This window comes from Elusimicrobia bacterium HGW-Elusimicrobia-1 (assembly GCA_002841695.1).
GTDB lineage: Bacteria > Elusimicrobiota > Endomicrobiia > PHAN01 > PHAN01 > PHAN01.
Window position 1 is genome coordinate 1 of the sequence record PHAN01000005.1, and the last position, 57,671, is coordinate 57,671.

The following is a 57,671-nucleotide window of genomic DNA, read 5'->3' on the forward strand; positions in this document are numbered from 1 at the left end:
TCCAGTATTTATCGCAGGCGGCGATGGTCGCGTAGTAAGTGGTTCCGGCCAGCCACGTCGACGGAGTTCCGGACGCGCCGCCGGGATACCAGCCCTCGCCCGTCGGAGCGTAAGGCGGACGGCCCGGCACGTGCGTTTGTCCGGGCATCAGCAATAGCAGATAAACGGCGGCGGGGGATGCTGTTACCGGCACGGCGGCTGTCGAAAACGCAAGCGGGTTCTGATAAGGAGGATTGGTTACATCCGAAGCGGTAAGAATAGTGTAGCGATTGGAGACGTCCAGCGCCCCGACGTTACCGGTGATAAGAACCAGCGAAAATACCGTCGAACCGTTCTGAAGTATCTGTTCGGGGACGGAAGACGCAAAAATATCGTCGAAAGTAAGCCGCACAGTGGCGGTTGAGTCGGCGGGGTTCCAGTCGGAATCAAGAGCAGCCACCGTGACGAGAAAAGGCGCGCCCGCGGTTTGTACGCTTGGCGAATCGGTTTTCCCCGGAGCCACGCCGGGCGTAGCGGTCTGGCCGGGCAATAATATTTGAAGTTCCGTCGCAGGGCCGGCGCATACTTGGGCCGCAAAAGCAACAACCAAAAAACATCCGACGGGAAGTGATGCCGTCTTACCCATTTTACCCCACCCCTCTGCCTGCAAATAACATCCTCGTTATATGTGACAAAATAAAAACCGGCTCGACGAAAAAGCTGCGCTAAAACAACAACCACGGAAAGCGCAAAGCCCATTTCGACAAACCGGCCAAAAAATAAATCACTTCGGCCATTTCGGCAACCCGGCGAACAAATGTCACGGCGATTTCATTGCGTCGTGATTTAGTCCCGTGGCTTTGCGTCCCACCCTTTCGGCGTGGTTTGCCTTTGTCGCTGACTCTTGTAGTCAGTTTATATCAGAAATCCCGTCCAAAATCAAGTTTTTTTGAAAATAAAAAACGGGGCGGGTTCGGCGATACGGCCAAGTAAAATATATTCTAAAGATAATTTTAAATTTGAGTTACTAAAGGCGGGCCGTTTCTCCGTCGAGCCACCGACGGAAAAAAATAAAAAACTCCCCCGACTGGACGATGTTCGAACTTATTTTGCAGGGGCAGAAATTAGGTGTTTGTGTTGATTTTTTAGGTATTTTTGCTAAAAATAAGCGTGACAAACACTTGGATATGGTGTGGAAAATAGGGTCTTTGGCAGGGGCGCGAAAGGGTTCGGATATCCTGAAAATAGGGTTACTGCTGCTTAAAACGTTGTTTTTGCTCCATGGGTGGGTGCAAGATTCGATTACATTACACACAGGGAACGCTCGCTGTCACTCCAAACTCGATACCAAGCGCGGCAGATGTTCTATCATATATAGCGGGATGGAAAGGATTTTATCGTGGAAAGTGAGTTTCCCCGGCGACAATCTCACGCCGAACTTCGACTTTTTTTCGTCGAGGAACACTCTTAGCGACCGGAGTTTCCCCTGCTTGCCGGATTTTACCTCCACGGGCAGGATATCCGCCCCGACGGCGATGATGTAATCGACCTCCGCGGAACTGCTTCTTTTGTCTCTGGCCCAAAAATAAAGCCCGCCGCCTCTGCGGCTGTCGGAGTATGCCCTCAATTCTTGCCCCGCGAACTGCTCGGCGACGGCGCCCGCGTTTATCTGTATAAAATCTTTCTCGACACTCAGCCGCCCTTCGAGGCCGCAGGCGTTTTGCATAAGTCCGACGTCAAGAAAGTTCAGTTTGAACTTCCGCTCGTTTATATCGGCCCCGAGGGGCAGCCCCGATGCGCTCGTCGAATAAACGATTTTGACGAGCCCCGCCAAAGACAATAAATTGAGCGCGTCTTTTAGGTCTCTTGAACGGCTGTCGGGGTCGATGCCCGAATACTTGATTCTCTGGCCGACGAGCCGCGGCGCGGCGTCGAAAACTTTTTCAAGATACTGATGCCGGGAAAGCCCGGCGTATTTTCCGAAATCGCTCCTGTATGCCTGAATAATCCCCGTCTGCATCCTTTGGGTATTCATCATATCTTTTGAGTCGAGATAATCTTTTAAGACCGCGGGCATTCCGCCGACGATAAGATACGTTCTTAAACATTCCAGAAGTTTCTCGTGTATGGCGTCGTCAATTTTGTCGGTGGCTTTAAGGCCGGACAAAAATTGCCGCAGCCGGCCGTTACCCGAAGCATCGAGATATTCTCCGAACGAGAGCGGCTCAAGATAGATGAATTGTATCCTGCCGACAGGCATCTTGAAATCGGGTTTTTTTAGCGCGAATTCAAGAAGCGAGCCGGCCGCGATCACGGAGAGTTCCGGCATCTTCTCCTTGAAATATCTCAAAGACATCAGCGCCCGCGGGGATTCCTGTATCTCGTCGAGAAAAAGAAGCGTTTCGTTTTTGTCGATTTTTACGCCGAGCAGCATTTGCAGTTTATTGACTATCTCGGACGGGTCGAAACTGCGGAAACATTCCTTGAGTTGCGGCTGAAACTCGAAATCGACCGTGACGCAGTTTTTGAAATGCGCTTTCCCGAATGTTTCCACGAGGTAGCTCTTGCCCACTTGCCGCGCGCCCCGGATTACAAGAGGTTGACGCCCTTTCTGCGATTTCCAGGATAGAAGCTCTTTTTCGATGTCCCTGCGCATTGTTCCGCCTTTAATCTGTTTTATACACAATCTGGCTAAAATACGGGGGTATTATAGCATTATTTTGGCTAAAACACAAGGTATGTGGCATTATTGATGGGGATTTAATATCCACCCTTTCGTTTTTTTGGAAGGGCGACGGACGTCTATTCGGCAAGTTCCCGCAAAGCCGACGCGACGCCTTTCACAACATACGACATCTTTTCGTAGTCAAGTTTTTCCCATATGTCGGAATCTTTGTGATAATGCGGGTACCTGAAAAAAGCGGTATCGGTGAACATTACGGCGGGATATTTTTCCTCCCAGAATGACCAGTGGTCCGAAAGATCGGCACCGGGGGCAAAACCCAGCGTTATGGATTCGACCGGAAATGACGTTCCTTTCCTGAAACCGGAAACGACTTTATTCAGAAGTTTTCTCGACGGAAAATTTCCCGCCAAGCATATAAAATTCCCCTTGTTCGGATAGACCGCTCCCAAAAGCGGCGGGTATCTCTGGGAGAAAGTTTTTTCCGTGTAATAACCTATCATCTCAAGAATCACCGCCCCTTTGATGACATCGCCTTTCTTTTTTAATTCTTTTGCATACACGACACTGCCCATATCCCCGGTTTTTAAAAACGGCGGCTCCTCGTTTACAAAAGCCACAAACCTTATCGTGTGTTTCGTGTCCCTTTTTGAAAATTCCCTCGCAAGTTCGATAACACCCGCCACGCCGCTCGCATTGTCGTCGGCGCCGGGATTGAAACACGTATCATAATGCGCGCCCACTATGATAACTTCGCAGGGTTTTTGCGAGCCCTTTTTCTCCGCTATTATGTTGCCGACTTTTTTATTCAAAACATCGTAACTTTGAAATCTTACGCTGTAACCGAAAGAGGACAACTGACCGGCTATATATTCCGCCGCTTTTTGAAGATTATGATATTCGAAAACGCTCCTGTCGCCTATCTCATGCGAAAGTTTATAAACGTGTTTTTCAAGCCGCCCGGCAAGCATAATATCCTTGTCCTCGCGGATGCTCCCAGACGCCCTGCGCCAGAAACGCCAGCCGTATGTCGTGGCGGAGATTACGGCAAAAGCGCCGACGGTGAAAATTATCAGCGATATGATTCTTTTTATGCTGGTTCGAAAGGAAAGTTCGATAAACATCCGGTTGATGTCCGTTTGAAAAATCGCCCCGAGGGGGCGGGCGACTTTCGAATATATTTTATGCGCTATCCACTCTGATTTTCACTGACCCGCGACAACGATATCTTTCACCCGTATTTTCTCGCCGTCGCGCAAATATAACATTGAAGATTGTATCACTCCTTTGTTGACTTTACTTTATGCTCAATAACCGCTCATCGGCGCTCCCTTTGTGTCCTTTTCATTGCAGTTTATATAAATAAGATTTATCCAATCCGTATCTTTTTTATCATTATTATATAGCCAACCGCCCCTGCTATCAGGTTCTTTACCATATCTGACTTTGTTTGTAACAGGAAACCCCTCTATCCCGGTGTCTGCATCGGGTATTGCTTCAATATATCTTGGCACAAGCGCGTCAAGAGTTTCAGGATAAACACCATCGTTATCTGAGTAATAAATAGTTAACGCGGTGCGAAGCGCGCCGAGATTGCCTTTTATACTTTCCTCTTTGTTTTTTCTTACTTCTTCTTTTGTAATTTTTCCCTCATTGTAAAGTTTATCCGCAATTTTACCGATTTTTTCATCGGAAATATAAGCAACGGCACGGATAATATCAACCGAGACCGTCTTGTCATTCAAGGTTTTATTAAGATATATTAGGGCTGATTTTGAATTTATATTTTTCAGCGAGTTTATTATCTGTTGTTTCACTTCCGTGTCTTTCTCTTTTAATAATTGCTCGCCAAGTATTTTGACTCCAACCTCACCCGCATTTGCCAATGCGCGCGCCGCTTCTCTTCTTATTTCTTCGTTTTCACCATAAAGATACTTTGTAAGACCTGAAATGATTTTTTTGTTATGCGTCTCTCCCAAAAATTCACCCAAAATTCCTATTAAAATTGTTTTTTTATCCGAAGAAACCGGCTTTTCAAGTTCCTTGAATATACGCGGAACGGCCGAATCGCCGACGCCAAAAAGGGCTCGACAAATATTGGACATAAATCTTATATCTTCCGTGTCCATTGCTTTTATAAGCAATGGCGCGGCCGACTCACCCATCACTCCCAATTTCTTTATTGCTTCATCCTTGTCTTTACTTAAAACTTCCGGATTTTTGAGTATCTCGATGTTGCGTTTGATTTCTTCCTGTTTTGCGCCATCCGACATCTTTGCAGATGCCAAAACCATACTTCCACTGATAAAAATAACCGCTACAAAAAAAACAATTTTTTTAATCATACCCGCCTCCGATATTTATTTCTCCTGTTTCTATTTTACCCATTGCTCCGAATTTGTGATTTCATCTATTTTATCTTCCAGTCGCCTGAGTTCATCGGGAGCGCCCGTATCGCCAAGATAGTGAACAATGGTTTTAGTTTTTCCTCTCATAATAATTGAAGTAATAACATACGGCAAATCAGTTACTATGTATTTCTCGTAGCTGTCTTTCAAGGAATAATAATTTATTTTTTCAAACTCTATAATAAGTTGTTTGATTTTTTCTTTGCTGATATTCGCTTTTCTTGTCTTCCAAGAAGCGCGCGTAAAAGGTTCGGGGCCGATATCAAAAACCACTTCGCCGCGTCCATATACGGTCAATTTATAAGCGCGGCAAGGCACGTAGCCGGCGGTTTTTTTTAGCGTTATTACGACATCTTTTATTTCATCTGACGAGATTTCACTGATTTTTTTCTTAATGCGCGCTTCCTCTTCTTTCTTGTATGCTTTAAGCGCTTCCCGGGCACCGGGGTCTTCTGCTTTTTCCAGCGCTTCCGAAGCCGCTCGCCGCACGGAAACATCCGGGTCATTCAAAAGAATCATAACGGCCGCGATAGTTTCTTTTTCTAAACTTCCTATTCTCCCGACAACTTCCACGGCACCCTGGCGCACATAAGGATTTTTATTTTTTAATGCTTCGGCGAGAGCCCCCTGAATGTGGTCAATAACTTTTTCGGATTGTTCCAATTCTTTATTCTTATCTAAATTCTCGATAAAAGAATCCATCGCAATTTTATTGATATTAATTAAACCGTCAATTGCCGATTGTCTGACATGAGGATCTTCGTCTCCCAATGCTCCGATGAGGGCAGAAACCGCTTCCGGGGTGGCAGGCGCAATATTCCCCAATGAATAAGCCGCGGCGGAGCGCACCGCAGAGTCCATATCCTTCAATGCTTTTATAAGAAATGGCGCTGCTTTTTGCGCATTGGAACCAAATCTGCCGCCCAGTGTAATAGCCGCCCACTGTCGGACATGATAATCATCATTTTCCAAAGCTTTAATAAGCGGTGGAACCGCATCGGGCCCGATTTGAATTAGCGCCATGGCTGCGTAAGAACACATCAGAGTGCTTCCTAAACACTGAATTAATATTGGAATTGCTTCTTTTGCTTCCGGGCCTATTTCGCCTATGGCTTTCATAATCGCAAGGGAAGGAAAACTCGCGGCTTCCGTATTTTCAAGCGCTTCAATAAGAGCCGGAACTACTTTTGGCGAGACCGGTCTGATATTACCTAATGCCTTGGCCGATGCCGCCTGATGATACCCCAAATCCAAATAATCCGTAGGTTTTTCTTTCAAGCACCGAATCAACTCGGGAACCACGCCTTTATTAACTGCCCCTATCTTGCCCAGGGCTTTGGCGGATGCGGCTCTAAGGCCGGTTGGGTTGCCGGGTTTCAGAGCGCCAAGTAAAGCCGGGACCGATTTTTCGGCGGCTGGACCCAATTTTCCCAATGTTTCCGCAGCGTGTTCTGCCTTGACAAGATTCTTGTCTTTCAAAAATAAAATAAGTTCGGAAACAATTTTTTTCTTTGCCACCGCATCTAATTTTTCCAGTTCCTCTTCCGCGGAATTGCGTATAGTGTAATCATCAGAGACCATTCTCTCGGATAAAGCGGCTGCGCTGCTTATAGAACAAAATCCCGGCAGAATTATTCCGACAATAAGCGCGGAAGACAAAGTAACGGAACATAGATTAAATTTGTTTTTCATATTAGTTTCTATGATTTCAGTTTTGCTTCTTTTTCGACCGAAACACAACCCCAACACTCTGACTCCTTATCTCTTTTATTCTAATAAGTCCTGTTGTAGTTCTAAATTCAATCGGCTTTGTGTCATCCCCTCCATAACGCGTATTTTCATGGGATCATGTCAACTATTATTCTCTTCAATTATTTTCTTCTTATAATCGGGAAATAATTTAAGATTTTTATTACTTTCAAGGTAATTTATTTTTATTAAAAAAGTTTATTATTTTCTCTCTGGGATCTTTAACTGGCTTGTTTTCTCTATTACTATTATTTTCACTGGAGCCGCCGGTTTCAGGGGCATTTGTTGTTGTTTTTGGTTTAGTTTCTGCCTCTGGGTTAGATCCTATTGGTGTATATGATTCAAGACATTTTTCTTTTTTTATAAGCTTCCCATAACCATCATAGTAGTAAACATAGCCGTCGTGAGAAGACGTCCACCCAAGAGGTTCATATGATTTCTTCCTTTTTTCTTGCCGGATTTTCCAAGGATTAGTATATTTCTTATTCCGTTCGACTTTAATGAGGGTCTTTGTTCTGCCGTCATAAGTATACGCATTGCCATCTCTATAGATTACATACCTTACAAGATTGCCTTTTTCGTCACGATATTCAACTTTATTTTCTTCATCATCAAACCACGGCGTCAGATCCCCGCGTTTCAACAGCTCTTCTTTTTTTAACTCTGCATAAAACCATTCCGGCTTTGGGTCGTCAATCTGTTTCGCCTCTTTTATAAATCCTTCTATAGTCGTCTTTGCTTTTTTGTCAAAGCCGTAGATACCGTCAATCAATGCCAAAAGAGCAGATGTCCCATACAAACGCTTTTCAGATGCCTGTCTGCCGGCCCAAGTGGCATACCAGCGATTGTACGACCTTCGGAATTTTCTATCATTTAAAGTTGTAAGATTATCAATCATTCCTTTATCGAAAACACCTTTCCATATATTAGTATAAATTCTCATATCTTCAAATAATGGAGTTTCATCTTTTGAATTTGGTTTGGGCGTCATACCTATTCGGTTTAATTCTGAATATAAAAACACCCCGCGCAAAAAACTCTTATGCTCGGTGGCGCGGCTTTGCATTTGATCTTTTTCTTTGAACTTTCTGAGGTCTACCGCATGATTGATTTCGTGCGCTAAAATTAAAGACAATTCAGACGGCGGGCGGTCAAAATGCCCGGGGTTTATCAGAATGTTAAATTTTGTTTTTGGTCGGAAAAAATCACCAAATGCCGCGCCGTATGTATTGTCTCTGTGTAATCTATAAATACGAACATTAAGTCCGGCATTTACTAATTCAGAATAGGTTTTTGGTAAATGTCCGCCATCAGACCATTCGGTCAGTATTTTTTTACCTGTTTCTGTTCTATATAAAATTTCCAATGCCTGTCTGATTTTTTCTTGGCTTTGGGCCGAAGGCGGCTTGGAAAAAATGTATTGCTGTATCGGGTATTGAGCAATCAATTTTTCTTTTATTTTCCATATCAACGTCGGCGGTTTAGGTTTATCAAATACCGGCAAAGGAACAGGCACTGTCGCAATATCCCCGACAGAAACAGTTCTAATGGAAGTTAACAAAAGAATAAGAATAAACCCGTTTTTTAGAATCTTTTTTAAAATAATCATGGAATTTTATTCCCGGAACTTTATTCTCCTGACAAATTCTTCAAAACGTTTCAAGTTAGTTTCTCCTGCTTCGGGTGAATCAACCCCCAATGAAACCATACAACTCAGCCGGTAATAGCCGCCATTTTTACTTACACACCATATATTCCAAATGTCTCCGCCACCCGGCGAATCACGATCGCGGACCAAATAGGATACCCCATCATTATCGTTATTCAACTTTATTCGCTTAAAAGTTTCTTTGACTACGTTAGAGTCATATATCTGTTCATTATATTCTTTTGAATATTCTTGAGAATCGATATATTTTTTAATTTCAATATTGCCAGTAATCTTACCCGGTCGGGCGGCTCTTGATTCCTGAATAACCAGCAGATGGGCTTTTCCATCTGTGCTGGTATATTTTTTGACACCCAAAAGAGGAGACTGAACTTCAATCTCAATACCCATCTCGTCAAACGAGTAGCGACCATAAAGGTCAATAGGTTGTGACATATGTTTCTTTGATGCTTTTAAGTAAACAAAAACCGCAACGATAACCACTAAGATAGATAAACCAATAATAAGCACCTTAATTTTTTTTGTCATTTTTTTATCCGGTGTTCCGATAGGAATAACCCCGCAAACGCGGAATGCCTCGCCTTGCAGGGAAACATCTACCGGGGCTCTCTGTTCAAGGCATCTCTTACCGCTTGTACGAGAAAATCCGGTTTTTCGTAACCCGTTATATCAAGCGTATTTGTTTTGCCGTCGCGCATTGTAAATATTAAACTCCTCGATTTCCATATCATCGCTTTGTAACGATTGTCTTCGATGCCGGCCACTTCACCAAATGTTACGGAGAATTTTATTTTGGAAGTCCTGCGGCAGACTTTTATAATTCGTCCGGGATAAACACAAATCACATACCCGGAATATCTAAACCAGTTTATAACCCAGGCGCTCGCAATGCCAAGAAAAATAACGGCAAAATAAAACGGGGCGGGATCTCCCTTTAAATTTTCCGCATAAAAAAACGGCAGGACAAACAGCGCAATGCTTCCGCAAAAGAACATTGCAAAAAGGAAAAATCCGCGCATAAATATGTAGTCGGGAAATTTTAGGCGAAATTTCCACTCGAGTTTTTCCGGTTTTGCCGGATCCCCATAGGCGACTTCCCTGACGATTGTATCCGTCGCGGGAACTTTTCTTACAGGTATCCAACCCGTCAGAAATTTTTGAATTTCTTTTCTTTGCTCCGCGTCAAAAATAATAAGCGAGGCGCGTTTTTTGGTGATGTTTTTAGACTTTTCCCCTTCGTCATATTGAAATTCAATACCGCAGTCGGTAAGCGCATTATTATAATAATTTTCAAACGGGGCGGCGTTAAACATCCATTCTCTTTTATATTCTGTTTTCCCGTATTTGAATGTGGTATCGTCCACAATAATTGACGGCAATTTTGCCCTGCCTGCGGCTAAGAATATAACCAGCAGAACCGTCGGAATAGTCATTGAAAGTATGTAGTATGTTGTAGAGGCACCATAAGAACTGAAATGATTGAAACCAATAAACAATGCCACGGCTAAATAAACCGCGACACAAATCAAAGGGTTGATTTTTCTTTGGGATTTAGGATGGAATTCTGTTTTCATTCGGGCACCCGTTCCTTATCTGTCTGAAAGATCCCGGTCTTTATTGTCCGGGTTTTTCTTTTTTTCAAAAATTGATTTAAGGAGAATATCTACCGCCCCCCATATCAGAACGATAATAAAAAAACGGACAACTCCGCCTATTGCGCCCCACGCCGGCGGATTCCAGCCATAAACGAGATTGATAGAAAAATAAAATATAGCACAGGCAAAAAAAAGGGAAAGTATTTTCATGGTTCTCCTTTTTTGCTTTCTACTTGTTCACCACATCTTTAGTCACATCTTTCCCGCCGCGCAGGTTGATAACAATGGACTTTACGCTCCAGAGCGGCCCCCATGGAATGCCCCACCAGCCCAATATAAGTGTTATGAGAATATATGGCCATCCTTTGCTTAATGCGCTTCCTCCGGCACGGACAAAATAAATATTTGATGACCGGAGAAACGATATAACAATAACGGACGCGCAGTACTGGAATACGACGAATCTTCCTCCCTTCTGAATTTCAAGAGAAATTTCCCCGTCCGTCATCCCTTCAATCCCGATGATTTTCACGCTTCCCCTCCGTTCTATTATCTCACATCTTACGATAGCGGTCACCAAATCTGATATCTGAGAGTGAGGTTATCTTCTTTTTCAAAATTACACGCGGCGCGGAATTCCGCTTTGATATCCGTCGCCCGACGATTTACCACGAATACACCGACTGCCCTTTGGAATCTTTATGCGTGCAATCTATGATAATATTCCCGCTTTTGGGGTCATAAAGCCAATGTCCCGTGTCTTGAAGGGGCGCCGGATCCACTTTTCCCTGTTTATCCGAAAATGTACGGCTCTCAATTGCGGATGAGACGGCGTGACCATATCGTCTCAATACTATCGGGGGAATCGCGCCCAGATATCTCCAGAGGAGCAATTCCATATTTTTGGGAAAGCGGCCTTCATTGTCCGCGTAATAAATCGATATCGCGGAACGAATTATGGCTAAATTTACTTTTGTCGTTGCTTCGCCAAGGTTTATAATTGAGTCCGATAGAGGAAACCGATCTTCCATTGCGCGGCTCATGTTTATGAACTTATTCAAACCATCTTCCGCCTCTTTCGGCACATCTTTAATTGTATTGAACCATTCCTCCATCTTTTTGGTGTCTCCTAATTTATGATATGTATCTCCGATGAGATGGCGGACAATAAAAGCATTTTCAATATTTTTCTTTACACTCTCTTCATAATAAGGAAGCGCTTGCTGCAGAAACGAAAGTTCCCTGTAGATTAATTTCTCGGTTTCATTCGCCCAATTTTTGATTCCTTCCGGAACATTTTCCATGCCTTGCAATTTTGCCGTGTGGCTAAGCACCGCCTGCAACTCGCCGTGCAGATGATATTGATAAATCAACAAAGCCAAGAGATCCGTATTGTTGGCTTTGCCCTTTTTTAAAATTTCTTCCGTGTCTTGGGCGGTTTTTAACCAGTCCGGGATCGTCTTATCTTTTTTGGAAGGCATCTTCATGAGCAATTCGTTAATTTTGTCAAGAGATTTTTTTTCAATGGGCGGGAAGGCCGCCGTCAGTCGTATAATCTTTGCCGTATTGTGAAGGGCGTTGCCGATTTCATACGAAGGAGCGCCTTCTATTTTGAGCCGCTGAGCGTAAAGGTCATACCGAACCCAACTTGGAAAATCCCGGCTGTCTTTGGGTTTTTTAAAAAGAGAAGCCGGTTTAAGGGTTGAGATGTAACCCTTTTTTTGCTTCGCGGTTAGTTTCGGCCCATCGGATTTTTTTTCACCCGCCCTCTTAAAATCATCCGAGTACCCGGTAAAATAACAAGTGGGGCATGTCCATGGGAAGAAAATCATCGGATTAAATCCCACCGTAAGCTGGAGCAAATCGCTGTCAAATTCTCCCGAATATGTCGTTGACATAACTTCTTGTGCGTTGAACCCGGTGCCGTCTACAGGACAGATTAGACTAACCTCTGACTCTGTCGTTGCTAAAACCGGCATCGGATATGCCGACAGAAACAGTATAACAATGCCAAGCATTCTTAATCTTGTTATCACACACCCTCCCTCAAATTTTTTACCGTCTACCGCGCAGCAACTTCAATATATCTTGCAAGAGTGGGCAAATAGGTCAGCGCGGCCAGGATTCCCGATATCCAGTAAAGCAGTTTCTTGCGCGGACTGAATTCCGCCTGTCTCCTGATTTTTGAAATTAGCCATGCCATCAAAAGTCATGCCCCATAATAAATCAAAAAATATACCGCTACTTGTCCGAGTTCAAACAAAACAAAAAAGATTTTAGAGCTCATAATTCCGGTTCCACGCGGTAGCCGCCGCGTTTAAGCCTGTTTACGAAATCCTCAAAACCGGCGGATTGTTCCAGAATAGCGCGCAGATTCCCATCCTCCACAGCATACAGGGCGCTGCCCGAAAGGAACGGATGCCTGACGGGCGGCGTCCCCGGCGGCGGCAGAGCCGTGCCGGCCAGAATACCCGGACGATCGTTAAAAACCAGCACCTTGCGACTGCCTTTGTAAGCCGCCCGGTGCCGCCCGCCGTCAGGTTCCATCTCCAGCGTATTAACGAGATGCTCAAAAATAGGCAGATAGACCTTGAACCGGTCTTCCGGCGCCGAATAAGAAATTACGTACAGAAAGCCCTTGGCTTCAAAAAATGCGGTGTACCCTCTCATATGCGGCGCCTTCGGCCCACCGCCTGATGTCTCGACCCAATCGCCGGATTCGGCGAAGCGCTTAAATTCCAGGCGCTTTGTCTTAAACTTTTTTACACTGCCCACGCTGGTATTCGGCAGGTTCTTTGAGCGGTCTATCAAAGCTTCAGGCGTCAGATATTCGTATCCCCCGACACCGGGGCGCGCGGAATATTTTCTGATGTCTATGCGCACCAGTCGTTCGGTAAGATGAAGGATTTCTATCTCCCAGTTCCCTTTGACGCCGGGCTTTGGCGTCAGGTAGCGGCCCCAGTCCGCGGAATCGGGAGCATCAAAACTTATCTCCACCGTGCCCGGTATAGCGCGAACCCGGGTGTATTCCGGCGGCTTTTCTTTTTGAGCGCAGCCGGCCAGGCATATTAAGGCCGTTAAGACAACTGTTTGCGCCGCGGCGCGTATCGGCATATTGCTTGTACGGTAAGGGGGGTTAATCATGCTTTAATCTCCTATCCGGTCCGGATTGTGATGAGTCCGGCGTGAAATTACTTACCTAATTGTTTGTCAGGTTATTCTTGAGCCATTCATGCACTTTGAGGAATCGCTTGGCTTTTGAATTAGACAACATTTTATCCCCTACATATAGGCGGGATTCGTAAACCTCGCCTGCCATCCGCACATTGATACAAATGGCTTCCTGCCCAAAAGTGGAAAACCTTTTGGGGGCGATATTTTTTGGAAGAGCTGTAAAGCGATTCTTCTCGACCACCTGATATAATTCCCATACTTTCTTGGCGCTTATTTCTGAGGGCACCTTACGTGATTTCAAACCCTTAAACTTTTCGTTTAGATGTACAAGAAACCATGCAATATCCGGAGGAAGTACCCTAAATGCCTCGCCCTGAATCAGTTCGTCAGCGTCATTAAACAATGATGGGAACTGCATTTTGTAGGACTTCATTGCTATGTGGACCGCTCCGAGTTCGAAATCGTAAATGTTGCCGTAAAGCCGGATTTTGTATGACCATGACTCTGACAGTTTATCTGAGTTCATCCCGGGGTCAAAACTCCATGTCACGGCAAAACCGGGTGGCATATCCAGCAATCTCGGCTCAGAACTGTCGTATACAATTGGATCGGCGAGAAACTGAAAACCTGCCGGAATAGCCCGTATCCGAACATCTCCATCACTGACTTTAATTGTAAGAGATTGAACACGCGCAGATTCAAGTCGGTCATTCACATATGAAGGATTGTTAAACAGTGCGCGGCCGAGTTCATCCAGGTTTTCCGTATACGCGCCTGTCTTGTTTTTGAACTTTGTCTCATACCGGGCCAACATCCGGATAGCGTTTTTGGATATTTCTATATTCCAAAACTGCCCGTTGAAGAATGGCCGGATAGATAATGCGCTCCACACGATGACGATCAGAGAAATGCCCAATATAACATAGTATACCCGTGCGGACCGAAAACATACTGGCATCTGTTTCAGAAATAATCTCTTGACGATAAAGAGCATCAAAATAAAAACCAGCCAGCATAGTGTCGGGAAGAACGGCTGAAAGTATACCCACTGTCTGATATAAAGCAGAGCAGAAACACCAAATCGCGCCCACAGAAAAAACACTGCGAGCTCCACTGCCAACCAACCCGTGAAATTCTTTATATCCGTGGAGCCGTTAGGGCTTCGGGTCATAGGGTTCAAATTTGTAATTCGCTCTGTAATTTTCATAGTGTTTCTCCGTTTTCTTGAGTTCATCTTCCGTCAACCAACCGGTTCCCGGCAACCGCTGTTCTCTTACTTCATCCGGAGTCTTCCCAGACCCATATGCCATAGCAAAAGATGATGTGACCTTCAACTTCTTCAACCCCAACCAATATTCCCTCTCACTAATTTTACCCTGGCTAAAATCTATGCGCAATTTGGCCATGTCAAGGGCCAACTGCCGGTCGGAGTTATAACGCAGGTGCACTATTTTTTGGTAGTTCTCAATACCAACGCTTTTCAAGATTTTGTAGTCCGCCTCTATTTGCCCTTTAGATGGGGGCGCCCCGGAACGCCTCGCTTCGGCATAAACCTTATTCTGCTCAAGATGTGCCTCATACTCATGGTAAACCGAGGAATAAATTGTGCCGCCCTCTATGTGTTGCCTGGCGTGCTGTCCTTCGTGTGCCAGTGTTACGGCAAAGTCCGTCCGGTTGAATTCCGGATTTTTCAATGCTTCTTCATTGACAGTAATCTTCTTGGTTGCCGGGTCATACTGGGCAACCACCCAGGGATTCAGTGTGCCCGCCCCTATAGGCACATTTGATTTGGCTAAAAAATCCAGGATTTCTTTTCCGGAAGGCGACTGGGCCAGAAGATTGACCCCTTCGTTTTTAATCTCCTCCGCCCGCGGATCTGAAAACTTTACATGGTTCTTGACATTCTCCCAGAATTCGGGAACGGGAACGGCTCTGATTTTCTTCTCAGTCGGCTCAAGTTCTGTTTTTTCTTCACGGAGAAGTCCGGGTGTAGTTCCTTGAATTCTGGGCACGGATGGGGGCTGCACCGGCTTCTTCACAACCTTTTCCGGCGTATAGGTCTTGGGGGCATAATCCACACTAACTGACCAACCCTCACTACTCCATGCCCCCACCTTTTTCACATAGCCCAGAGAGACCTCTTCGCCCGGGGGCACGCTTGTGTCTCCTCTCTTGACAAGGTTTTCTATGTTTTTGCTCTCCGTAACCCATACCATAACGCTTTGGGATTTTTTGGAGCCATTATAAACCCTATATTCCACTCCGTAAAAGTATTGGGTTTTGTCCCACAGAGGAACCTTCTTAAATATGATTGGGCCGACGGACCACTCCCCCTTGGACATCTCCCACGCTCGGGCACTCTTATCATACCGCTCCTTTTCCTGTTGCTCCTGTTGCTGTTGGTGCGCCTGTTTATGCTGCCGATATTCCCACTCGACGCGTTCCTTCGTGCTATCATAGATTTTCTGTCCACACTGCGGGCAGGTAACAGACCATTGCTGATCCTGTTTTGTCGTGTCCGTCAGTTCTTTAAATATATCCACCAACGGCTGATATGGATCGTCACTCGTACCGCCCTTTGTTCCTCCATCGCTTTCACGCCATTCGCCGCCGGCATCCTTTCCATGTACTTGTTTGTTATGGTTAATCATTTGCATTGTGGCACTTTGAGAAGGAGGCCATGCATGCTTTATCCTAAAGTTACAATATTTGCAACATATATCAGCAAACAAAATAGATACAGTGCAACAGATTGTAACGCACGTAGTAAAAATTAGCAAAAACATTTTAGTTCCAAACGTTTTTTTAATCATTTGAACACCGCCCCACTTTCATTATTCCGATGGACAACCGTTTGCGCCACGGCGCGTATCGGCATATTGCTTGTAAGGTAAGGGGTGTTAATCATGTTTTAATCTCCTATCTGGTCCGGATTTCGGAGGTAAGGTCAGTGATATCCCCGGCAGTTTTATTTTACTTCGGATCCGCAGTCGGGACAAAACTTTACCGCGGGCGGAACGGATTTGGAACACGAAGGGCATTGTTTCTGTTTTTTGATTAAGTTACTGCCGCACTTGGGACAAAACTTTGCCTCGGACGGAATGAGTTCTGAACACGAAGGGCATTGTTTCTTTGATTGGAGCGGTTGGAATTTCTTGACTTGCGAGACGCTAAAGTTCCAATTAAGTTCCCAATGCTTGGTTTTGTCAATAGCGACAACCCATCCTAATCTTAACTTTTGATTCGGGGAAAGCCGCGTCTGGTTATTTATGGAATATTGCGTATTGGTTTGAGACTTAGCATAGAAGAAAAGATCCACTTCATATGAATTCGAATTAGTCGCATAATAATTGGCACCATACACAACATTGTTTTCATCTTGCATAAATTCATCAAAGACCGTTACCCCCCCGGATGAAGAGGATGCACCGTAAGTTTTGCACGGTGTCTGGAGGAACATAAATATAAATAGCAAAACAAAAAGAGAAAACGGCCCCAATATCTTTTTGGTCTTCCGGTTCACTTCCTTTGCGATTTCCATTTTGCCCTCCAGATATTCTGCTTGATGTTGTGACTTATGGTCATTTTAATTTTTTGCCGCACTCGGTACAAAACTTTGCATCCGATGAAGTGAGTTTGGAACAGAAAGGGCATTTTTTCTGCTTTGATTCCTCACCTGTTTTCTGTTGCGATGCGCCGGTATTCTCTTTAATCTTTCCTGATTTCTGCGCATTCTCAAATGCTTCTTCTGACCAGATAAGTTTTCCGGTTTTGTCAATATAATTCATTTTTTTGTTTTTGAAAACCTGAGCCAGCCCATTAGAAAATGAATTAACCCCATCATATGTTGGTGTAACAACATATTTTCCCGTATTATCTATGAAACCCCATTTGCCGCCTACCTTTACAACTGCAAAACCTTCACTAAAACTTTGCGCTTCATCAAACTGGGCAGGAATGACAATTTTCCCGGTTTTGTCTATAAACCCCCATTTGCCGCCTACCATTACAGCTGCAAGACCTTCTTTAAAAATCCATGGCTTATTAAAATCCACCAATTTATCAAACTGGGCGGGGATGACAATTTCCCCGGTTTTGTCTATAAACCCCAAACTTTTACTTTTTTCATCCCAGACGGCTGCCAGTCCATCAGAGAAGTGGTTTGCCATATGGTATTTACCGGGAATAGTTTTACCCTCTTGATCTATATATTGACTTGTATATTTGCCTTTCCATCTAATTTCAAAACCACCGGAAAACGGTATGTAGTTAGAAGGAACACTTATTGGCATATCACCAAGTTTTACTTTTACTTTTCCGCTTGTATCAATAGCATTCCATCCACTGGAATCATGCACCAGTGCCGACCCTTTTGAAAATCTTGTCACTTTGTCAAATTGCGGTTTGATTACCATTGTGCCTGTTTTATCTACGAATCCCCAAAGTTTGTCGGTTGTTCTCACAGCCGCTAATCCTTGTGAAAATGGCCAAACTGATTCATACACGGGATTGATAATAATTTTCCCTGTATTATCAATAAACCCCCCTTTTGTGGCAAGCATTACCTCCGCCATTCCTTCGCTAAAATCTTCACATCGATCGAACTGTCCCGGCGGAATAACCACTTTTCCTTTTTCGTTAATATAACCCATATTGACTAAAACATCTTGAATCTCCCCTTTCCACGCATATTTATACTCAGCATACCACAGAATTTCTGTTATTGCCGCGGTGCTGGTGATAACTTTACCTTCTGGAAGTATTCCCACGCGGGCAAACCCGTCAGAAAATGGGTAGGCATAATAAAACTGCGGAGTTACAACCACTTTGCCTGATTGGTCAATATAACCCCATTTATCACTTTGACGAATTAGAAACAAAGACCCTTGCTCAGCAGCCCCGAAACCACAAATCCCTGCCAGCAACAGGCCGACCAGACCCAACTTCGCTAAAACTTTCCCTTTATTCATACCCGCCTCCTGTTTTATGCCTGATGTCTTGACTTGATTCAGGCTCATTTTAACTTATGACCGCACTCGGCGCAAAACCTTGCATCCGATTGAATGAAATTGGAACACGCAGGACATTTTTTTAAACTCATCCCATCCTGCGCCGCCATTACTTTAGACAAGATGTCCCCTGTTTTTCTTCCCTCCATTTAAATCCTCGCGCTCTAACGGCAATCGCCGTACAAAACAAATGGGGCCCAAAACATGGGGGCTGAACACAAAATTTTATTCCCCTGTTCCGTAAAACTCTTTTTCATCAAGTCGAGTTGCGCCTGTCTGAGCGATGCCGCCTTATCCATTCCATTTTCCAAATTACCGTAAAATTTCTCCATCAACATCCCCGTAGATTCGTCGCCCACCCCCCATAAACTGACCGCGACAGCCGGCGAGCCGGCATACATAAATGCTCTGGTCAATCCCATCACACCTTCGCCTTTCTCTATCTTACCAAGACCGAGATCGCAGGCGCTTAATGTCACCAAATCACTGTCAAGTTCCAGCCCGAACACCTCTCCGACTGTCAAAAAACCGTCTTCTTTATCGTCGCTGTCCTGTGCGAGCGCCAAACAGGACAATACGGGCGCATCCTCAACAACAAGTCCATGCGCGGCAAAGTGTATATATTTAAATTTCTTCAGAAGCCCTTTTTGAGAATATTCTTTTATTCTGCCCTCGGTCGCTTTCTCTTTAGTGAAGATGTAATTCTTGCTCTTTGTAATCTTGCCAAGCGATTTCACCTCATCCTCTGTCGCGGGCAAATCAACCAGTCCTCTCTTCCCGAGTATAGTTCTATATACATTGCTCTTGTCTTCACCGCTTCGCACGGCAATCCCGCGAATCTTTTTCTTATCGAAATTAATTTGTTCTTCGGGTAAGTCAACCCGGTTATAGACAGGATTGCCCATAGCAAACAATTTCTCAGAATATGTTTTCTTCCTGGCGAATCTCCTTATATCCCTTAATACTGTCGCCGACTGGACATACGACATGCTGTATTTCTCGATTAAATAACGTGGAGTTCCATTTTTAATTTCACAGACAAGCGTTTGGAAAGGCACTCGATAAAGAATCCCGTCCGGTATAACGATTATATTCTCAATGCCTTTGAGTTTTTCCTCAAATGGTTTAAATAATCGCCCATAAAGCTCCCATCCCAATACACATACGCTTGCATCCATCTTGTGTTTATGGGCAGTGTATTCCATGTAATTGCCGACTTTATCCGTCAACTCTTTTATATCGAGCCGGTATATATCGGCGTCATCATTCGTTATTACCCAGCAGACAAAAAAGTCTCCTCCGACAAAATATTCCACAAGCGCGGTTTTAGTGTCCAATAATTCCTGAACATCTTTTACAGTGCAGGCATCGGGATACTTCATACTCGCATATTGAGGATATTTCAGTTTTATTTCTAATCTCATTTGCCTGAGTTCGTCCTGTTTCCGGTCAAGCTGTTTTTTCAAATTTATCGCTTTGTCTTCGCTCTGTTCCTTTGCGATACCCGATTCAAGCGCGCCTATGGCCATCTCAACGGACTTCTCTGTGCGCAATATTTCATCGGGGACCCCCGCGAGTTTTTTCGCCTTAGCATCGTCGAGCAACTCAATTAACGCGCGGGATTTGCTCTTTTCAGAATATTTAAACGCGTCCCGGTCCCAGCCCCTGCCTTTTTCAAGTTCATCAAGGCGCAATAAAACTTTGATTGCATATTCATACGCGCCGATTCTGCCACCGCCGAAAGAAATTTTGTATTTCTCCTCATTTATTCCTTCGCGCATTTTTTCTATAAGTTCGACGGATATTTTAAGCGCCCTTAACGCATATTTCAAATGTCCGAGTTCATTGTTTGTTTCTTTATTTTTTCTGTGCCCGATCGACAAATTATAGAGGGAAATCCCTTTGTTCAAAAGTAACGTCGCGCCGAAATCTTTAACGAGAATGTTTTCTGTTTTCGGGTCGGGATAAGGGTTCTCGCGCGACGGCAATAATTTTTCCGCGGTAAGCAAATTTACCGCTTTCTGCAAGTGCCCGAGACATTTTTTTTCATCGCCCAATCTTCTGTAATCAAACCCGATGTTCCCGTAATTTTTCGCGACGGCGGGATGGGGTTTGTTCCCGTAAATTTTCATGTCCATCGCCAGCGCCTTTTTATGATTTTGCAGCGCGCTCTTAAAATCGCCTAAACTTCTGTAATCCTGTCCGATATTGTTGTAGCAGGCGGCGATATGCGGATGCGGTTTTCGACCGTATACTTTCAGCAATATCCCCAACGCATTTTTATGGTTTTCCAATGCTTCGGCAAAGTCGCCCAACTCAAAGTAATCCGACCCAAGGTTGCTGTATTTTACGGCGACGGAAGCATGGGGCTTAACTCCGTAAATCTCGAGGTCTATCTCCAGCGCCTTCTTATGGTTTTGCAGCGCCGTCGAGAAATCGCCTAAATAACCGTAATCTTCACCAAGATTGTTGTAAGACGAAGCGACGGCGGGATGAGGTCTGTCGTAAATTTGAAGAAATATCTCGAGCGCTTTTTTGTGGTTCTCCAGCGCCTTTGCAAAGTCGCCCAAACCGATGTAATCCACTCCGAGATTATTGTAATCTCTGGCTACGTCATAATGCGGTTTGTCCCCATGAACCTTTAGATTTATCTCCAGGGCCTTATTATGATTTTCCACCGCTTTCTGAAAATCGCCTAAACTTCTGTAATCTGACCCGAGATTGGCGTATGTTTCGGCGATTATCTCATTTTTCTCTTCGGACACCCCTTGCAGTATATTTAATGCCTGCATATCATATCTCAAGGCGGATTCGAAATCCCCGGTCTTCCTGTCAATACTACCAAGCCAGAGGTAACAATACGCGGTGTTCTTACTTATTCCGCCGTTTTGTTTATTAAATTTTTTTAACGCATCAATAAAAGTTCTTTTGGCTTCTTCAAACCGTTGGTTTTGAAAAGATACCACCCCCTGCTGAAACATCTCCTCGGGGGTTTTATCCGGACGCGCAAACGACGCTGTACTAACCAGTATGCTGGCAACAACCATCATTAATAATCTTATTTTCATTGTGAATCCGCCCGGATACAGCCGCATTCCGGGCCACAAACTCTTGTTTTTAAAGCTCCGGCTCGGGAACAACCGTGAACATCTCCCTTCGTATGCGCTCGAAATCCATTCTAACCTTTCACTTAATCGGACAGTACCCGAATATTTTTCTTTCCCGGCTTTTCAATTATTTCTTCTCCTTTTTCGCCCATTTGCCGTCCGACGCCTGAATTAAACTTTCCGGCGTGGATAAACCCTGAAATACTTTCGCCAATATCTCCCCCATTCTTACGGCTACCTGTTTTTTGACATCCCCCGAAATGTTTTTCTCCTTCATATAGCGTTCCGTATAAGCCGCTATAAGTCTTTCTCGATCGATATTTTCTTCGGATATACTTCTTTTTTGTCCGCTTGAAAGTTTTCTCTCATCAAATATAATAAGCTTTGCCTTGTTGCCTTCGCCGACGAGGTTTTCCGCTTTCAATTCTCTTATTTCATTAAATCTCAGACATCTGCGATTGTATATCTTTTTTATTTCGGGGATGTTTTCTACGAACTCTAAGTTTAACTTTTCAAACGCATTGTAAAACTCCTCCTCCACCTTTTGCCCGTGCGCTGTCTTTGACCCGCGCAATCTTATATGCGGCTCTCCCGATTCTTCCGAAGTCATGCTTTTTGCGGACGCCAGCAAAACACTCTCCGATATTTTAAAATCATTTTCAAGCGAATCTGTATTTATTATTACGACCTCCGCCCGTTCACGGTTTTCTGATTCTTTTTTGGCGAGTGTCTCTGCGGGCGGATACACTTTTATTACCATCTGTTTTTCTCTGAATAAGAGTATAACGCCAAGAATTAACACTGCTGTCGCGGGGATAAAAACCTTTATGGTGGGATATTTTAGAATTGATTTTATTTCGTTTATCAGTTTTTTTATAGGCGCGTCTTCTCCGACTTCATTTATTTTTTGGAAAGTATCCTCGAGCAAATTCGGCGGGAGCGCTCTGACGGGCGATTCCATAAGCAAATCGCGTATCTTTTTATACTCTCCGAGTTTCTTCTTGCAATCCGCGCATTCCAGCAAATGGCTCTCTAATTTTTCTTTATCCGCTCTACTGACGGCATCGTCAAAATATAAAATTAACGCTTTTTCAAATTTTTCGCATTTCATTTCAGTTCATCCATAAAATTCCGGAGTCCCCTTCTCAATTCATCGGACGCGCGACATATCCGGGATCCCACCGTCCCGATATTGCATTTACATATTTCCGCTATTTCCACGTATGATTTATTTTCTATATATCTTAAGACAATTACCAATCTTTGCTCGGGGTTCAACTTCGCTATTTGGCTTTGCACGATTTCCTGCAACTGTTTTTTTTCTAATTCTTCGCCGGGCAAAGGATTTGTATCGGCGAACTGCGCGAACATTCCATTGTCTCCCTCTTCCGTCGTGCCGTTTAGAGATAAAATTTTTCTTCTTTCCGGCTTCTTGGTTTCATTAATCCACAAATTTACCGCGATGCGATACAACCAGGTGCTAAACTCGGATTTTTCTTTGAATTGTTTGACGGACTTGAACGCTTTTATAAACGTCTCCTGAAAAATATCTTTCGCGTCGGTTTCGTTTTTTGTCAACCTATAACTCAGATTGTATATCTGCGGAGAATATTTTTCCATGAGTTTTTGAAAGGCATCTCTATTGCCTTGTTTCGATAATTGTATTAGTTCTTTATCCTCGGCCCGCACGCCCACTCCTTTAGACATATCTCGTCAACTATTTCTTCCCGGATTGTGCAATGTAATCGAATTTGTACGTCGTCAAGCGATTCGGGACACAAAGCGGTTTTTTCTTAGTGATGGTTTGAAGCAAGTATAGCATATCGTCAGCGACGGCGGGAACGGATATTTTTGCGCAGGTCGTCTCGGAAGTTCCCTTTATCCCCAAAACGGTTACCCCTTGCGTCGGGCGAAGATGTGCCCGAGCGCAGGCAAATTATACAAAATAAAACGAGCGGGTCAAGTTCGATTGCGGGCGATATTTCGGGCGGGAGATGCGAGAGTTTCTGTCGGAGCAAACGGCGATTACAGAGGGATTGCGAGTTAATTTTCCGTCGAAGAAAAAACTTAATCGGGGTGATTTCTCCGTCGGAGCCCCGACGGTAAAAACAAAAAACTCCCCGGGCTGGACGATGTTCGAACCTTTTTAATCGAACAAAATTCGAGGGTTTGTATTGATTTTTTAGGGGGTTCTGCCAAAAATAAGCGAGGTGCGTGTCGGCAGGTAACGGAGCAAAAGGGGCCATGCCAGGGTGTAAAAATGGGTCTCAAACATCGCAAAAGTGGGCTTACTGCTGCTTAAAACGGTGTTTTTACTCCATGGGTGGGGTCAAGATTCGATTACATTTTACAGCCGGGTATTGAGTTGGAGGTTGTCCAACACGCTGGAAAGCGGTTTTTGCCTGGAGGCGCTCGACGAGGCGTTCCGGTTATACGGCAAGCCGGACATATTCAACAGCGATCAGAGCAGCCAGTTTACGAGCGAAGATTTTATCAAGCGCATAAAGGCCGAGGAAACCGTTAAGATAAGTATGGACAGCCGCGGCCGGGCTTATGACAACATTTTCGTGGAGCGGCTCTGGTGGTCGGTGAAGTACGAGAACATTTACCTGTACGATTACCAGAGCATCCCGGAATGCAAGAGCGGCTTGGAGCGGTATTTCAGGTTTTACAACACCCAGCGGCGGCACCAGTCGCTGGAGGATAGGACGCCATGGGAAGTTTACGAGGCGGGAACATATTGGAAGCGCTACGACGGGAATAATGCGTTGATGATGTCCACCTTAGGAAGCGCCTGATACTGGTACAGACTATCCCGACTACCGCATACTACTGCTTAAAACGGTGTTTTTACTCTATGGGTGGGGGTCAAGATTCGGTTACATTTTACACAGGCACACTCATGTTGTTCTCACAACCTCCCGTCCTGTAAAATATCATTTAATGCAAATAGTATTTTGTCATTTACTAAGCAATCATTGATGGACTTTGTTAAATTTTCTGTTTTGTCTTGCACCCAATAGGCAAGATCCTTAGAAGATAGCAAACTATGCATCCAAGATGTTTCTAAAGCAATCTCGGAATCTGAACCAGATTCTCCGCATTGGCCTACTATATATTGAGGATATTGCGCAGGGTTAGATTTATTTTTTATATTCAAAATATCGTGCAAATTCTTTAGCCTCTTTTTGGGAACATCTTCGGGTGACAAGAACTTTGCCTTGTAATGTACGAGTTCATTTCTTAATGTTTTAATGATTCCGAATGACTGAAATGGCTCTTTGCTTGAATCCCATTTGTTGCCTTGGAATAATGCGGCTATAATATTCCATTTTTTTTCTAATGGCAGATTTTCTGTTTGTTCGTTTAGTATTTCTAACATGCTACTTAATTTACCTTCAGAACAAATGCTAATTATTCTCATTCGCTCATTAAATGATGCTTCTATTATTGCGACGGATAAAAACACTACTGCTGAATTGATAGCTATGATTTTTTCGTCACTCAACTTTTCATTTTTAAGGCAGCTGCATAAATATTTTATACCCTCTTCAAACAGAAGTTGAGAATAAATCGGCATGGAAGTAATTGTAGGTTCTTTATCAGTTTTAGATTTCATAGATAACTATGTATTATCCTTTCATCCAAACTAAACTTATACACAAAAATCGTCAAACCCCTTGCGACAGTTCACATCCTTAAATTTCTGTGTAAATTGTTGTTTTAATTTACTGGTCGGGTGCCCTATTTCTATAAGCAGTTTTTCTAAAGAAACTCCTTTTTCGGATTTTGCGTGTTTACCAAGAATTCTATAGACAACACCATCACCGGAAGCTATCAACATTTCATCACTGATGTGCTCGAACAGATGATAAAGCAGTGTCATTTCACCAAAATCAATCCTTTCAAAAACTGTAGCCCCTATTCCATCGCGAAATTTATAAACATCAGCGACAGAAACACTTATGACCTGAATCTTACCAGAATCTACATATCCGCTCAAATCTATATCGTACCGTTTTTCCTCATCATCCTTATAAAAAATAGACTCCCCGACTATTGCATCGGAGAGCGCAATATTATATCTTGATACTAAAACATCCCAGGCGCCAACACGAAAAGCCTCGATTACTACACCCGCATCAACAAGTAGGATTGTTGATTTGGACATCATCAAATTGCTGTGGGATGTTTCTGGCGTATACTTCAGAAACATTTATCGCCAAATAATTCGCAAACTGCTTGGATGATATTAACCCATTATTCAGAGCTTTGTTGGCCAAGTCCCTGTATCTGTCGGGCAACATATCCGGCGTTTTGCTTTTTCGAGGTAGAACCTGCGGTAGGATTTCATCTCGCCATCCTTGAATTATATTTTTGACGTATTCGTTCGGCATCCCATAGACATAACATAGCCGCCAAAGCAACGCATCGACAGAAACTCCAAATTGCCTGGCTATTGAATCTACGGCATCAATCGACAATAGCATTTTATCCTTATCCTTATCCTTATCCTTTTGCGCAAAAGATTCAACGGCTTCTCGCAATGCCTCTACCGGCATAAGCAGGGCGCTTGCAAACACATTGGCGTTTTGTTCGTCCTGCTGCGTTAAAGAACCATCTGGTGAAATATCTTTTCTGACCTTCCAAGTGACCAAATGAAATAGTTCGTGGGCAAGATCATAGTTTCTACGCCACTGCTTACTGTTTTTGTTCAACATAATCGCCGCGCCAAAATTTTCTGAATATATACATGCGGAAGAAGTGTCTCCTTCAAGGGTGAAATGGAAAACTTTCACAGCGTACACCTCTTCCATTACCCGGAATAAACTTTCTCCTGGTCTTGCCCCTAAATCCATTTTCTTCCATGTGTCATGGGCGATTCTCCTCACCTCAGGAAAATTCTTCGGGTAAGTGGAAACAAAAAGATCCTCGTAAGAATTGAGTCGGGGCCAATTCGTCCAGATTTCAAGATTTCTGTATTGTCTGCACCATTTAGTGAACTTGGCCTCCAATTGTTTGACAACAATTTCATTGCCTGGCTTCTCACGCCATAATAGGGCAGGGGAGCTAATCTCCGTCGTTTCAAAAAAGAAAGAAAGCGGTCTTTCGTAAAGTTCGGAAAGCTTCTTGAGCTGAATAAGCATGGGCTCTCGCTTTCCGTTTTCAATCTCGCTCAGAGAAGATATGCCTATTCCCGTTTTTTCCGAGACATCGGCAAGTTTCATCCCCAAAGCATTTCTGACTGATCTCAGCCTGTCAGCAATGTTCATATATTTCTACTTTACAGAAATTATACATATATTTCTATGATTTGTCAAGTGTTTTTTTCTATTTAGCAGAAATAATCTAAGGCCGACACCATATGGAGGGGTTCATTTCTATAGAGAATCGTTTAAATTTATCACTTCTCAAAAAAACGTGGCAAATTTTTCATAAGAACTATTTTCTGGGTGCCCAATTACCACTCGTGTCAAAGTTCATAGACCTTTCGTAACCACAAGCATTCCACACGGCGTCGAAATTCGGACGAAGTGTTTTCGCCACATCTTTTTCAGAGCCCACAAGAGAATAGTCTTCAATTGGAATATCCGAAAGAATTATTGTGTCTCTGTCAATGGCTACAGCATCAGGAGTCGATGTATCTGATGTCCACATGAAAGCGCCTGAAACGCCAACCATGCTGATAAATATAATCAATGGACACGGAACTCCTATCGCTTTCAATACTTCAAGATATTTTGAAACCGCCATAATGATATTTTCTTCATAGTGTACGCTTGCTATAAATCGTCTGCCACCCTCATCCTCCCTTACAATTCCTGAGTACACCGATTCGACTTGGCCTGAACGAAATACCTGGCAATACGATAGTGATTCGTCGGCACGGGACAACCCGCCACTACAAGTCACAACTCCGTCCAAATTGAGCCTATTGTTCCAACCGATATCGCCCATTGGTTTTAAGTTTATTGTGTGCTTAGCGACAATGGAGATGTCCAAACTGAAATCGGAAGCAAACGACACAACGGGTAAGATATGAAGTATAAGACGCGCGCCTTTACGCAGCGGCACAGGCGTTTCCCCCGCAACAATTCTTGCCAACCTATCATTTCGGAAGTGTTTGATTTTTTCGGATAATGATTCGGACATTAAAAAAGCTGAGCGAATTTCTGTAACATCCAATTGATATTTACCCGCACTGGTGCGTGAAAAAAACCGCGACAACCTCTTAAATGTGACCATGTGGGGAGCGGACCAACTCTTGGGCATATGAACAATCAGAACACAACCGCCGGAAAAACCCTCCACTATTCTCAGGCCGATACCTTGAATTCTTGGCTCAATGCCATCACGAATAATACTTTCCATTCGCAATTTTGCGGAATCAAGATTGCCACTTAATCCCAACGCTGCTACAGGAATACCTTCTGTAGCAGTTACTCCGTAGAGAATATCTCCGCCGGCAGCATTTGCAAAAGAAGACACGTCCGCCAAAAACTCGCGTTTATCTTCGTCCGAATCGCCGGGCAGTTCCTTTTTGTATTCAATTGTGCGACACTCGCAAACTTTATTCGCTATAAGAGCGTCAATGTCTGCTTTGGTAACAGCATCTAAAGGTTTTTGAATCATATGAAAACCACACCCCGCCATACTTGGATTGAGTTTCTACTGCCATTCGTCCAGCGGCTTAATCTAATCTGCTTTTCTGTTCATTACGCTCTTTCGAGTTTTCGCCAAGCAACTGTTCGCGCAAACCCTGAAACCATCTGCCATCAACATAAGTTACAGTTTCCCCCGCGCGGAAAACTACAAAAACTCTGCCAGACAATCAACCTATATCCCAAGCGGATGTCTCATATTTACCTTCATAATCTTGCTATCACTGCAGGTTCCACATTTCCGTACATTTTCATCAGTTCTAATAGGTCGTTTATATCCCCAAATACTTCAACTTCAACTGCTAACTTTTTATTTAAGAACTAAAAAAAACAGCGAGCGCGACTTTGAAACGTAAGAAGTATTACCTTATTTTTTCCCCGCGCCTTCACTCACTCCGGCTTGTCTTCATATTCTATCGTTTCCAATCCTTGTATTATGGGCGCAAAAACTTTATGAAAAAGTTCCAGTTTTTCCCTTAACCACTCGTGCTGTTGGGACCACAATTTTTCGTCGAGAAAGTCGGCATTTCGGCGAATGTAAACGCGGCACATATTTTTACCCGCCGGGTTATGCCACGTCAACGGAGCATCAACTGCTTTTTCTATCTCTTCCCGCCGGGCCAGAATTGCCTCAAAATGACTCTTTGCGTCTTCTCCTGTCAACACCAATTCCACACGCACTTCCGGATCCTTATTTTTACTCACCGAATTCCACAGTGACACAATGGACGCTAAGTGAAAACCGCTACGCCCGATAGAATGATTCATACAGTGCTGAGGATAAGCTTTTTGACATCGGATACGGCTGTTTTTCTCCATAAATTCCTTGAACATCATCCAAAACTGAAACTGTTTCTGTTTATGTTCCGTAATATCGTTTGATTCGCCTGCCGCTGCTTTCACAGCCCGAGACCAGTCATTCGGCTGACTGACAATATTAAACTTAGGCGCGGGCGGAGAATCGCCGATACGCCACAGTTCTATTTCCAAACCGAAGCAATTTATCTGTTCATCAGTTCGCTCGTTCAACCAGTCAAGTGTAGCGCGATGTTCCTCTGTGAAACGTTCGGCAATCCACACAACGGTTACCGCCTGCAATCCCGCCGCATAAGTCAGCAATTGGCCCAAGTGTGTATGATCTGTTCGTTCAATTTGATTTTCAATCAATACCCAACTATCTGTAGTCGCATCTTTACATAGAATATCGGCGCGGAATTGTCCTACATCTTTTTCCTGGGCATCGAGAGCCAAATCAACGCCTATGGTTTCTCCCAATAATTTGAGATTTTCTTCCTGCGCCAACCATGGCGTAAAATCACCGGCTTCCGTGGCAAATACTTCTCTAATATCGACCTTTTCTAATCTGCCAAGATTACCTTGTTTCACTTGATTATCTCCTCGAATTGACCCGACTGTTCTAAACGTTGCATAACATAAGTAAGCCCCACTTACCCCGTCGGCAGTAGATGGGTCTGAATAACAGTAACGGCCATTATGTCGAAGATACCGCCTATATCTGTATAGTTTGGATCGGCGAGTTCATCATACCGCGAGAGATCATTGTATGTGTGCTGAATCTCCCCGTTCACCTGTTCACGGTAAGCGCCATCAAGATAGATGTTATCGTCCCGATGGGCACGGACGGTGCCTCGAATATCCGGATCCGCCGCCTTGGCCGCGGTGACTTGCTTGATGTAAAGCGCCTCTTCGTCGCTGATCGTGTACTTTGTGCGAATCTCGTCGATCATACCCTGCACGGAGACCTTCCGAGGAGGCGGCCCGACATCTTTTCTGCCTCCGCCCGAGCCAGTCTTTCCCACGCCCCCCTCGCTTCGCATCACCCCCTGATACTCGACGGCCGCCTTCACGACTTCGGTCTGACGGATCTGCCTCATCAACTCGGAAACACTACCCTGCTTTATAAGTTGCGGCCCGACAAACTCCGCGAATGCGACGAACTCTTTGACTTCTTCCGGATAGGTGAAGAAACACCGCAGGAAATGAAAGACCTTCACAAGCCGCGCCAACAAATAGACATAGTTCTTGCGTTCATCCAGAGAACTAAACCTGGCCTGAAATCGCACGCGGAGACCTTTTATCGCCAACTGCATTTGAGCATCGCCACCCGTCGCCGCCAGTCTCACAAAATCCCAGACATCGTCCTGCGTAAACACACCCTCGGCAAGAATTTTGGCGTGTAACTCGGTGCAAAGTTCCGGTTTGGGGTCATCAGGAACGAATGGCGTGCCTTTCCGGTACTTCGCAAACGCTTTCAGGATGGCCGCGGCATTGTTCGTAAAATCGACGACCACCACATCCTTTTTGCCTTCATAACAGCGATTAAGGCGCGACACTGTCTGCACGGCGTTTCGGTCAATCACCGGCTTATCGAGAAACATCCCGGCAAGCAATGGCTGGTCAAAACCGGTCTGAAACTTATTTGCAACGATCATCAAACGATAGTCGTTCCCCTCGAAACGGTCTTCAATCAACTCACCGTCCCTCAAATCGTTGATAGCATACTCGCTGATGGGCGCATTCGTCTCGGGATGGACAAAGTCCGAAAACGCAAATAACACCTTATAGTCGGCGTTACGTTCCCTGAGTTTTTCTTTGATGATATTAAAATAGCGCAATCCTGCCACCCGCGATGCGGCAACAATCATAGACTTGGCGCGGCCGCCAACAAGCGGTTTTACGTCTTTTTCGAAAATTCGGAGCATAACCTCCGCCTTGTATTGTATCAACCCGTCGTCCTGAAAAGCGACGTTTTGCAGCGCCTTGGAGACCACGCCCTTGGGATAAAGTTTTTCTTCATCGGGTTCGGGAACGATCGTGCAATGCAGGTTGTAGAGCGTCTTGTAGGAGATGATGCTGGCCGCCACGTCTACAATGTACCCCTCGGCGATGGCCTCCGCCTCGGCGTAGGTGTCGAATGGCGCTCCAAACAATGTTACTGTAGCCGGAGCAGGTGTGGCGGTGAAGGCAACAAATAGCTGATTGAGGTCATGCTCTCGAATAATCCGGGCTATCTTATCTTCTTCGTCTATTCCGTCATCCGCGGCATCTTCGGCGTCGGGTTCCCCCTGTTTCCGGAAGGGCAGGCGGATGGCGGCCCCCATCTGTCCCTCCTGCGACCGGTGCGCCTCGTCAATCAAGAAGGCCACGCGGAGACTTTTCAACTCCGTGTTCTTCTCGATCTCCTTCAGCACCTCTGCGAATTTATGCTGAATAGTAACAATTATCGGCTTACGCTCTCTCATAAAACGCGGTAAATCGTCGGACTTGCGGGCCAGTCCTACCACGTCTTTTAAGTGAGTGAATTTCTCGATGTCCTCTCGGACGTTGGTGTCGAGCGCCTTACGATCTGTCAGGATGAAAGTGATATCAACTAACTTCTCGCTCGTGCCCGGCTTGAACAGGCTATGCAGCATATCTGCCAGCCAACAAATGGAAAGCGTCTTGCCGCTGCCTGCCGAATGATTGATAAGATATTTGCGGCCGATATCGCCGGACGCGGTGAAATGATTCACAACATCGGATGCGACTTTCCGCACCATACGGCTTTGGTGGTAGCGTGGCAGAATCGTGGAGACCGGCCGTTCAGGCCTGTCGTCCACAGCATCTCGGTGAGGCACAAGCGCCAGAAAGAACGACAGCGTCTCCAGTAATCTGTCTTTCGAGAGTACCTCGCGATAGAGAAACTCGACGGGATATTCGCCACCGTCTTTTGTTATGGGTTCGTTGGTCAGGCCGGTATTGTACCAACGGAAGTTCTCCACACGTCGCGGGTCGGTAGCGGCCATAACATCACTGGTATCGGCGGCCAGATATAGGAACGGATATTGAAATATCTTGTGGGTATGATTGCGGGCGGCGAACTGCGCCGCGGCATCATGCACATTTTGGTTCTTTTCGTGCTTCACCTCCAGCGCAACGATAGGCAGCCCATTAAGGAAGACTACAAAATCGATTTCTTGGCTCGTCTCACCAAAATAGAAGTGCGGGCGAAACGTGACGCGATTCTCCTCGTGTTTCTTAACGGCCACACTCTCAGCCGAACGCGGCTTCGGATAAAATAGACGAAACTCCAACCCGCGAACCTTCAGCCCATGGCGCAGTATCATCCAGAGCGGAGTGTATTCAAGCTCCTTGCGTAGCGCGCGAAATATCTCGTCGCGCGCGTCGGTGCCGTAGTCATTCGTCAATTTATTGAGTTGATCGGCCTGCGTGGCGCGAAGAAAAGCCCAAAGATGGTCTTCAGCAATGCAGTGCTCGGTATCGGTGATGTCGACCTGTTCGAGCACACCATAACGATGCTCGCGGATGAGGAAATCCGCAATGTGCTGCTGAAAGGTCAGCTCGGGGGCTTTCTTTTTAGCCATGTGCTTCCACCAGTTTGATGTCGGCTTCTGTCACCCGCCGTTGGCCGGTGACGCATTCGTGTATCAAAGATTTGCGATAGGCGGTGAGAGTGGCGATTTGGGATTCGATGCCACCGACGAGGCGCTTCACCTCGTCGAGCTTGGCGTCGAGGTAGGCGCAGATGGCGACCTGTTCACTAATAGGGGGCAACGGAATATCAATTGTGCCAAAGTCCTTGTCGTCCACGGCTGGATAACCCACGCCTTTTGCCGTTGACTTGAAATATTGTCGTCCGCCTTCAGAAATAAGCGCGTAAAAGACAAATTTCGGCCAAAGTATATCCTCGTTTGGCTGCACGACGTTGAAACCCGTCGAGCAAACGAAGTCTTTTCTACTCTCAAACACAAAAGCAACAGCCTGTAGATTAGGTCGGACTGACGAAATCAGAGTGCTATTCGTCGCCACGCGCCGACGAGCCCGCGAAGGCGCGTCCTCGAAACGAACGCGCTCAATCGCGTTTACATCAACAATGCCGTGATAATTTACGTTCGAGATTTCAAGGTAATCGAATTCATAGTCGGGATCGGTATCAGCTGCAAGCGATGATGAGTTGATTGCCGAGACATCTTTAAGTCGATCAATTCTCCAATGCGCGGGGATCTCACCGAGCACGCTAATACTCGAACACTTCACTTTGGCGGCCTGATTCAGACCCTGTGTGACTGCACTTTGAATCGTGGATTTTCGGATTTCGCCGAGGGTGTCGATTTGCCGCCGCTTAGCAGCCACCGCAGCATCGATCGCCGCACAACTCGCGTACAGATATGCAGCAATGCGCTGTTGCTCGGGAAGCGGGGGGAGTGGGACATTGAACTGGGACAATTGTGTTGACCAACTGACACGTGGCATCTTGGCACCATAGGCAAGTGCGTTACAGCGCTCAATGAACCAACGTGACCCAACGCAGTAGAAAAGGAAGCGACTCGTTATTCGCTCCGGTGTGAAAGCCAGTATCTCGCCAGTGCATTTGCCGTCGAACTCGGCTTCGTAGTACTTTTCGAGATATGGTCGCAACTTCCCGAAGAGCACATCACCCCTCTTAAACATAGTGACAGCACTTTCCACCTCCAATGTATTCCGGCGCCTTAAAATGTGACCAGTACCAGATTCGATATCTTCCAACTCGAGATAGTCATCATCCTCACTTGCGTCTGAATTCTTTTCCTTACGAAGCGTGACAACATCTTTAAGACGGTCGAAGTTCCAACCGTTGGGCAACTCATCCAGAAAGCCGTCGTGTTGGCCGTTCATTTAGCAAGTTCCTCCAACATTTTCTCCGCATCCTTCTCCACTGTACGCATAGCTATTTGCCGCCCCTTTCCGGGAGTGCGGCGCGGACGACCCCGGAAAGTTGCTTCGCCGTCGGAAGTTTTCCCTTAAACTCTCCCGGCAATTTCGACTGCAACTGATAGGTGGCCACACCTATGGGATTGGCTTTAGTGCGCAGGGCGTATTCTACCTCCACATCGTCTTTCTCCGCGCATAGGATGATACCGATGGAAGGTTTGTCATCCGGGGCTCGTTCTTTGTCGTTGAGCAGATTCAGATAAAAGTCCATCTTTCCCGCATATTCCGGTTCAAAGGGCCCGACTTTCAGTTCGAAAGCCACGAGCGCCTTTAAGTATCGGTGGTAGAAAAGCAGGTCGATGAAATATTCTTTGGCGCCGAGAACAATACGATGCTGCCGGCCCACAAAGCAGAAACCGTAGCCCAATTCGAGGATGAAGTCCCGCAAACGGTCTATGAGGCGGTCTTCCAGTTCACGCTCCCTGACCGCGCCGCGAATACCCAAAAACTCCAGATTGTAGGAGCTCTTGAGCATTTCGTCCGCCTGCTCGGCAAAATGCTGCGGCAACGCCGCGGGAAAATTGTGAGTTTTTTTCTCAGTCACCGCCCGTTCATACACCCGGGCTTTGATTTGGTTTAGGAGGACATTGCGTGACCACCCGAACCGGGCGGTAGCTCGGAGATAGTATATCCGCGCGGCGGGATCGGTAACCTTCGCCAGTATGTTGGTATGATGCCCCCAAGGCACTTGAGTCACCAATTCTCTCACAGTCCGTGAGAGTTTTGTCATGTCTCGTTTTTTCACATCCCGCTGACCGATTTCTCTCACAACTTGTGAGAGAAATTCTTTAGAGGTGTGCGCGAGGTAAAACTGCTTCATCCGCCACACATTCTGCGCGGAAAAACCTTGTTTTCCGGTGAATGTGCGCCGCAAATCGGCGGCTACCATTTCCACCACGGATTCTCCCCATCCGAGTGTCCGCTGCTTTTCCGCAATTCCACGCCCTATGTTCCAGTAAAGCAGAATAGTTCCGTGGTTAACGGCTCTCGCCACTGGCACACGGGCGGCGGCGACGAGTTCTTTCAAGTCCTCGATAAACAGCCGGTATTCCGGCGAAATCGCCACATTCGTATCGATCATATTTTTCATTGTGCCAACCTCTCCAATAACTTCTCGGCCTCTTTTTCCAACCGCCAGAACTCGGCCAGCAAGTCTTTCGCGGGAGGGGGCGGCTGGTATCGGTAGAAATACTTGTTGGGCAGAATCTCGTAGCCAAGCTGCGGACTATCCTGCCAACGGATGATAGGTTTGCCGATTTCGCGTTTTAGGAATAACTCAATATCTTCGCCGTACGGGATGTATTCGTCGTCTTTAATATAGTGGCGGTGAGTCCATTCAACGGAAAGAATTTCCGGCTTACTTTCCATAAGCGTCTTAAATTTCTTGGCCGCATTATCCTTCGGTCCCAGCGTCAACGTCTCTATCTTTTCGGATTTGCCGACCTTCAAGCGCGCGCGAAAAGTGATGTTACTGTCATAGAACTCCTGCTCCTTCTTCAGGTTTGCCGCAGTGAATCCTCTGTCATAGGATTCGGTAATTGTCGCCGGCTTGTCGTTTTCGTCGAACTGCCAAAAAACGACTTTAACCTTGTGATAGGAAAAGTCCTCGCGCCGGAAAATTTTTACACATTCGTCGGCGTAATCCTTTTTCCAGCCATCGTGGTAGCGCGTTTCTATCCACGCACGGTGCGCGCCGGTGATGCGATTATGCTTTTTGCCGAAAGCCTTGGGCTCTTTTTCGTATTGCCCTCGGGCATCAATCAGCATCACGCGCCCCCTGTGTGTGGCAGGTTTATCGTTTCGCAACAGCCATATATAGGTGAATATACCTGTGTTGTAAAAAAGTTCGTCGGGCAGCATGACGATGGCGTCAAGCCAGTCATTTTCCAAAATCCAACGGCGAATCTCGCTTTCACCCGAGCCACAGTCACCGTTTGAAAGCGGCGACCCGTTAAAGATTATGGCTATGCGGCTGGCGCCCTTTTCCGGCGACTTCATCTTCGCCAACATAGTTTGCAGGAAGAGCATCGCGCCGTTGTCGCGCGACGGCATACCCGCCCGGTATCGTGTCTTCTCCAACTTGCGGGCGGCGGTCTCATAGCTATCCTTCCCGCCCCAAGTCACACCGAATGGCGGATTGGAGAGCATAAAGTCAAAAAGAAATTCCGATTCCGGGAGTTGGTCGCCAGGTTCCCGGCTATGCGGCTCATGCGGGATTAGCGAGTTGCCGAGGTATACCTTGGCCTGCCGGTCGGCCTTGATCAGCAGGTCGGCCCGGCAAACGGCGTAGTTGGTAGGCGACAATTCCTGTCCATGAACGGTGACGTACTTCTCGACGTTGGCTTTCTGCGCGGGCGTGGATGCCCGGTCGAGCAGATGTTCCTTGGCCACTGAGAGCATACCGCCCGTTCCGCAGGCCGGGTCATATATTGAAAGATGCCTCTCGGGGATGGGAATGTCGAGCAACTCGACCATCAATCGAATCACTTCGCGCGGGGTGAAGTGGTCTCCGGCTTCCTCGCCGCTTTGTTCCGAGAATCGCCTCAATAGCTCTTCGTAGATGTAGCCCATCTCCAACGGCGACAAATTGTCAGGGCCAAGTTGAAGTTCCTTGTACTGGTTCAGTATCGGCGCAAGGCGGTTGTGTTTCACCATCTGGCCGATAGTGGCCCTGTAGTTGAAATGCTCGATAATCTCGTCTACGTTCTTCGAAAATCCGTTAATATAGGCGCGGAAGTTCTCTTCAAGTATCGCGTGGTCTTCCTCATATACCCGGCGCAAAGTCCATTTAGTCTTATTGGAGAACGGGGCGGTGCCGACCTCCACACTCTTGACAAGTTTCTCGAGTTCCTTCTCGGTCAGTTTCGGCCGCTTGGCGCGCACCTCGGCGGCCTTGTCCTCGCGCCACTTGATGAGTACACATTCCATGCGGCGAATTACGATGATGGGCAGAATTACGTTCTGGTACTCGTATGCCTTAAACTTGCCGCGTAGCCGCTCGGCCGATTTCCAGATTTCATTGGCGAGGTTATCAAGTTTGGGTTTATTAAGGGCAAGAGACATTTATTTGCGGCTCCTTGAAAAACTTACCAGGTATAATTTGTAGCATGCCTAACGTTCCATTCTTAACATTGTAATCTATCTTCCTATCGCCCATTTTTCTATTTCATCTCTTTTTTACCAGCATCTTTCAACTTTTTATTCAGAGATTCTCTTCTTGTCTTTATTTTTTGTGGCTGAACAAAATAAAAATCAAATAGGCTTTCTAACACATCGAGATTCCATTCCGCTTCGCCCTGTTCAACTGGTACAATTTTATCACTTGATGTGCTTTTAATCGGATGGGCAGCAAAATTGCCAATATTTCTTATGGCGTCTATACTTTCAGCAAGCTGCGAGGGTAATTTATTTATGACTTCATCTATTTCTTTTGAAAGATCGCTTTTATTTACTTTTGCGTATTCTCTTAATAATTGTTGAAGACAACGACGGCTTAATGCTGCGCTTGCTTTAGGACTATCTTCCAAAACAAGAGCGGCCTCGATATAATCTTCCGCGAGATACTTGGGTACCTCTGGTGGCAAAGGCCCACGATTCATCCCTTTTGGATAAACCAATTTCATTGTTGAGGATTGCCAGTAAGAAGAAGGATTACTATCTCTTTCGCCATATATTAAATAAATTATCATCTTTGTACAAGATGGACATATTTGTGTCTCAAACCCAAAATGATGATTTACATCATTGCCTATGGGGGTCTCTCCTGGCTGATCATGGAATTCAACTAAACAATGCGGACATTTCATATTGTCCCCTTATTTTTTATTCATCCCCAGCATTTTTTTGTTGCAGTGCGGCATTGGTTTTGAGTGAGTTGTTGTCGTTTAAGATTGAGGATGAAGTGATTATGATTTTTCCGCCCGCCTTGGCGCGGTGATTTTTTACCATTGGTGGCATATTCCCCGATATTTTTCCTCACTTCACAAAGTCCGGCCTTTTGGTTTTTGTGGTGAGTGGATGGGTCGAGGGTAGTATACAAAATCTTTGGTTTTTTAGAAAGGTGGCAGCCAATGGAGACGTGGCAGCTATTGACGGCGGGATTTGTAGTCGCGGAACACGCGCGGTTCGTCGGAGCGCGAGCGGCAATCAAGCAGTGTCTTCTTCATAAAATCCGGCATCGGGAGCGCGCGCAGCCGAGCGTTTTTCGTCAATATGATAATGCCTTTGTCGAAATTGATGTCGCTCCATTTGAGCGCAATTATTTCTGCCGGCCGCATTCCGGTGTAAAGCGCGATGAGAGATGACAGACGAGAGCGAGGATTCTTGCAAGCGGCAAGAATATGCGGCAATTCGTCTAAATCATCGCACTTGAGTACGTCGTCTCTTTTCCGTCGGGAGCCAATATAATAATCCATCCACCACTTGCCCTTTTTCCAGAAAACGGACATACCGCGGCCATCCTCGTATCGTTATTTATTGGGATGAGAGCGACGGACAGTCCCGATATTTTGACGCGCTGCCGACTCACTGCCCCGCGAAATCAAGCGTTTTGGGGAGCGCGAGCAGAATCGAAACCATTTCAGAGGCGGTAAGAGGAACGCTCCGGCAAACAGTCCCGTCGGCGCACAAGAGCATCGGAATAAAGTGCGGGGACATATTGAGCGCGTCCCATCCCGGCAGACAGAAACGGCGGGACGACGGCCCCCACGACAGCCACTCCGACAGCACCACAAGAGTGTGCGCCGGGGGCGGCTGAAAAGATTCGTAGTTCCGCTCGACGGGCGCGGAGACGGTGATTTTCCGTCCGCGGAGTTCAAAAGGATCGAGATCGTTCTTGCAGTAAAGCGCCGGATTGTGAATGCAAGAGCACATCCAGTTCCAAAAAGAAGATTGCGGAGTCGTGAGAGCTTTTATCGCCAGCCGCTTGTCTATTTCTTGAAATGAATCGAGTTTCGCGGAGATGTGGATGAAAAACTCGTCGGGCGCGGCGGGATCGCGGACGGGCGGGGGCGTGTAGAGTAAAACGGCCGAGACGGACTCGCGCGGATATTCCTTGACGTGGACGCTGATATAATCGAACGCGCCGACGGACGCGCGCGCGGTCAGGGAATCTTTGTGGCCGAGGTGGAAGGGAACGCGGCCGAACGGGAGTTGGTAACTTGGAGGGCCTGCGCTTAAAGTAAGATAGAGCCGTCCGCCGTCGAGGGAGAGGCGCAGTATCGTCTGACATTGGGTATCGAGCAGGACGTTTTCAAGGATGAAAAAAACACGCGAGGCGGTGTCGCCCGGGGCGACTTCGCGGAGTTCTTCCTGACAGATTGACATTTTACTCCCCCTGTATCTGGAATGGGATTTTGATGCGGCCATCGAAGATATATCCCCCTTATTCCGTCAATCGTATACTCCCCGCTTTTTACTACCGTTGGATATGCGAAAATCCTTCTTTGCTATTATCACAAAAAATACATCGCCACCGAAATCAAATGACCGTTGGCGAGGGTTCGATTCAGTCCGAAAGAATAATTGATACCGAAATTTTTCATTTTTGGGACGGACTGTCCCGACGGCGAGATATCTGGTTTATTTGACGGGATACTGAGTCGTCGGCAAGCCCTTCTATTTATTTCTGAGTTAACTCTGCTTCCGTAATTATGAACCTTACAAATTGGGAGTCAGTAAAACTCAACGCTGTGTATAGTTTTCCCGGCTCGAAAATGTGTTCTATAGAAATTATCCCGGTAGTTATCCTTGTGTAAGAACCAACTGGACCGAATACAGCGGGTTGGGTAGAATAATAAGACAACTCCACGGTGCGTGCGCCGGGATCGACCATTATGTAGTCGTTAAAGTTTAGAGACGGTGGCGGCCCCAGTGAATCTTTGCCTCCAAGGGCGTAATACGGAATTAGCAGGGGTGAGAGCATAACAGAGCAAAGTAGAAGCATTTCTTTTTCAATTTTAGTCCTTGCTACTTTTTTAGAATCTATGCCGTGCACTCGTGTGTCTCTGTCACCCGCTTTAAGATAAGCCGTGTCTGGTTTTAAAAAATCGGGCTTCTTGTGCCTTGAAATACTCGGCGCAGTCGCGCAGCCGGCGGCGGTTAATGCAATTATCATAAGAATAGCCGTTGTTCTTTTCATTTCTCAGCCCGCCTTTTAAAGAAATAAAACCGGATTTGATAAATACACTTCGAAGCATCAGCGCGGAAAATACATAGTGATCGAGATTAAATGGCTGTTCCCGAGGATTTTATTCAGTCCGAAAGAATAATTGATACCGAAATTTTTCACTCTTGACCCGACGCCGAAAGACAATCCCTCCACGTCGGAGTTAAACTTATAGCCGCATCTCAACGCGGCGATGTTTTTCAAGGCATATTCCACGCCTACCGACGGAACGACTACTTTATCGAAGATCAAATAACTCGCGTCGGTTATTACGAAGTAATTCTCGAACTGATAGCGTCCCGATAACCTTGCGGAAGCCGGCAGGGGGTCTCCCTCCGAGATGTATTTTAACGGAGTACCGATATTGAGAAACGATAATCCACAAGTTACGGGCGCATTCTCAAACGAATAAAGGGCGCCGAAATCTGCGGCGATGGCGGTAGCGGTTTTATATTCGACGAGCGTGGACGAGACATATTTGAGCGTCGCGCCGGCGTTTATCTCTCTTCCGCAAAATGATAATTTTCGTCCGTAAGAAACTCCGAGCGCAAAGTTCCGCTCGGCCGACACGGTCTTTTCGTTCCATGCCGAGTCGAAAAACTCCAGCGAACCTGCGTCATAGTAATCCAGAGAAAACCCTGCCACTCCGGATTTAAACGGCATACCGCCCGTCACATTAGCGTGGGTGTCATCGGCGAAACCTTTGTTGTACATAACCGCAAGTTGCCGATGAGTAAGCGTGGAAAGCGAGCCGGGATTATACTTTACGCCCGACACATCGTCTTCTATCGCGCCGAAGGCGTCGCCGAGGGCGGCCGCTCTCGCCGACGGCGGTCTCGTCAAAAAATACGCCGATGAAGCGCCAAAGAGCGGAGCGGCGAAAACGCCCCCGAATAAAACGGCCGCTACAACCGCCGGATATTTTTTCATTTCATTACGCATATTTTTCGAGTCCTGTTCAATCCCGGGCCTTCCAACTTTATCACATATATCCCCGAAGCGACCGCCTCGCCGGAGTCGTTTCTCCCGTCCCAAATGAAACAATCCGAAACACCTCCCACGGCTTCTTTCGATATTGTCTTTACGAGGCGGCCGTTCGATGAGAATATTTTCACTTCGACGGATCCGGAGTTCTCCGCGTTGAAATTTATTTTGACTGCCCCGCCTGTCGCGGGATTGAAATAGCCCCTGTCTATTCCCTCGCCGCTGTAGCCCATCTTTACATTACCCGGTTCCGTTAATACAAGCCCCTCGTCCCAAACATCGGGCGAGTCCGCTTCTACCGTGGGCGCGCCGCTCGCGCTTGCATTATGCACGTCGTATGCCTCAAAATAATGCGTGTACCCGCGCCACGGCGGCAATTTTGTCGCGTATTCATAGTTTCTGCCGGTGTTATAAGGCGTAGCATCATCGGAGGCATCCGACATCGTAAAAGGGCTGCCGGAAATGTTGATTCCGCCTCTTTTTATATAGACATGGGGATAGCCACTTGCGGGGGCATCGTTGTTAGCGTCTGTGTATTTAACTCTGAATACGAATTCTGTACCGGGCCCGGCAATTGCGGGGCTGCACCCGGGCGTGATATAATTACCATCACCTGTCCATGATAATGTCGGAGCAACATTTATTACAGGCGCAGCAATAGCGGCAGTTGGGTTTCCATTAGCAGAACTATTCCATACATCATATGCTTCAAAATAATATGTGTAGTCGGTTCCGGTAGAAACTGTCGTTGAATATGTATATCCCCTGCCAGAAGAATATGCATTACTGTCGGATGCAGTCATCGTGAACGGACTGCCGGAAATGTTGACTCCGCCTCTTTTTATATAGACCTTGGGATAGCCGCTTAAAGGTGCATCGTTATCTGCGTCTGTGTATTTTACACGGTAAGTAAATGTTGTTGAAGTATCACCCGTTTCAAGGTGTAAACCGTCAGAAACATAATTTGTCTCGCCTGTCCATGATAATGTCGGAGGAAAATTGTAAAGTGATTTATAAGCATTTACTCTGCCGCCTGTAACCACTTTGCCGGATAATGATGCCTTGGTATCCACACCGTTTAATATTAATGCTTTTAACTGTTCAACTGACAGGTCAGATTTTTTTGCCAGTAAAAGCCCTGCAATTCCAGCCACATGAGGAGCGGCCATAGATGTGCCGTCATTATAAACATAATCGTAAGAAGCGACGGACATCGGCTCTCGGGTAATATTAAAATCATCTATATATACTCCGTCAAACGTGCCTGAATAATCAGAATAAAGCCCGAAACCGAAATAATTTCCGCGCTCAACCAAAGAAGTTATCGTTGAACCTATAAACGCAAAACTTCCACCTGACGAGCCGGTTAGATAACCAAACCAAGACCAGCTTGTTTTATCAACCGAATACATCAACGATAAAGCATCATATCCATTTTCAAGTTCGTATCTTACTTTGAAATTAAGCATGTACCTGCTGTTTTTAACATAGGTAAAGGTGGAATTGTAACATACCCAAGAGTTCGTGTTATTTACATAATTCCCGCCGGGGCTATCTGTCAAACTGTTCGGTGCGGAAGCGGATACCGAGTTGGTTATTGCCCAACTGCTGTTTGTGCCGCCTCTCACCCACCCTGAAGGGACCTGCCCGACGGTATCGGAATCAAAATTTTTGGAATACAACGTAGTCGGCGCTCCATAACTGTAAGTCGGGATAGTACTGTAGATATTTACGCCCGGCGCGGCTACGTCCACGCTTGTCGCGCCGTAATTCGAAAAACTCGCCAAGGCATCGTTTTGGTCCGTGGCAGCCACGGAAATGATGCAACCGAGATTATAACTGGCGGGATACGAGGGTTTTGTATCATTGTTATTCGCCTCATTGCCCGCTGCGGCCACAAACAAAACCCCGGCAGCGCCCGCCGACTGAATCGCCTGATAAAGCAAGTCGCCGTTAGAACCGCCGTAACCGGCCCAACTCGCGTTGATAATTCTCGCGCCTTTCGCCGCCGCATAATTTATCGACTGTATGATTTTATCGTCGGTTGCGAACGCCTCCACACCGCTGATTTTAAGCGGCATCAGTTTTATGTTCCAACACACTCCGGTTATTCCCGAACCGTTATTCCCGACCGCGCCTATTGTGCCTGCCACATGCGTGCCGTGGGTATAAAACCCGGTCGGGTCGTTGTCGCCGTCAAAAAAATCCCAACCGCGAACATCGTCCACAAGTCCGTTACCGTCGTCGTCAACGCCATTGCCGGCAATCTCTCCGGGATTTACCCATATATTGGCGGCAAGATCGGGGTGATTTATCGCAACGCCCGTATCTATCACGGCGACGATTACAGTATTTGAGCCGGTTACAATGTCCCATGCCTCGGGAGCGTCTATGTCGGCGTCGGAAGTGCCTGAAACACCGTTCACGCTTTGGCCGGTGTTATGAAGCCCCCAGAGTTGTCCGAAATGTGTATCATTGGGAGTAGCATTGAAATAACGGATATAATTCGGCTGGGCGTACTCGACGTTCGGATTCTTTTTTAATTCTTCAATCGTTTCTTCGACGGTGGTGTTCTTCTTGATTTTGATTTTGCGCGCTTTCTTGTCTTTTTTGTTCGATACGAAAAAAGCGTCCACCTCGCGCATATCCTTTGATGAATGGAAAGATTTTATTTGACCCTCGCCCATATGGGATTTGTAGATGACGATTACTTCGTCGGGCGCATATAACGGACGCTCGGACTTAAAGTCGCGCTGAGTTTTTTGCTGGGCGTTTCCCGTACGCAAAGAAACTACGCATATAAGAGAAATCGTTAATCCGATAATAAATAATCTGTTTTTTATTCCCATGATTTTGGTCCGCCATTACGGCATTCGCACCGTTTTTCAACAGCGTCTGCGTAAAATAAAAAAACCGGATTGCGCGCGAGTCGCTCGTGACAAATGTCGCGCCAATCCGGTCGATTGCCGGAGGCAAAAAACGGTATGCCCTTGTTTCTGATTTATGTTTTCCATAGTCGCTCGTGGAAACGCCGCCGCAATTCTTTTTTAAGATTTTGCGGCTCGCTTCCTATGGATGTTTAAGTTAACTTATCGTCGAAAAACCTGTTTTGTCCCCGCTGTATCCTTTGCCCGGCCAAAAAAAGAGCCAGGCGACATATTCATCCGAATACGAGCGACCGAATTGGAAGAATAGCGCCTGGCTAAATGAAAGACAGACACTATCCCTATAGTCGCTCGTATGTAAGCGTGCGATTGGGGGCGCATCGCTTATATGGGATGTGTTATTTCCGCTTCGTCCGTTTTCCGCCCGGGATTTTATTCTCCCCGACGGGCCTCGGCGAAGAGGTCCGAAGCAATGATACAAGTTTTCGTTTTTCAAGTCAAGCGTTGAATATCGCATTTGTATTGGCGCCGCCCGCCGTTATTTTCCACTCGTCTCCGCCTAATCACTTGCCGACGGATTTATCGTCATTTCCGCCGATATTTTCTTTTCCCGCCTCTTTGAACGCCTCGTCCAACTTCTTCGCAAAGCCCTCGCAACGCTGCTCAAGAACGCAGAGCGGCGTCTCCTCAAAAAGTTCAAGAACAAAAAAAATCGTGTCGCGCCATAAGTTCTTCGGAATCTTTGAGAGATTCACGGCCGCATTGTCCATCCAAGAAACACAGCCCGAAGGGCTCGCAAGCCCGAGATGATCCATTATCTTTTTGCATTCGCTCTGCCCCTTGTTGAGACGGTCGGCGAGGATTATTTTCCGTATCGACTCCGCTGCACAAATGCCGGGACACGCAACGAGCATCGGCGCGACGGATTGAACCACAAGGTCGAGATTGAGCCGGACGCTTTCTGCGACGACGCCCTCTTGCGATATATATTTGTCGCAAAGTCGAATCAGCGTCCTGGCCGGGATTTTGCGAAGATGCTCGTCTTTGATGACTTCTATCGGATGTCCGGGAGTGGAACAACTTGAAGCCGCCCAAAATAGCATGACAAGGCAGTCCGCGTCCTTTGCTATTTTCGGGTTGTCCAGCATAATGTCGAGCGCCTGCTCGATTATCTGTTTCTCGTCGGCTCGCGAGTTTTTTTCTTTGTCGGTCATTTTTTTCCTCCGATACTTTTGCCCCCGCGGCGGCGGGGTAGCGACCGCGAGGGCTTGGGATTTTCCGTCGGAGAGTTTCAATCGTTTTCTCCGGCGCGGATAGATTATGTCCGGCGCCGGTTATTCAAATCGCCGATATTGATTTCCACCGTGTGAGATTCGACGGTATCCACCGGCATAAACTCGTGAGACCACGAAGTCCCGTCGAAATTAAGCAGCGCCACGCCCGTGTTTTCCGTGTCAAATATGGTTGGGACGGTGAAGCCCGCATAAACGACCATGGGCTTGATTCGCGATAAGACGCCGTACCTCGAAGCGTGGCCCGCGACGACGGCGACATTGGCCCTCCTGGGAAACATCTCAATCGGGATTCTGACGTCGTAACCCGGAACTATCGCGCCGACGGAGCACGCCTGCGCTCCCCCGACGCTTACGGCTCCGTGATAAATCACGAGAAGCGGAACGGCGGGATCGTCGGCGGACAGCGCCTCGGCAAGTTTATTTTGAACGTGTTCCGACGCGGCGGCGGACATCTCCAGATAGCTTCTTATCGGGCGGCCTGCCGCGAACATCCACGTCGACAAGTAAGGCAGCGCGATAATCCGGAGTTTTTGTCCGTCGGAAAACTCCAGCGTTTCCGACGCGCATTCGGGGTAGTATCTCAAGTTCTTCCAGAGGTCGTTGTCTCTTAATAATCCGAAGTGGTCGTTCTGGATTACGTCGGCCGAGTCGGCGCTCCGCAAGGCATTCTTGCCGTTAATGATCAGGTAATGCCTGCCCTCGGCGAGAAGCGGACGTATCAGCGAGGTAACCGCGCAGTGCTGCATTTGGTACTCGTCGGCGCCGGCGCTGCAATCGCCGCAATGCGCGACCACGCGGATGTCATAACGCCCGGCGATATTCTTTATCGTCTCATTGGCCAGATAAGACGCGCCGTAGACGGGGCCGGGCGGCGGATTGTACGTGTTGGCGTGAGCCAATACTTTGAAAGGCATTGTGCGTTCTCCTTTTTTTATTGTCGAAATGAAAAACGATTTAATGAAGCGACGGCGGCTTGCCGCCGATTTTTATCGTCAACGTCTCGTTAAATATGATTTTGTCGATCACCGCCTCGGGGTCCCGGATTTCCTCTCCGGTATTCCCGTCGAAAAACCTCGCGCCTGAGGCCATTTCTCTTTTGATATCCTCCGACGCCGACGCGATATACGGCCTTGTCTTTTTGCTGTCCATAATTTTTCCACGATGATGCGCGTCACAATGACTTTGGATTTAAGATTGGGGGGCGGTGTCGCTCTGACCGGGGATGAACCCCTGCCCACCGCCCCCACACTATCTATAATAAATCGCCGCGAGCGCTTCGGCAACTTCTGTGGCGACTTTATGCCGGATTACGAAAAACTGCCGGCCCGGCGCGCTGTCAAATAATGTTCCTCCCGGGCGATGGCTTTCTCAATCTCTTCGACGGTGACGCACTCCAGTCCGGACGTTCCGAGCGCCTCGCACATAGCGTCTTCGATTTCTTCGTCGCCGACGATGTTGCGCGAGCGCACAAGTATAGAGCGCAACTCATAAAAGCGTTTGCTCCGGAGCGCCTGAATGTTTTCGTTCATCTGCCTGCCTCCTTTGATTTTCCCGCCAAGCTCTTGCGCTTGACGGCATCAGAACTTCCGTCTCAAAACCTCCTCCGGCGGCGACGGGCGATCGAAAATCATCGCCCTGTGTCGCGCCGTGTCATTTTCTTATATTGCGGGCGCTCCTTTTCCACGCCGTCAAACTATTTAATAAATCGAAATCGGCGGAGCGGTTGCCAAAATCAGAAAGCCGCTCTCAAATATGCGAGCGCTTTGATTCCGATTTTCCGCACGCTTCCTCTCGGAATACGGAGCGACTCCGCCACTTCCGAAAAAGACCTCGGGCCGGATGCGGCGAATTCTCCGACGCCAAAGCGCATCTCGACGATTTTTTTGGCGCGCGGATGAATCGCGCCGTCGGCCTTCGCCAAAACCTTGAGAATATTGGCCGCTTTGAGTTCGCCTTTCCACCGCTCCGTCGGAGAATCGAAAAGCGCGTCTTCGAAGCAAACGCATTTTTCGCCGCCGTCATTATCCACGCCGTCGCCGCACGCCGTCATAGCCGAGAACGGGACTTCGGGGCGGATATCAAGCGGCTCGGTGGTTCTGCCGAGGGCAGCGTCGCGTTCCTTATTTTTCTGATGCTGCGCGACGAGTTTCTTGCCGGCCAGGCGGCCTACCGACAACTGCGCGTAAAACTCTTTCTCGACGTAACTCTTGATGTAGTTCCACGCCCACGCCGCGAACGGCACGCCCTTGGCGGCGTCGTAACTGCGCATCGCCAGAAGTAAACCCCTGTTACCGTCCTGCACAAGATCCATAACGTCGATGCCGTATCGTCCGGCGTTGCGCCGCCACTTCCGGACGACAGAGCAAACAAGCCGCTGGTAACTCCTTGCAACTTTTTCCTCGCCGTCGGGATGGCCGCTTGATAAAATCTCCGCCACATCGGCGGACGAAATCTGCGGGGCGTTCGACGCCGCCGCGAAATACTTTTTAAAATCCATTGCTGCCTCCTTTTTTTTTGAAATAAAAAAGCCCGCCGGCCCGGGGTTTCGGACTTGAGATTTTTCCCAAGAGCTCCGAATGTTAGCCCCGACCAGCGGGTTATTGTGCTGTGCGCTTTTTATGGACTTCGATTGTGACTACTGCCACAGGCAGGCGCACGCCTACCGATGGCTTTATTACTTGGCAATTACTCCATGTATCACCTCCGTTTCAACTCAAAAATATGGCCGCAGAGTCGCGGAATTCGCCCCCTTGGCCACCCTTTTCACCCAGAACACCGTATATCTCTCAGGACTGCCCCAAACTGTATATATCACCCCTATTTACGGTGTTTCGGTGGCGAATTCGCCAAATACCCCCACACCCCACTTTTTACTGCGTAAAGCGAACACCCCCCAAAACCACCAAGGCGGTTTTTAAGCCTCTTTCTCGTCGGAAAACACCTCCAATTTTATGGGATTTTTGCCATCAAAAGAACCTCCTGATCTTTTGATGGCAAACCCCCAAATAACGCTGTATTTGAGGGTTTGCCGGATTTGGTGGGATTTTACTGCGTAAACCGAACAAAATAACTGCGTAAAGCGAACGAAAAAACGCGTTTATTTGCGATTTTTCTCGTAAAAATGCTCTACCAATTCGTCCGGTTCAAAGAAATGAAGCTTGCCTATCTTGGTGGATTTTACCATCCCCTTTTGAACCAAACCGGGGATGGTGGTGGGCACTTTTTCTTTATACCCGAAAGCAACGGATGCTTTTCGGGAATCGACAAGAGCATTGATGCGGTCTATCTCTTCTTTGAGATACACGATTTTTTTGTTCGACCGCGCCATGGGCGTGACCAGCCCCATATGCTCGAGTGTCCTCATCCTCTCGTAGGTCTGAGTTCTGCCGATTCCCCATTTATCCATTACTTCGCGGTAGGTATAGCATTGCGCAGCCGGCACGCAGTCCACACAATTCGCCCTGATCGCTTTTTCAATTTCCGTGATTGCGACGCCTAACGGTTCGCTGTCGAACCGTTTTTCGCCCCGAACGGAATTGATAACAATCTCGATTATCGTCCGCAATATCGCGGATTTGGGCAACGCTTCCGACCTCATAGCGCGGCTATCTTTGTCCAAGCCGTATAATTTTTCCACCGCCTCGATTCTCTTGGAGGCATTGCTGTGGAAATATCTCCACGTCTCGTCCAAGTCGGCATGACGGGCGTTCTCGTGAACCTTTTCAAATGCCATTCCTTCGTCAACCCAATGAGTGATCCGTGAATGACGGATGATATGCGTCTTATATCCCTTGGGCAGAGATATCCCGGCCTTTTTCAATTGCCTCGAGAAGATATGGCTATACGATGCCGGCGAGAGCGGTTTGCCCGTTTTGGAAAAAAATATGGGATGATATTCGCGCCCATTTACCGTTATCACAGGCGGAACGATACCCTTTGCCGCACAGTATTCCTGCGATATCTTTTTCCAACGGTATAAATCCGCATCCAATCTGTTCAATGGGATGTAGATCCTGTCTTCATGTTGATCGGGGCGACTTTTTCCGCCGCGCACTACCACGGGCCCCACATTCGCTTTGGATCTTTCATGCGCGGGCAAATCTTCCCAACAAAGATAAACCGTGTCTTCGCTCCGCAAGGCCGGCTCATACTGGGTCGAGACCATGGCATTATCCCTGATTTGCTCAAATCTTTTCGCCAGTTTCATACTCTCACAACTATCGACGCCGACTGTCCTGAGTTTTTCGACCTGCTCTTTCGTCAGACAAAACTCGCGCTTCGCGGTTTTATACTTTTCGATGGCGAGCCCTTGGAATATGTTGCCGCCGAGTTTCCTCTGCCTCAGACCCATCTTGAAGACGCGCCGCAAATTTATTAAAATCGCGGCGATGGCATTCGGGCTTATTTTACGGGAAGTAAACGGACTCGCGCCGGTCTTTACGAGAATGTCGCAGAATTTCTGCGCGTCGTCACCCGTAAAATCCGACAGCGCGCTCACCGACCTCGCGGGCTCGTTTTTAACCACAAAGTCCCGGAATGCTTCAAAACTGCGCAGTATCTGTCTCTGCGATTGTTTCTTTATTTTCGAGCCGGTCGTGCGAACGACATGCGCCGCAAGGATATCTTCTATCTCATGCGCCATTTGCGGCGGCAGCGCCGCGAGTCCTTGTCGTTCTTTTTGGATGATGCACGAGGGCGGAAACGCATCCGGCGACAAAGCCGCGCCGAAACGACAAAAACTGTTCCAAGCGGTCAACGGCCAGATATTTCTGTCCGACCAGCCGAACTTTTTCCACAGATTTTTCATCATTTCCCTATCGATGGAACCGATATCGTAGTCCGTCTCGCACAATATCCGCTCCACGGCGCTGCGATAATTAACCACACGCTTACCCGCGTTGCCCTTCGCCCACTTTTCCACGACTTCCTTCATGTTTCGCGCATAGTCCGAGTTGCGCAAAAGATTTTCCGTCGATACGGCTGCTTGCTGTTGCTGGTACATTTTTACCTCCCGTTTGTACGGTTTTAAAAATAAAAACCGGCGGACACTTGTATGGCGTCAGCCGGTTTTTTTCACTCGCACTACTTTATTATAATGAGCAATGTCGGGGGCACAGCGGCTCCCGAAATATTTATATTGTAACAGCGGGGTACTTTATGAACTCACCGACCTTATATGAAAGTTTGTTTAATTTCCAGAATTACTGGCGCAACAAAAAGGGCAGGTTTCTTGTCATAAGCGAAAAAACTTTTAGGACAGCATTAAGAAAGGTAACGAAAAAGCGGGGAAGACAGCTTATCCGACTTGATAAAATGACGGATGCCACGACTCTCGACAAAGTAAAAGTGGCGTGGCTAAAAAAACTGAATTACAAATATATATTGCTCGATTCCGACTTCAATGTCGCAAAATTACTGCTGCGGAAAAACTACGAAGATGTGCTCTCGTCCATATCGGGCGGCGGAAAAAATACAAAGTCGCGCGTTTTATTCATTATAGATGCGCCTGTCAGAAACTTGGTAGGCGACGCCATCGAAGGAGATGGCGATTACAGTAGCGCGCAAAAAAGTCGTCTGGGGAGATATGGCTTTCTTGATCCCCACACAACCAATATTTCCATTCTGCAGAATGCCGGTTTATTGCCCGACAAACAAGAAAAAGTATACCCCATAGCCGGCATAAAACTACGGAACAAAATAAACTTCGACAAAAAATATCGGTTGGAATTCCTCTGCGCCGAGCCGTTACAAAAACTTGTCAGCCCTCTATTGGGGAATAAACCTCTTCACTGTTACACGATTTGGAATCCCGACACAGACAAATTCAAGATTGTCGCACACCACAGCAAGTATGAGGTTGAGGTTTTTCCTCCCGGCACAAGCATAGTGGCACCCGTTGTCATCTGCCATATCGGACCAAATGGTTCAACACGTTTTCAATACCCTGATAACGTCAATTGGAAAGCGGGCATAGGCGAAGCGTTCGATATTTTTTGGAAATCAGGTGGGCAGAAGCAATTGGAAGATGCCCTAAAACAAAAGTGTCCGGAATATATGGACCCCGTTCATCTGGAACAACATGTTATAGCGGCTATCCCGGAAGCGCCGGAAACATATAGTCTGACCATATACCATAATCGCATTAAATTTGAGGGCGTAGAAATACAAAAGTTTTCGCCACGGAAAAATCAAAAGACCGAAAGTCCTTTGAACAAAAACCACATAAATCTGCTGTCTTTTTTATACCAACACCAAAATACATACCATCCGGCGACCGAGTTGGCGAAAAGAATAGGGTTGCCACCCCAAAAACCCGGGAAGAACATATATCAACATAATGTCTATGAAATTGTATACGCCCTGCAACGCGCAATATCAAAATGTTTGGCCCTAAAATACAAAAAAGAAGACCTCAGATTAACGCCCAATCAAAAACTCAGCGATGATCTCATCGAAATAAGATCTCTTGAAGAAGCAAAACGTATACTTGCTCTTACTCGTAGATATGGCTGCAAACTCTCCCTGAAAAAATAAATTCCCCGTTTTAAACTCGCGAAATCCCCCAGAAACAACGCCCGATTTATAAACTGTATCCCAAAATCCCCAAAATAACACCATCCCCGCCGGTACCCTTCGTCGAATATCTACAACAATAGATACACCTGCGTCGTCCAAAATAGCCAAACTTCAAAAAAAAGCACTCATTATCTGATTTAATGTGCCCATGCTACGCAAAGCCATGGACACATTATCCGACCCCACTCTCTACACCAAAAAAGCGGACTGCGCTAAAAAACGAAATATTCGCGCGAAAACCGCAACCAAACCACAGATACTCTGCCCTGTTGTGGCAATCAACCAAACCTCAGACATAAATTGTGCTTCAAATAGTCTGCCCGCGGGGGATGCCTGCAACATAATCACAAACGGGAACGACACGGTTAAAACTCAATCGTTTACGGCAAAACGCCGCAAAAGCATTTTGGAAACTTATATTAACAAGTGGGCAGAAGAAAATAAACCGCAAAAAACCACAAATTATAAGGAAGCCGTAAAAATATTACTCGAAGCGGTCGACTATGACATTACGCAACTAACCGGATACATTGGGGGCAAAAAAAATCGGGGACATTTGGTTTGTCGAAAGAAAATCTTTTATGGACTGGCTCAGAAAACGCAATGCCTAAACTAAGTCCCGCGGACATTACCGAATTCAAAGAAATCTACAAAACCCGCTACGGGCGGGATTTGTCCGACGAGGACGCTTACCGGCTCGCAAGCCGGCTGTTGAACTTATACGAGGCGGTATATCTGTCTCCGCGGCTCAATGACGAAACGCCCGGGGATACGACCATAAAAAAACTATCCGGAAGTTGACGAATGGCCGTCTCCGGTTTATTATATATATTGGGCGCCATTGAAAGCCCGCAAGGAGGCAAAGTATGCGTACTATCAAAGCTTTAAGCCGGTCGCCGTTTAAACCGGTCGTATCCCTTGAAAAAATCAAGGGAATGCTCGTGAAGCTTTACGAGGAGATTGAAACCGGAGCGACGGAAGTCCAAAAAGCCGTGTCGTGCAGGGATCTGCTTCTGGTGGGTTTGTTATCCTGCCATATGCTCAGGCCAACAACCCTTCCGAATCTGCGTCTCCGTGGCCGCCGAGGCAGTATAACTCGGCGCGGCGGCACGGGAAAATGGTATCTCGCGCTCTACCCCGGCGACAGTAAGTGTTTGTCGCGAACAGTCCGGTTTCCCCTGATGAGTTGCCTCGTCAAAGCCCACGAACTTTGGATAAGCCGTTACCGTTCGGTTCTGGCCGGCGACGGTATCGCAAAGGGGCGTTATCTCGTCTGCGAGTGTGGCCGGGCGTTAGGCATGGATGGCGTTCATCGACTCGCTCGCAGTATAACCAAGCGCTTGCTGGACTCGGAGATAGTACCGTATTCTCTGCGTCTTATGACGGCGGCGGAATTGGTGCGGATGGACGATAAAAACAGACGGGCAGTGGCGAGAATGCTCTTGTACAAAGAGGATTTCAGAGATGCGCATTTGATCAGCGTCTCGGCCGTCGAGAACGAGCTTCAAAAGATCGACGAGATTTGGGATAACTTAAAAGGAGCTTAAAAAACGGAGGCGTCCGCCAATAGAAAATAGCGGTCAGAGTGTTAATTCTGTTTGCACAAAAAACACCGCCGAAAAGGAGCTAACGACATGGGCATCACCGATAAGAAAATCATCTACCTCAAGTACATCCGCAAGTCGACCGAGAGCGACGACCAGCAGGTGCTTTCGATAGAATCGCAAAACTCAGAACTAACCAAACTCGCCCAGCGCGAAAAACTCGAATTCGCCGACCTGCCGCCGGAATCAAAATCGGCGAAGATGCCCGGAGAGCGGCCCGTCTTCAAAGAAATGCTCAAACAAATCAGAAAGAGCGACGGTATGGGCATACTCTCGTGGCACCCCGACCGTCTTTCAAGAAACGCGCTGGACGCGGCGGAACTGATACATCTTATGGACATCGGCAAACTTCTTGAAATACGCACGCCGTCGTCGGTGTTCATCAACACTCCCAATGACAAATTTTTGCTCAGCATGCTTTGCAGCGCGGCAAAACTCGAGAACGACAACAAAGGCATCAACGTTAAGCGCGGGCTTAAAACGAAAGCCGAGAACGGCTGGTATCCCACCGTCGCGCCGATAGGTTATCTCAACGACCGCCCCAACGATAAAGGAAAGCGTGAAATAAAAGTCGACCCGGAGCGTTTCGACCTTGTTAGAAAAATGTTCGACCTGATGCTTTCGGGCGCATACACTCCGCCTCAAATTCTTACAATCGTCACCGACAAATGGGGCCTGCGCATGCGGAACGGTCATCCGATATGCAGAAGCTCCATTTACAGGATATTCACCGACCCGTTTTATATGGGCATTTTCGAATATCCCCAGGGAAGCGGCACGTGGTATACGGGCAAACACAAACCGATGATAACCGCAAACGAGTTCGACACCATACAGATACGCCTGGGGCGCAAAGGCAAACCCCGTCCGCAAAAATATTTCTTCCCCTTCACCGGCATGGTGACCTGCGGCGAGTGCGGCTCGACTATCGTCGCCGATAAAAAGTGCCATATAATATGCTCCGAGTGCCGTTTCAAGTTCTCAGGCAAAACGGCCACAATCTGTCCCCGCTGTCATACCGCCGTCGAAGATATGAAAAACCCGAAAATCCGCACCTATGTCTACTACGGCTGCACGCACAAGAAAAATCCCGCCTGCTCGCAGCGCGGATGGCTCAGGGCGGAGGATTTGAGGCAACAGGCGGTCGACGTGCTTGAAAGCATAGAGATACCGGAAGTGTTCCACCGGTGGGCGATGAAGCGGCTGCGCAGACACAACCGTCAGGAGACCGAGGCCAGAAACGGAATGCTTTCGGATTTGAAAAGACGGATGGAGGAGTGCAACAAAAAAATATCGGGGATTATCGATATGAGAGCGGCCGGGGAATTAAACGCCGAGGAGTTCGTCGCAAGGAAAGGCGATCTCGTGAAAGAGAAACTGCGGGTCGAAGAACTGATGAACGACAATTTTCACAATGTCGACAAGTGGCTTGAGGCGGCCGAGAGGATTTTTGATTTTGCGCGGGACGCCAGGAAATCCTTTGAGACGGGCGATACCGACACTATGCGCAGGATAATGTCGGCGCTTGGCTCGAACCTGGCGCTGAAGAATAAATCTCTGACGGTAAAAATGGAAAAACCCCTCGAAATTATGGAAAAAATCTCGTCCGGGGTTAAAAAAATTCCAGGCGCGCTCGAACCTGATAATTCGCCTGAAAATATAGAGAAAATCGAGAGGATGTACGCCGAGAGTCCAGTAATACTCCCCGGGGTGGACTCGAACCACCAGCCCTGCGATTAACAGTCGCATGCTCCACCATTGAGCTACCGGGGAATTAGTTGAGACGATAACGGCCGCGCTGCGGTTTTTCCGTCGGAGAAACCGTTTCGGGCGACCGGTTTAAAGGCATTTTCTGATTTTTGCGACGTCTCCTGAAAACGACCTGCTTTTGCGATGATTACAGATTTTTTACAGATTTTGTCGCATACTTATGGTGCGGCCTGTTCAAATTGACAGCGTTATTCTACAAAAAAACGCGGGGAACGGCAAGTGCCGTAGGCGCAATATCTCAATCGCGGCAGGGACTTCGCAAGATATAGCCGCCCACAATCGGACCGGCTTTGGCTTTTCCGCTACCGCCGAGCGTTTCGTCTTTTTTTATTTCATAGAAAGATACGGCGCCGAAAACGAAAACATCTTGAGAATGCGTCTTCTTCTGATTATATTCAGGGCGGCGCAGATTTCAACCCTGTGAAAGTAACGGCTCATGGCCGCCGAAGTCGGATATTTTTTTAAATTAAAGATAAGTTTTAATGAAGGCGCGGCGGGTGAGCAACGCCTCAGGAAAAGTTTTGCGCTCGTACCCTGAGGTTCCGGTTATTTGAACGACCGAGTTTCCGTGGCTGACAGACAAAAAATTCGGCCTTTGATAATTTTGTCATACCGGCTACCGCGGGTCGGAACAACCCATCAACAACTCAGAGCGCGCGAGAATGCGCGAAGCGTCCGCTCAAGAATAGCGGGCGCATGAACCGCCGAAATAAAATTCGCTTCCCCCTGCGCCGGCGATAAGTATATTCCTTCGTCGAGCATATTTTTATGAAACGCCGCGAAAAGTTTTAGATCGCATTTTTTAAGACCGGCATAGTCGTACACTTCATCTCTCGAAAAGAACAAAGAGAACATTGAACCCGCGGAGTTGAACGACAGATAATTTTTTCGCGCTATCGCCTTTAATTCTCGCGCGAAATCTCCGGCGGAGGTGTTTAAGGTCTTATAAAAATCATTTTTCAATATTGACCTTAATACGGCTATCCCCGCCGACATCGCGAGCGGATTGCCCGAAAGCGTTCCCGCCTGATACACCGGCCCCGACGGAGCGAGCATTTCCATTATATCGCCGGCCGCTCCGAAAGCTCCGACGGGCAGCCCCCCTCCTATGATTTTTCCAAGACAAGTTATGTCCGGAGTTATACCGTAATAACCCTGCGCGCCCGCGGGGCCCAGGCGAAATCCAGTGATAACCTCGTCGAATATCAAAAGAGTTCCGTCGGAGCGGGTCATTCTCCTCAAAAATTCGAGAAAACCGTCGCGAGGCGTCACTACACCCATATTGGCCGGCACCGGTTCGACGATAACGGCCGCTATTTTACCTTTGTTGCGGGCGAAGGCATCCCTGACTGCCCGGCAAGAATTGAACGGAACGCTCAGTGTCAGTCCCACGAAATCCCGAGGAACTCCGGCGGAAGAACTTCGGGGCAAATCGCTCAAACCCGAACCGCCGGAAACAAGAAGATGGTCGGCGTGACCGTGGTAACATCCGTCGAATTTCAAAATTATGTTTCTCTTGGTGAAAGCCCTGGCCAAACGTATCGCGCTCATAGCGGCTTCCGTGCCGGAATTCACGAAACGTATTTTCTCTATCGAAGGAACCGCGCCGGTTATTAACTTTGCCAATTCGGTTTCAAGCGTGGTCGGCGCGCCATACGACGAGCCGTTTTCCAAATCCCGACGCACGGCACGATTGACATTCGCGGCATTATGTCCGAGTATGTGAACGCCCCATGACATGCAATAATCCGTATACGCGTTACCGTCGACGTCGGTAAGCTCGGCGCCGCGCGCTTTTTTGACAAACAGAGGATTCCCGCCGACACTCGTGAAAGCTCTGACGGGGCTGTTCACTCCGCCGGGTATATATTTTAGCGCATCCCGAAATGCCGATTTTGATTTTGCGACTATTCTTCGTGCCGTTGAGTTTCGCATAAATCTTTCAGTCCCTTAATTTGCCCAATACCTCCGGCGTAAAATAGGATATTATTCTGTCGGCGCCGGCGCGTTTTATTGACGTTAAAACCTCATGGATGATATCCGCGCGGACGAGGTTCTCGTCGACGGCGCGGCGCAGCATCTGATATTCGCCCGAAACGTTATAAGCCGCTATGGGTATCTTAAAACGCGCGCGGGCTTTGGCTATGACGTCGAGATAACTCAGGGCCGGTTTTATTATAACGCTGTCGGCGCCCTCATCGACGTCGGCGGCGATTTCATCCATCGCTTCGTCGACGTTGGCAGGATCCATCTGATAACTTTTTCTGTCGCCGGATTTCGGCGCGCAAGCGGCGGCCACTCGAAACGGCCCGTAAAAATTAGACGCGTATTTGGCGGCGTACGACATTATTTTCACGCCGCCTAAACCGTTTGCCGTCAGAGCTTTTTTGATGTAGTGCACCCGGCCGTCCATCATATCCGACGGCGCCACGACGTCGGCGCCGGCGCGGGCGTGGCTCAACGCGATTTCGGCAAGGACTTCGCACGTCCCGTCGTTGTCGCCTGTATGGCAGTGACCGTCGGACGTGTAGGAGCAAAGACACACATCGGTTATGACTTCAAGCAAAGGATGGTATTTCTTTAT

At 47.1% G+C, this 57,671-nt stretch carries 49 protein-coding genes, 1 tRNA gene, 1 pseudogene and 1 riboswitch (1 of these 52 running past the window's edge); of the genes and pseudogenes, 6 read left to right on the forward strand and 45 right to left on the reverse strand.

All coding sequences use genetic code 11. The annotated features are described in order from the left end of the window. The 20 genes from CVU77_04260 to CVU77_04355 form a co-directional block, all read right to left on the reverse strand. On the reverse strand, window positions 1-625 hold a 625-nt coding region (locus CVU77_04260), incomplete at its 3' end, for a hypothetical protein (GenBank protein ID PKN01508.1). Between the two features lie 151 nt (window positions 626-776). Further along, window positions 777-879, reverse strand: a riboswitch (cyclic di-GMP riboswitch). A 430-nt stretch (window positions 880-1,309) separates the two neighbouring features. Next, window positions 1,310-2,635 (reverse strand): hypothetical protein, encoded by a 1,326-nt coding sequence (locus CVU77_04265; protein ID PKN01509.1) that lies wholly within the window; start codon window positions 2,633-2,635, stop codon window positions 1,310-1,312. A gap of 146 nt (window positions 2,636-2,781) precedes the next feature. Then, window positions 2,782-3,786, reverse strand: a complete 1,005-nt coding sequence (locus CVU77_04270; GenBank protein PKN01510.1) for an aminopeptidase — start codon at window positions 3,784-3,786, stop codon at window positions 2,782-2,784. A gap of 183 nt (window positions 3,787-3,969) precedes the next feature. Beyond that, window positions 3,970-5,007 carry a hypothetical protein gene (locus CVU77_04275; GenBank protein PKN01511.1) on the reverse strand — a complete coding sequence of 346 codons (1,038 nt, stop codon included), beginning with the start codon at window positions 5,005-5,007 and terminating at the stop codon, window positions 3,970-3,972. Between the two features lie 30 nt (window positions 5,008-5,037). Beyond that, window positions 5,038-6,762 carry a hypothetical protein gene (locus CVU77_04280; protein PKN01512.1) on the reverse strand — a complete coding sequence of 575 codons (1,725 nt, stop codon included), beginning with the start codon at window positions 6,760-6,762 and terminating at the stop codon, window positions 5,038-5,040. Window positions 6,763-6,988: 226 nt separating this feature from the next. After that, window positions 6,989-8,428 carry a hypothetical protein gene (locus CVU77_04285; protein ID PKN01513.1) on the reverse strand — a complete coding sequence of 480 codons (1,440 nt, stop codon included), beginning with the start codon at window positions 8,426-8,428 and terminating at the stop codon, window positions 6,989-6,991. A 6-nt stretch (window positions 8,429-8,434) separates the two neighbouring features. Continuing rightward, window positions 8,435-9,016 (reverse strand): hypothetical protein, encoded by a 582-nt coding sequence (locus tag CVU77_04290; GenBank protein PKN01514.1) that lies wholly within the window; start codon window positions 9,014-9,016, stop codon window positions 8,435-8,437. Window positions 9,017-9,084: 68 nt separating this feature from the next. Then, entirely contained in the window at window positions 9,085-10,062 is a 978-nt protein-coding gene (locus CVU77_04295) for a hypothetical protein (protein ID PKN01515.1), read from the reverse strand. Window positions 10,063-10,077: 15 nt separating this feature from the next. After that, on the reverse strand, window positions 10,078-10,293 hold the full coding sequence (locus CVU77_04300; GenBank protein PKN01516.1) for a hypothetical protein: 216 nt from the start codon (window positions 10,291-10,293) through the stop codon (window positions 10,078-10,080). A gap of 19 nt (window positions 10,294-10,312) precedes the next feature. After that, the gene (locus tag CVU77_04305) at window positions 10,313-10,591 is read right to left on the reverse strand and encodes a hypothetical protein (protein ID PKN01517.1); all 279 of its coding nucleotides are present in this window, start codon (window positions 10,589-10,591) and stop codon (window positions 10,313-10,315) included. A gap of 157 nt (window positions 10,592-10,748) precedes the next feature. Then, on the reverse strand, window positions 10,749-12,101 hold the full coding sequence (locus CVU77_04310; protein ID PKN01518.1) for a hypothetical protein: 1,353 nt from the start codon (window positions 12,099-12,101) through the stop codon (window positions 10,749-10,751). Window positions 12,102-12,366: 265 nt separating this feature from the next. Further along, complete coding sequence (locus tag CVU77_04315) at window positions 12,367-13,227, reverse strand: hypothetical protein (protein PKN01519.1); 861 nt, start codon at window positions 13,225-13,227, stop codon at window positions 12,367-12,369. A gap of 55 nt (window positions 13,228-13,282) precedes the next feature. Then, the gene (locus CVU77_04320; GenBank protein ID PKN01520.1) at window positions 13,283-14,464 is read right to left on the reverse strand and encodes a hypothetical protein; all 1,182 of its coding nucleotides are present in this window, start codon (window positions 14,462-14,464) and stop codon (window positions 13,283-13,285) included. Then, entirely contained in the window at window positions 14,412-15,914 is a 1,503-nt protein-coding gene (locus CVU77_04325) for a hypothetical protein (protein ID PKN01521.1), read from the reverse strand. Before CVU77_04325 ends, CVU77_04320 begins: the two co-directional genes overlap by 53 nt. Before the next feature lie 311 nt (window positions 15,915-16,225). Next, complete coding sequence (locus tag CVU77_04330) at window positions 16,226-16,798, reverse strand: hypothetical protein (GenBank protein PKN01522.1); 573 nt, start codon at window positions 16,796-16,798, stop codon at window positions 16,226-16,228. Between the two features lie 40 nt (window positions 16,799-16,838). Beyond that, entirely contained in the window at window positions 16,839-18,275 is a 1,437-nt protein-coding gene (locus CVU77_04335) for a hypothetical protein (protein PKN01523.1), read from the reverse strand. Then, window positions 18,272-18,415 (reverse strand): hypothetical protein, encoded by a 144-nt coding sequence (locus CVU77_04340; GenBank protein ID PKN01524.1) that lies wholly within the window; start codon window positions 18,413-18,415, stop codon window positions 18,272-18,274. The genes CVU77_04335 and CVU77_04340 overlap by 4 nt, the downstream gene beginning before the upstream one ends. Window positions 18,416-18,430: 15 nt before the next feature. After that, complete coding sequence (locus CVU77_04345) at window positions 18,431-21,361, reverse strand: hypothetical protein (protein PKN01525.1); 2,931 nt, start codon at window positions 21,359-21,361, stop codon at window positions 18,431-18,433. Between the two features lie 139 nt (window positions 21,362-21,500). Next, a complete protein-coding gene (locus CVU77_04350) occupies window positions 21,501-22,484 on the reverse strand; it encodes a hypothetical protein (GenBank protein ID PKN01526.1) in 984 nt (327 codons plus the stop codon). Then, window positions 22,481-23,080, reverse strand: coding sequence for a hypothetical protein (locus tag CVU77_04355; protein PKN01527.1), 600 nt, complete (start codon window positions 23,078-23,080; stop codon window positions 22,481-22,483). Before CVU77_04355 ends, CVU77_04350 begins: the two co-directional genes overlap by 4 nt. Window positions 23,081-23,655: 575 nt before the next feature. Between CVU77_04355 and CVU77_04360 the strand changes: the two genes are divergently transcribed. Next, complete coding sequence (locus CVU77_04360; protein ID PKN01528.1) at window positions 23,656-24,171, forward strand: hypothetical protein; 516 nt, start codon at window positions 23,656-23,658, stop codon at window positions 24,169-24,171. 113 nt (window positions 24,172-24,284) lie between these two features. Here CVU77_04360 and CVU77_04365 read toward each other — a convergent pair whose 3' ends face one another. The 21 genes from CVU77_04365 to CVU77_04465 all read right to left on the reverse strand — a co-directional run bounded on the left by CVU77_04365 (window position 24,285) and on the right by CVU77_04465 (window position 50,139). Continuing rightward, a complete protein-coding gene (locus CVU77_04365) occupies window positions 24,285-24,992 on the reverse strand; it encodes a hypothetical protein (protein PKN01529.1) in 708 nt (235 codons plus the stop codon). A gap of 36 nt (window positions 24,993-25,028) precedes the next feature. Beyond that, a complete protein-coding gene (locus tag CVU77_04370; GenBank protein ID PKN01530.1) occupies window positions 25,029-25,547 on the reverse strand; it encodes a hypothetical protein in 519 nt (172 codons plus the stop codon). After that, window positions 25,516-26,646, reverse strand: a complete 1,131-nt coding sequence (locus CVU77_04375) for a hypothetical protein (GenBank protein PKN01531.1) — start codon at window positions 26,644-26,646, stop codon at window positions 25,516-25,518. Before CVU77_04375 ends, CVU77_04370 begins: the two co-directional genes overlap by 32 nt. Window positions 26,647-26,815: 169 nt before the next feature. Further along, complete coding sequence (locus CVU77_04380; GenBank protein ID PKN01532.1) at window positions 26,816-28,027, reverse strand: ATP-binding protein; 1,212 nt, start codon at window positions 28,025-28,027, stop codon at window positions 26,816-26,818. Between the two features lie 398 nt (window positions 28,028-28,425). Further along, a complete protein-coding gene (locus CVU77_04385) occupies window positions 28,426-29,421 on the reverse strand; it encodes a DUF4268 domain-containing protein (protein PKN01533.1) in 996 nt (331 codons plus the stop codon). Window positions 29,422-29,483: 62 nt separating this feature from the next. Then, on the reverse strand, window positions 29,484-32,420 hold the full coding sequence (locus CVU77_04390; protein ID PKN01534.1) for a type I restriction endonuclease subunit R: 2,937 nt from the start codon (window positions 32,418-32,420) through the stop codon (window positions 29,484-29,486). Further along, a complete protein-coding gene (locus CVU77_04395; GenBank protein ID PKN01535.1) occupies window positions 32,413-33,711 on the reverse strand; it encodes a hypothetical protein in 1,299 nt (432 codons plus the stop codon). Before CVU77_04395 ends, CVU77_04390 begins: the two co-directional genes overlap by 8 nt. A 52-nt stretch (window positions 33,712-33,763) precedes the next feature. Beyond that, window positions 33,764-34,888, reverse strand: a complete 1,125-nt coding sequence (locus CVU77_04400) for a DUF1016 domain-containing protein (protein PKN01593.1) — start codon at window positions 34,886-34,888, stop codon at window positions 33,764-33,766. A 5-nt stretch (window positions 34,889-34,893) separates the two neighbouring features. Further along, window positions 34,894-36,870, reverse strand: a complete 1,977-nt coding sequence (locus tag CVU77_04405; GenBank protein PKN01536.1) for an SAM-dependent DNA methyltransferase — start codon at window positions 36,868-36,870, stop codon at window positions 34,894-34,896. Window positions 36,871-36,968: 98 nt separating this feature from the next. Continuing rightward, window positions 36,969-37,406 (reverse strand): hypothetical protein, encoded by a 438-nt coding sequence (locus CVU77_04410; protein PKN01594.1) that lies wholly within the window; start codon window positions 37,404-37,406, stop codon window positions 36,969-36,971. A gap of 486 nt (window positions 37,407-37,892) precedes the next feature. Further along, window positions 37,893-38,255 carry a hypothetical protein gene (locus CVU77_04415; protein ID PKN01537.1) on the reverse strand — a complete coding sequence of 121 codons (363 nt, stop codon included), beginning with the start codon at window positions 38,253-38,255 and terminating at the stop codon, window positions 37,893-37,895. 76 nt (window positions 38,256-38,331) lie between these two features. Beyond that, window positions 38,332-39,132, reverse strand: a complete 801-nt coding sequence (locus tag CVU77_04420) for a hypothetical protein (protein PKN01538.1) — start codon at window positions 39,130-39,132, stop codon at window positions 38,332-38,334. A gap of 295 nt (window positions 39,133-39,427) precedes the next feature. After that, window positions 39,428-39,946, reverse strand: a complete 519-nt coding sequence (locus CVU77_04425) for a hypothetical protein (protein ID PKN01539.1) — start codon at window positions 39,944-39,946, stop codon at window positions 39,428-39,430. A 57-nt stretch (window positions 39,947-40,003) separates the two neighbouring features. Beyond that, window positions 40,004-40,903: a hypothetical protein gene (locus CVU77_04430; GenBank protein ID PKN01540.1), complete on the reverse strand. Its 900-nt coding sequence runs from the start codon at window positions 40,901-40,903 to the stop codon at window positions 40,004-40,006. Next, window positions 40,900-43,806: a hypothetical protein gene (locus CVU77_04435; protein PKN01541.1), complete on the reverse strand. Its 2,907-nt coding sequence runs from the start codon at window positions 43,804-43,806 to the stop codon at window positions 40,900-40,902. Before CVU77_04435 ends, CVU77_04430 begins: the two co-directional genes overlap by 4 nt. Window positions 43,807-44,405: 599 nt before the next feature. Further along, a complete protein-coding gene (locus CVU77_04440) occupies window positions 44,406-45,137 on the reverse strand; it encodes a hypothetical protein (protein ID PKN01542.1) in 732 nt (243 codons plus the stop codon). 23 nt (window positions 45,138-45,160) lie between these two features. Beyond that, the gene (locus tag CVU77_04445) at window positions 45,161-46,051 is read right to left on the reverse strand and encodes a hypothetical protein (protein ID PKN01543.1); all 891 of its coding nucleotides are present in this window, start codon (window positions 46,049-46,051) and stop codon (window positions 45,161-45,163) included. Between the two features lie 40 nt (window positions 46,052-46,091). Then, the gene (locus CVU77_04450) at window positions 46,092-46,286 is read right to left on the reverse strand and encodes a hypothetical protein (GenBank protein ID PKN01544.1); all 195 of its coding nucleotides are present in this window, start codon (window positions 46,284-46,286) and stop codon (window positions 46,092-46,094) included. Window positions 46,287-46,444: 158 nt separating this feature from the next. Beyond that, entirely contained in the window at window positions 46,445-46,666 is a 222-nt protein-coding gene (locus CVU77_04455; protein PKN01545.1) for a hypothetical protein, read from the reverse strand. A gap of 203 nt (window positions 46,667-46,869) precedes the next feature. Next, entirely contained in the window at window positions 46,870-47,634 is a 765-nt protein-coding gene (locus CVU77_04460; protein ID PKN01546.1) for a hypothetical protein, read from the reverse strand. A 600-nt stretch (window positions 47,635-48,234) separates the two neighbouring features. Further along, the gene (locus CVU77_04465) at window positions 48,235-50,139 is read right to left on the reverse strand and encodes a hypothetical protein (protein PKN01547.1); all 1,905 of its coding nucleotides are present in this window, start codon (window positions 50,137-50,139) and stop codon (window positions 48,235-48,237) included. A 182-nt stretch (window positions 50,140-50,321) separates the two neighbouring features. Here CVU77_04465 and CVU77_04470 point away from each other — a divergent pair, with 182 nt between their 5' ends. From CVU77_04470 to CVU77_04485, 4 genes and pseudogenes are all read left to right on the forward strand, one after another. Continuing rightward, window positions 50,322-51,671, forward strand: a complete 1,350-nt coding sequence (locus CVU77_04470) for a hypothetical protein (GenBank protein PKN01548.1) — start codon at window positions 50,322-50,324, stop codon at window positions 51,669-51,671. Window positions 51,672-51,876: 205 nt separating this feature from the next. Next, a complete protein-coding gene (locus tag CVU77_04475) occupies window positions 51,877-52,329 on the forward strand; it encodes a hypothetical protein (protein ID PKN01549.1) in 453 nt (150 codons plus the stop codon). Between the two features lie 250 nt (window positions 52,330-52,579). Next, on the forward strand, window positions 52,580-53,260 hold the full coding sequence (locus CVU77_04480; protein ID PKN01550.1) for a hypothetical protein: 681 nt from the start codon (window positions 52,580-52,582) through the stop codon (window positions 53,258-53,260). An 87-nt stretch (window positions 53,261-53,347) separates the two neighbouring features. After that, a pseudogene (locus CVU77_04485) lies at window positions 53,348-53,815 on the forward strand (hypothetical protein). Window positions 53,816-54,643: 828 nt separating this feature from the next. On the opposite strand, the gene CVU77_04490 reads toward CVU77_04485, so the two are convergent. After that, window positions 54,644-55,042 (reverse strand): hypothetical protein, encoded by a 399-nt coding sequence (locus CVU77_04490; protein ID PKN01551.1) that lies wholly within the window; start codon window positions 55,040-55,042, stop codon window positions 54,644-54,646. Continuing rightward, window positions 55,019-55,090, reverse strand: a tRNA-Asn gene (locus CVU77_04495). Before CVU77_04495 ends, CVU77_04490 begins: the two co-directional genes overlap by 24 nt. Before the next feature lie 157 nt (window positions 55,091-55,247). On the opposite strand from CVU77_04495, the gene CVU77_04500 reads away from it, so the two are divergent. Continuing rightward, window positions 55,248-55,511, forward strand: coding sequence for a hypothetical protein (locus tag CVU77_04500; GenBank protein ID PKN01552.1), 264 nt, complete (start codon window positions 55,248-55,250; stop codon window positions 55,509-55,511). A 215-nt stretch (window positions 55,512-55,726) separates the two neighbouring features. Here the strand turns inward: CVU77_04500 and hemL are convergent, their stop codons facing one another. Both hemL and CVU77_04510 read right to left on the reverse strand, forming a co-directional pair. Then, a complete protein-coding gene (gene hemL / locus CVU77_04505) occupies window positions 55,727-57,022 on the reverse strand; it encodes a glutamate-1-semialdehyde-2,1-aminomutase (protein PKN01553.1) in 1,296 nt (431 codons plus the stop codon). Between the two features lie 7 nt (window positions 57,023-57,029). Beyond that, window positions 57,030-57,671, reverse strand: partial view of a porphobilinogen synthase gene (locus CVU77_04510; GenBank protein ID PKN01554.1) — the 3' portion only. Its footprint extends 300 nt past the window's final position; 642 of the gene's 942 nt are visible here — the last part of the coding sequence; the start codon falls outside the window, past its right edge; the stop codon is at window positions 57,030-57,032.

Bases quoted from the DNA above. Each gene is read 5' to 3' on its own strand.
- CVU77_04420 (PKN01538.1), bottom strand. From the start codon at position 39,132: ATGTCAATCTGTCAGGAAGAACTCCGCGAAGTCGCCCCGGGCGACACC.
- CVU77_04300 (PKN01516.1), bottom strand. From the start codon at position 10,293: ATGAAAATACTTTCCCTTTTTTTTGCCTGTGCTATATTTTATTTTTCT.
- CVU77_04400 (PKN01593.1), bottom strand. From the start codon at position 34,888: ATGATCGATACGAATGTGGCGATTTCGCCGGAATACCGGCTGTTTATC.
- CVU77_04450 (PKN01544.1), bottom strand. From the start codon at position 46,286: ATGGACAGCAAAAAGACAAGGCCGTATATCGCGTCGGCGTCGGAGGAT.
- CVU77_04425 (PKN01539.1), bottom strand. From the start codon at position 39,946: ATGAAAAGAACAACGGCTATTCTTATGATAATTGCATTAACCGCCGCC.
- CVU77_04335 (PKN01523.1), bottom strand. From the start codon at position 18,275: ATGAGCCTGAATCAAGTCAAGACATCAGGCATAAAACAGGAGGCGGGT.
- CVU77_04445 (PKN01543.1), bottom strand. From the start codon at position 46,051: ATGCCTTTCAAAGTATTGGCTCACGCCAACACGTACAATCCGCCGCCC.
- CVU77_04475 (PKN01549.1), top strand. From the start codon at position 51,877: ATGGACACATTATCCGACCCCACTCTCTACACCAAAAAAGCGGACTGC.
- CVU77_04465 (PKN01547.1), bottom strand. From the start codon at position 50,139: ATGTACCAGCAACAGCAAGCAGCCGTATCGACGGAAAATCTTTTGCGC.
- CVU77_04365 (PKN01529.1), bottom strand. From the start codon at position 24,992: ATGAAATCTAAAACTGATAAAGAACCTACAATTACTTCCATGCCGATT.
- CVU77_04340 (PKN01524.1), bottom strand. From the start codon at position 18,415: ATGGAGGGAAGAAAAACAGGGGACATCTTGTCTAAAGTAATGGCGGCG.
- CVU77_04370 (PKN01530.1), bottom strand. From the start codon at position 25,547: ATGATGTCCAAATCAACAATCCTACTTGTTGATGCGGGTGTAGTAATC.
- CVU77_04345 (PKN01525.1), bottom strand. From the start codon at position 21,361: ATGCGGCTGTATCCGGGCGGATTCACAATGAAAATAAGATTATTAATG.
- CVU77_04395 (PKN01535.1), bottom strand. From the start codon at position 33,711: ATGAACGGCCAACACGACGGCTTTCTGGATGAGTTGCCCAACGGTTGG.
- CVU77_04320 (PKN01520.1), bottom strand. From the start codon at position 14,464: ATGAAAATTACAGAGCGAATTACAAATTTGAACCCTATGACCCGAAGC.
- hemL (PKN01553.1), bottom strand. From the start codon at position 57,022: ATGCGAAACTCAACGGCACGAAGAATAGTCGCAAAATCAAAATCGGCA.
- CVU77_04380 (PKN01532.1), bottom strand. From the start codon at position 28,027: ATGGCGGGGTGTGGTTTTCATATGATTCAAAAACCTTTAGATGCTGTT.
- CVU77_04390 (PKN01534.1), bottom strand. From the start codon at position 32,420: ATGGCTAAAAAGAAAGCCCCCGAGCTGACCTTTCAGCAGCACATTGCG.
- CVU77_04295 (PKN01515.1), bottom strand. From the start codon at position 10,062: ATGAAAACAGAATTCCATCCTAAATCCCAAAGAAAAATCAACCCTTTG.
- CVU77_04330 (PKN01522.1), bottom strand. From the start codon at position 16,798: ATGGAAATCGCAAAGGAAGTGAACCGGAAGACCAAAAAGATATTGGGG.
- CVU77_04280 (PKN01512.1), bottom strand. From the start codon at position 6,762: ATGAAAAACAAATTTAATCTATGTTCCGTTACTTTGTCTTCCGCGCTT.
- CVU77_04290 (PKN01514.1), bottom strand. From the start codon at position 9,016: ATGACAAAAAAAATTAAGGTGCTTATTATTGGTTTATCTATCTTAGTG.
- CVU77_04270 (PKN01510.1), bottom strand. From the start codon at position 3,786: ATGTTTATCGAACTTTCCTTTCGAACCAGCATAAAAAGAATCATATCG.
- CVU77_04480 (PKN01550.1), top strand. From the start codon at position 52,580: ATGCGTACTATCAAAGCTTTAAGCCGGTCGCCGTTTAAACCGGTCGTA.
- CVU77_04325 (PKN01521.1), bottom strand. From the start codon at position 15,914: ATGCAAATGATTAACCATAACAAACAAGTACATGGAAAGGATGCCGGC.
- CVU77_04315 (PKN01519.1), bottom strand. From the start codon at position 13,227: ATGATTAACCCCCCTTACCGTACAAGCAATATGCCGATACGCGCCGCG.
- CVU77_04435 (PKN01541.1), bottom strand. From the start codon at position 43,806: ATGGGAATAAAAAACAGATTATTTATTATCGGATTAACGATTTCTCTT.
- CVU77_04265 (PKN01509.1), bottom strand. From the start codon at position 2,635: ATGCGCAGGGACATCGAAAAAGAGCTTCTATCCTGGAAATCGCAGAAA.
- CVU77_04500 (PKN01552.1), top strand. From the start codon at position 55,248: ATGGTGCGGCCTGTTCAAATTGACAGCGTTATTCTACAAAAAAACGCG.
- CVU77_04375 (PKN01531.1), bottom strand. From the start codon at position 26,646: ATGAACATTGCTGACAGGCTGAGATCAGTCAGAAATGCTTTGGGGATG.
- CVU77_04275 (PKN01511.1), bottom strand. From the start codon at position 5,007: ATGATTAAAAAAATTGTTTTTTTTGTAGCGGTTATTTTTATCAGTGGA.
- CVU77_04285 (PKN01513.1), bottom strand. From the start codon at position 8,428: ATGATTATTTTAAAAAAGATTCTAAAAAACGGGTTTATTCTTATTCTT.
- CVU77_04415 (PKN01537.1), bottom strand. From the start codon at position 38,255: ATGTCCGTTTTCTGGAAAAAGGGCAAGTGGTGGATGGATTATTATATT.
- CVU77_04460 (PKN01546.1), bottom strand. From the start codon at position 47,634: ATGGATTTTAAAAAGTATTTCGCGGCGGCGTCGAACGCCCCGCAGATT.
- CVU77_04310 (PKN01518.1), bottom strand. From the start codon at position 12,101: ATGCTTGGCATTGTTATACTGTTTCTGTCGGCATATCCGATGCCGGTT.
- CVU77_04455 (PKN01545.1), bottom strand. From the start codon at position 46,666: ATGAACGAAAACATTCAGGCGCTCCGGAGCAAACGCTTTTATGAGTTG.
- CVU77_04355 (PKN01527.1), bottom strand. From the start codon at position 23,080: ATGTCTAAAGGAGTGGGCGTGCGGGCCGAGGATAAAGAACTAATACAA.
- CVU77_04405 (PKN01536.1), bottom strand. From the start codon at position 36,870: ATGTCTCTTGCCCTTAATAAACCCAAACTTGATAACCTCGCCAATGAA.
- CVU77_04305 (PKN01517.1), bottom strand. From the start codon at position 10,591: ATGACGGACGGGGAAATTTCTCTTGAAATTCAGAAGGGAGGAAGATTC.
- CVU77_04410 (PKN01594.1), bottom strand. From the start codon at position 37,406: ATGAATCGTGGGCCTTTGCCACCAGAGGTACCCAAGTATCTCGCGGAA.
- CVU77_04430 (PKN01540.1), bottom strand. From the start codon at position 40,903: ATGAAAAAATATCCGGCGGTTGTAGCGGCCGTTTTATTCGGGGGCGTT.
- CVU77_04350 (PKN01526.1), bottom strand. From the start codon at position 22,484: ATGAAATGCGAAAAATTTGAAAAAGCGTTAATTTTATATTTTGACGAT.